The sequence below is a fragment of the Blautia sp. HCP3S3_C12 genome (genome assembly GCF_052064155.1).
Lineage (GTDB): Bacteria > Bacillota > Clostridia > Lachnospirales > Lachnospiraceae > Blautia_A.
This window is the reverse complement of sequence record NZ_JBQHWC010000016.1, coordinates 1-56,980: the sequence shown is the minus strand read 5'-3', so window position 1 is coordinate 56,980 and position 56,980 is coordinate 1. Positions and strand designations below refer to the sequence as shown.

Below are 56,980 nucleotides of genomic sequence, written 5' to 3'. Positions count from 1 at the left end.
AGTAAATGGGGTTGGTCCAAAGGCTGCTATGGGAGTTTTATCCGGGATTACTGCAGATGAACTTCGCTTTGCAGTTCTTTCAGATGATGTGAAAACCCTGTCAAAGGCTCCGGGGATCGGTAAGAAAACGGCCCAGAAGTTGATTCTTGAATTAAAGGATAAATTAAAGCTTGAAGATGCGTTTGAGTTAAAGCTTGCCCATGAGCAGGAGAAAGCAGCAGCTTCCGGTGATGCTTCAGATGGAAGACAGGAGGCTGTAGCGGCCCTGGTTGCCCTGGGATATAGCAGTACAGATGCACTCCGGGCAGTGCGTAAGGTGACAGAGGTGTCTCCGGAAGATGTGGAGGGATTGCTGAAGGCCGCTTTGAAAAATATGCTTTAAAAATAAAACAGAGGTTTCGTGAATGGAGAAGCGAGTAATTACAACAGACGTTATAGAGGAGGATTTTACTCTTGAGGGAAATCTGAGACCTCAGACGCTGGATGAATATATTGGTCAGGAGAAGACCAAAAATACATTGAAAATTTATATTGAAGCAGCAAAACAAAGGCATGATGCACTGGATCATGTGCTTTTTTATGGCCCTCCGGGACTTGGAAAGACTACATTATCCGGAATTATTGCCAATGAAATGGGCGTCCATATGAAGGTAACCTCCGGTCCGGCTATTGAGAAGCCGGGAGAGATGGCTGCGATTCTGAATAATCTGCAGGAGGGAGATATTCTCTTTGTAGATGAGATCCACCGCCTGAACCGTCAGGTGGAGGAGGTACTGTACCCGGCTATGGAGGATTTTGCCATTGATATTATGATCGGAAAAGGTGCCTCAGCCAGGTCTATCCGCCTGGATCTGCCAAAGTTTACCCTTGTAGGAGCGACTACCAGGGCCGGACTTTTGTCAGCCCCTCTCAGAGATCGTTTTGGAGTGATGCATCATCTGGAATTCTATAATCAGAAGGAATTGCAGACGATCATTATCCGTTCTTCCCAGGTGCTGGGAGTAGAAATTGATGCCAGGGGAGCGGCGGAGATCGCCAAGCGCTCCAGGGGAACTCCCAGACTTGCCAATCGTCTGTTAAAAAGGGTCAGGGATTTTGCACAGGTAAAATATGATGGCAGGATCACTTATGATGTGGCCTGCTTTGCCCTGGATCTGCTGGAAGTGGATCAGTATGGGCTGGACAAGATAGACCGCAGGATCCTGCAGACTCTTATCGTAAATTTTCAGGGAGGACCGGTGGGCCTGGAAACACTGGCAGCAGCCATTGGGGAGGATTCCGGAACTCTGGAGGATGTGTATGAACCCTATCTGCTGCAGAACGGATTTCTCAATCGTACTCCCAGGGGAAGGATGGCCTCCGGGCTGGCTTATGAGCACCTGGGATATGCTGTTCCGGATAAGGAATAAGGAATTCCTGGGGCTTCGTAAAACTTTTTTAAAAATTTCTATACATTTGAGCTGCTTTCGAGTATAATAAATTTGATATCGGCTTGTATGTCGGTTATGAGCAAGTAGCGAAGCGGATTGCGAATATCCGCTTGACATGACGAAAGATAGTGCTGCTGCGTCAGTGAAACGGCAGTGATTAAGATACAGGAGGCTATAGGATGGCAGTAAAAAATACAGCAAAGGTAATCATAGGGGGTAAGATTATTACGCTGGGAGGTTACGAATCGGAAGAATATTTCCAGAAGGTAGCATCCTATATTAATAAAAAAATCGATGAATTAAGTGCTCTTCCGGGCTACGGCAGACAGCCCATGGAGACAAAGCATACTCTGATCAGCCTGAATATTACAGATGATTATTTTAAGGCAAAAAAGCAGGCAGAGATTTTTGAACAGGATCTTCAGCAGAAGGACCAGGAGATGTATGATCTGAAGCATGAGCTCATTGCTCTGCGTATGCAGATCGAAGAGGCACAGAAGGCAGAGAAGGAAGCACTGGAACAGAAAAGTCTTCTGGAAGGCAAGAATAAAGAACTGGAAAAACAGATCGATGAGCTGCTGAAATAGCAGACCGGAAATAATAAGGGGGGATTGCTTCGGTGATTTCCCCTTTATGCATAAAAATCTGTGGATTCTGACAGCTTATAAATAAAGAGAGGAATTAATTTGAAAAGAGAAGAGATAGAACTTCTGGCACCTGCCGGCTCCTACGAAGGCTTTGAAGCAGCACTGGGGGCAGGGGCAGATGCGGTATATGTAGGAGGCGCAGCCTTTGGAGCCAGAGCCTATGCGAAGAATTTTAGTGAGGAAGAACTGCTCAGAGCTATTGATACAGCACATATCCATGGCAAAAAATTATATCTGACAGTGAATACGCTGTTAAAAAACAGAGAGCTTACAGATCAGCTGTATGACTATCTTCTGCCCTATTACAGGGAGGGACTGGACGCAGTGATCGTACAGGATATGGGAGTTTTTGCAGCTGTCCGCAAAATGTTTCCGGGTCTTCCTCTTCATGCCAGTACCCAGATGACAGTAACCGGTCCGGAAGGAATGAAATTTCTGGAAGAACAGGGCGCATCCAGAGTAGTAACTGCCAGGGAGTTATCTTTGGAGGAAATCCGCAGGATGCACAGGACAAGCCCTATTGAAATAGAAGCTTTTATTCACGGGGCATTGTGTTACAGCTATTCCGGACAGTGCCTTATGAGCAGTGTGCTTGGCGGCAGAAGCGGAAACAGGGGTAAATGTGCCCAGCCATGCAGACTGCCTTATGAGGTGTTATTGCCGGATAAGAAGGATGTCCTCAGGAAAACGAAAAACAAAGGGGACCTTTGCCCTCTCAGTCTTAAAGATATTTCCACTATTGAGATTCTGCCGGAGATCCTGGAGGCAGGAGTAAGTTCTCTGAAGATCGAGGGAAGGATGAAGCAGCCCGGATATACGGCCGGAGTGACAAAGGTATATCGAAAATACCTGGATCTGCTTTTTGAAAAGGGACCGGACAGTTATAAGGTGGAAGAGAGGGACAGGCAGTATCTTCTGGACCTGTTTAACCGCGGAGGTTCCTGTACAGGATATTATCAGATGCAGAATGGCCCTGGGATGATGGCTTTTACCAATGAGAAGAAAACCGGAAATGTAACCTGCTCTCCTGTGCAGAAAAAAGAGAAAATCAGGGGCAGTCTGATCCTTTATCCCGGAAGCGCTGCCATTCTTGATGTATCCTGCGGAGAGGTCCATGGGACAGCTGCCCTGGGAGAGGTACAGTATGCACAGAATCAGCCTCTTACCAGAGAGCGTGTGGGGATACAGATGGAGAAACTGGGAAATACTCCCTATGAGTGGGAAAGCCTGGAAATCCAGATGGATGACAGTGTTTTCGTGCCAATGAAGCTTTTGAACCAGCTGCGCAGACAGGCCCTGGCTGCACTGGAGGAGGAAATTCTGCAGAAATACAGAAGACAGGAACCGGTTTCTGCTTCCCTTGCCCCTTCGTCAGCAAAGAAATCTGTACGGAAAAAGCTTCCAATTTATGTTTCCTGTGAAGACATTGAGACAGCTCTTGCGTTATATAAAAGAGAGGGGATCAGAGGAATGTACCTTCCGTTCTCTGCTATGAAGCAGTGTCTGAAGGCTGGCACAGACAGAGGACTGGAAATGTATCTGGCTTTGCCCCATATTATACGGGGAGAACTTCCGGAGGGATATCTGCAGCAGGCCAGAGAATGGCTGGGGCAGGGAATGACAGGATTTCTGGTGCGGAATCTGGAGGCCTTTGCCATATTGCAGAAGGCAGGGCTGGCTGAAAAATGTGTTCTGGATCACAGCATGTATACCTGGAACAATGAGGCAGTTGCCTTCTGGGAGGAACAGAAGGTTCTTAAGGATACCATTCCCCTGGAGCTAAATGAAGGGGAAATTCGGCACAGAAATAACAGCCACAGTGAGATGCTGGTATATGGATATCTGCCTTTGATGATGTCTGCACAGTGTGTCCGCAAAAATGTTTACAGATGTGATCATAGTGAGGGAAAGGCAGAATTAAAGGACAGATATGATAAGAAATTCACTGCAGCCTGTTTCTGTGATCCATGGAAAATGGAAAATACAGGGGATAAGACACCTTGCTATAATATCATTTACAATAGTATTCCCTATGGACTTCTGAGAGAAAGAGAGCAGGTAAGAAAGCTTGGACCTGCAGCACTGCGCCTTTCTTTTACCATTGAAGATCAGAATGAGGCAGTACGGATTCTGGATGAATTTGTGAATGTATATCAGAATGAGGCAGATCCCCCTCAGAGAGAGTATACAAAGGGACATTTTAAAAGAGGAGCCGAGTAATGCATGGTTAATGTGATTGTGGAATTATCCAAATATGTGATCCTCACTTTGATGGTGGTCTATACCTTTCACTGTTTCTATATGGTGAAGCAGCAAAGTGAGGAAGAGAGAAATGAGTCATTGCGTCAGCAGCTGATGCTCATCTTCTTTATGGACTTTACGGCATTTCTGGTTATTTATCTGAAAACCGGGAAATTTCAGGTTGTAACCTTTTATGCAGAGATGATGGCATTTTTTGCCGGAATCCAGATCCTGTACAGACTGCTGTACAAAAAGGCATCCATTTTGCTGCTGAATAATATGTGTATGCTGCTGAGTGTGGGATTTATCATATTGTGCAGACTGGATGTGGCTACGGCCACCCGGCAGCTGATTATCGTTGCGGCAGTGAATTTAGTTGCCCTTGCGGTTCCTGTGCTGATCCGTAAGATGAAATTTCTGAAAGATCTTACCTGGCTGTATGCAGGTGTGGGAATCCTTCTGCTGGGGGCAGTTCTGGTCCTTGCCCGTACCAGCTATGGAGCCAAGCTGTCTCTGATGGGAATCCAGCCTTCAGAGGCCATCAAGATCACATTTGTATTTTTTATGGCTGCTTTGCTTCGCAGAGGGGCAGATTTCAGAACGGTAGTCCAGGCTACGATCGTGGCAGGACTTCATGTAGGAATTCTGGTCCTTTCCCGTGACCTGGGAAGTGCAGTGATCTTTTTTGCAGCATATCTGGTAATGGTTTATGTGGCTACCAAAAATGTGGGTTATCTGGCCCTGGGGCTTGGCGGAGGTGCGGCAGGGTCTGTAATTGCCTATCATCTGTTTGGTCATGTACGCCAGAGAGTGAGTGCATGGAAGGATCCCATGGCAGTTTATCAGAATGAGGGATACCAGATCGTGCAGTCCTTGTTTGCTATTGGTACAGGAGGCTGGTTCGGAATGGGACTGTGCCAGGGATCCCCGGAGAAGATCCCTGTAGTTAAGAATGACTTTATTTTCAGTGCAATCTGCGAGGAACTGGGAGGAATTTTTGGAATCTGTCTGATCCTGGTGTGTATGAGTTTCTTCCTGATGATCGTAAATATTGCATTGAAGATCAAGAAGCCTTTTTATAAGCTGATCGCCCTGGGACTTGGCACTGAGTATGCATTTCAGGTGTTTTTGACCATTGGCGGTGCCACCAAGTTTATTCCTATGACAGGTGTGACCCTTCCGCTGGTAAGCTATGGAGGAAGCTCTGTGGCAAGTACAGTATTAATGCTGGCAATTATTCAGGGACTTTATATTTTGAGAGAAGACGAGGACGAAGAGATTGAGAGACAACGAAGAAAGGAAGCGGCGCAGAGAGCTGGAAAAACAGCAGAAGCGCAAGGCTCAGGAAATTTCTAAAAAAAGAAGATCCCGCAACAGGGAATATACTTTTGTATCCTGCTTTTTTGTGCTGATTTTTGTCAGTCTGATCGGTTATCTGGTTTATTTTGACAAGGTAAAAAGCGAGGATTTTATCAATAGCCCCTATAACACCAGACAGGATACTTTTTCAGACCGTGTTGTCAGAGGCAAGATTGAATCATCAGACGGAGAGGTGCTGGCTCAGACCAATGTATATGAGGATGGCACAGAGGAGCGTACTTATCCCTATGCAAATATTTTTTCTCATGTGGTAGGTTATGATTCCAATGGAAAAAGCGGACTGGAATCCGAGGCGAATTTTCTGCTTCTGACTTCCCATGAGTTTTTCCTGAATCAGATGAAAAATGAGTTTAAAAGTCAGAAAAATATGGGAGATACGGTAGTCTCTACTTTGAATGCAGATCTGCAGACAACAGCATATCAGGCGCTGGGGGACAGAAGAGGAGCAGTGGTGGCCATAGAGCCTTCCACAGGTAAGATACTGGTAGAGGTGAGCAAACCGGATTTTGATCCCAGCACTATCGCCCAGAACTGGGAAGCTCTTGTGAATGATCAGAATGACAGCAGCCTTTTGAATCGTGCCACAAACGGAGCTTATCCTCCGGGTTCTGTCTTTAAGATTGTCACTGCCCTGGATTATTTCCGCACCAGGGGGACACTGGAGGATTTTTCCTATCTCTGTGAGGGCGGTATTACCAAGGAAGGACATACGATCAGGTGTTATGGCGGGGAAGTACATGGCCAGGAAGATTTTTACAGTGCCTTTGCCCATTCCTGCAACAGTGCTTTTGCAGAAATAGGAACTATGCTGGGAGGCAGTTCTCTGCGGTCAACTGCTGAGGATCTTTTGTTTAACAAAGACCTTCCTCTTACTTCCTACAGAAAGAGCACCTTTAGCCTGAATGGGAAATCCTCTGTTGCTGAGGTGATGCAGACAGCCATCGGACAGGGAAATACTCTGGTTTCACCTATGCATATGGCATTGCTTACAAGTGCCATTGCCAATGGAGGGGAACTGATGAAGCCATATCTCATTGATTCTGTGAAAAACAGTGACGGTGAAACAATAAAGACCACAGAACCGGAAAAATATAAAAGACTTATGAGCGTAAATGAAGCCAATCTTATGGGAAAACTGATGAAGAAGGTAGTAGAGGAAGGAACTGCCTCTGCCCTGAATGGAAGGGGTTATACAGCAGCAGGCAAGACTGGCTCAGCGGAATTTGATGAGAACGGATCCAGTCATTCCTGGTTTGTGGGTTATTCCAATGTAGATGATCCGGATCTGGTAGTTGCCATTATTGTTGAAAACGGAGGAACCGGCAGTGAGTCAGCAGTGCCTATTGCAGGTCAGCTTTTTGATGCATATTACTATGATTAGAATAATGGATAGCAGTGAGTGAACCATAAGGGACAGAAATAAATTTATTCTGCACTGTTTTTAACAGTTGCGGCATTATCAAAAAAGGGGTATACTATAACCAGTTTTTAATACCACGCAAAACAGGAGGGATTGCATTATGATAGAAGCAACGAGCTGTGGCGGTGTGGTAATTCATCGGGGTAAGATTCTTACATTGTATAAATCTTACAGGAACCGTTATGAGGGCTGGGTATTGCCGAAAGGAACAGTAGAAGCAGGGGAGACACATGAGCAGACAGCGCTGAGGGAAGTGCTGGAGGAAGCCGGAGTGCGGGCGTCTATTGTAAAATATATCGGAAAGAGCCAATATAACTTTACCGTTCCGGAGGACGTAGTTACAAAGGAGGTACACTGGTACCTGATGACTGCGGATAATTATCATAGTAAGCCCCAGAGAGAGGAATTTTTTGTGGATTCCGGATATTATAAGTACCATGAGATCTATCATCTGCTGCGCTTTTCCAATGAAAAGCAGATTGTGGAGAAGGCCTATCAGGAATATCTGGACATGAGGAGCAATGGACTCTGGGGGAAACAGCATAAGTATTATTAACGGAAACCGGGCTGCGTTTTTTACACAGCCCTGTTTAAAATTATGAAAAAGGGGAATGCTGAAAAAGAGAGAGGCAGGTATGGAATGCTGAAATGGAAGAAGGACTATCTTACAGGAGAGGGTGTTGAGGATCCTGAGAAAATAAAAAATAAACTGGATGCCGGGAAGTATGTACATGGAATTTATCTTCTTACTCTGTCTGACAATCCATCCAATCTGTTTGAGATCATTCCGGCAGCTATGCTTCTCCAGAAAAGCTATTACAGAATCTGTCCGGAGATCATTGGCATGGCAAAGGGGAAGGACGAGGCTTTGGAAATGGTTCGCAGTCTGGTACAGGAGACCTATGTGCAGAGGTGAGTAGATGTTACATATTTTATGGCTTATATTAAAGTTTATACTGATTCTGCTGGGAATTGTGTTGGGACTGCTTCTGCTGGCAATTCTGCTGATTCTTTTTTGTCCGGTCAGGTACAGGGCATCCGGGACCAAGGAACAGGATGACTGGAAAAAGATAAGAGGAGAGGGACAGATCAGCTGGCTGTTTCATGGAGTTGTGCTGAGGGTTGTCTGGGCAGAGGGAAATCTGCAGACCTCATTCCGGTTGTTTGGAATTCCTGTGGTCAAAATTTTGAACAGGCGAAAAAAAGTAAAAGATTATGCCGGATCAGAGGAAATTCCGGAAAAGCCGGTGAATGTAAAATCTGAGAAAATGATCAGCAGTCCGGTGGATAGTCAGCCACAGGATGCACCGGAAAAATCTCAACAAAAGACAGACTCAGATAAAAAAGAAAAGAAGATAAGCCCTGTCAGGAAACTGCTGTCAGGAATACAGAGCAAGAGAAAGAGAATATGGGACAGAATACATCATATCCGGGCTGCGCTGTGCAGAGTGGGAGCGCAGGTAACCTGGTGGAGAGATTTTCTGGAACACCCAAGGGTGCAGGCGGGGATTTCTCTTGTATGGACACATGCAAAATTTCTGATCTGCCATGTGCTGCCAACTGGGATGGATGGAGAGATTACTTTTTCTACAGAGGATCCCTCTATAACAGGAGCCATCCTTGCAGTGCTTGGAATGACCATTCCTTTCCATAAAAACTGTGTCAGGGTCAGACCCCTGTTTAGCGGAGAAAATTACTGTCAGGGAAATGTGAGAATAAAAGGCAGGATATACGGAATTGTGTTTGTACGGGCAGCGGTTAGTATTTATTTTAATAAAAATATAAAATATGTCATAAGACGATGGAAAACCAGGAGGGCATAAGAATGGCAAACGAGAATAATTTCAAAGAAACTGTAAACTCATTGTTCAAAGGTATGGACAGCTTTATTGCTGCAAAAACTGTGGTAGGGGAACCGATTCATATTGGTGATACCATTATTCTTCCGTTGGTTGATGTGGCTTTTGGCGTAGGTGCCGGTGCTTTTTCCGGTGACAAGAAGGACAATGGCGGCGGCGGAATGACCGGTAAGATGACTCCCTGTGCAGTTCTGGTCATTCAGAATGGTACTACCAAGCTGGTAAATGTAAAAAATCAGGATGGACTTACCAAGATTCTGGATATGGTTCCTGATTTTGTAGATCGTTTTGCATCAGGAAAAGGGGAAGAAGCATAAACTATACCAAACCAATGAAAAGGCAGAGAAAAAGTGGAAAAGCTGATTGGCTTTATGTTGTTTTTTATTGGGTTGGGGATGGTTATAGGATTTCTTATTGCTGAGAATGTGATTCTGGTAGTTACAGCCGGAGCTTTTCTGCTCCTGGGATATCATCTGTTCTGCCACTGAGTCAGTAAAAATGCAGGAAACTGCAGAAGAATCAAAGGACTATAGAGACTATAGAAGGCTGCGGAATCTGCAGCCTTCTTTTTAACCGAATCAAGTAAGTCCCCTACAGAGGTTGCGAAAAGCAATAAGCAGTGGGTGGGGACTTGCTTGTATCAGGAGGAGTGCAAGCTCCTTCTGATAAACTGCGGAGCAGTTATTCGGTTATGAGCAAGTAGCGAAGCGGATTGCGAATATCCGCTTGACTTAAATCAAACACATAAAAAGACAAAAAAATACCCCTGTCAGAACAGGGGTACAGGTGTTATTTATGCTCTTTCTACTTTACCGGATCTTAAGCAAGAAGTACATACATATGTCTTTCTAGCTCCGCCTTCAGCAGTTTTGATTTTAACGGATTTGACGTTAGATTTCCACATTTTATTGGATCTTCTATGTGAATGACTTACATTGTTTCCGAAATGAGCAGCTTTCTCACAGATTGCACATTTAGCCATGATAGCACCTCCTTGACGCTTTTTTTCAACAGTCTACATTGTAACAGATGAATGACTCTTTTGCAAGCAAAAAAAAGAAAATTCTAAAAATTCTTTTATATGAAAGGGGAGAAGACGAAATTTAACATTGTGCAATCACTAAAAAAAGGTTATAATACACTTATCTAACAATATAGAGCATTGGAGGTAACCATATGAATGGACGTATAGATTCCGGATTGGGTCAGATCATAATTGACACAGATGTAATTGCAACCTATGCTGGAAGTGTGGCAGTAGAGTGTTTTGGTATCGTGGGTATGGCAGCAGTCAGCGTAAAGGACGGACTGGTAAAGCTCTTAGGCAGAAAAAGCCTGAAACATGGTATCAGTGTTAAGATTACAGAGGACAATAAAATCCGCCTGAATTTCCATGTAATTGTAGCATATGGAGTAAATATAAGTACAATTGCAGACAATCTTGTCAGCAATGTAAAATATAAAGTCGAGGCCTTTACAGGAATGGAGATCGAAAAAATCGACATTTTTGTAGAAGGTGTACGGGCAATTGATTAGGATAGAGGAGGAACTTGTGGTGAATAACAAAACCATAGATGCCAGAGTACTTTCCAGAATGTTTCTTGCAGGAGCCAAGAATCTGGAAGCGAAGAAAGAATGGATTAATGAACTGAATGTGTTTCCGGTACCGGACGGAGATACAGGAACAAATATGACGATGACAATTATGGCAGCTGCAGCAGAGGTAGGCTCCCTGGGTGAGACAGATATGGAAACTCTTGCAAAAGCCATTTCTTCCGGTTCCCTTAGAGGAGCGCGCGGAAATTCCGGTGTAATTCTTTCACAGCTTCTCCGTGGCTTCACCAAAAGTGTACGGAAAAGTGAAAATCTGGATGCGGCAGCCATTGCAGCAGCTATGGAGAAAGGCGTGGAAACTGCCTACAAAGCAGTAATGAAGCCGAAAGAGGGAACTATCCTTACAGTGGCAAAGGAAGCTGCAGCCAAGGCTGTGGAGCTTGCTGAGACTGCAGAGGATCTGGATACTTTTTTCCAGGCAGTGATCGCTCATGCAGAGGAGACTCTTGCCAGAACACCGGAGATGCTTCCGGTTCTCAAAGAAGCAGGAGTTGTTGACTCGGGCGGACAGGGACTGGTAGAAGTTTTCCACGGAGCTTATGACGGTTATCTGGGCAAAGAAGTGGATTATACACAGTTCAGTGGTTCCAAGGGTCCTGCAGTGACCAAAATCGATGCACAGACAGAGAAGGATATTAAATTCGGTTACTGCACAGAGTTCATTATTCTTCTGGATAAGCCAATGCCTGAGGAGACAGAGCATGAATTCAAGAAATTCCTCATGTCTATCGGTGACTCTATTGTTCTGGTGGCAGATGATGAGATTGTAAAGGTACATGTACACACCAATCATCCGGGACTTGCCTTTGAGAAGGCTCTTACTTTTGGAGCACTGTCCCGTATGAAGATTGATAATATGCGCGAGGAGCATCAGGAGAAGCTGATCAAAGATGCACAGAAGCTGGCCAGAGAACAGGAGAAGCAGGAGGAGGCAGCAATTGCAGCTCAGCCGCCTAAGGAGGTAGGCTTTATCTCTGTATCTGTAGGAAAGGGAATGACTGAAATCTTCAAGGAACTGGGAGTGGATTACCTGATTGAGGGTGGACAGACCATGAACCCAAGTACAGAGGATATGTTAAATGCCATTGCAAAAGTAAATGCAAAGACCATCTACATCTTCCCAAACAATAAAAATATTATTCTTGCAGCCAACCAGGCCCGTGACCTGACAGAAGACAAGGAAATCGTGGTAGTACCTACCAAAACCATTCCTCAGGGAATCACGGCAATGATCAGCTATGTGCCGGAGAAAAACAGCGTTGAAAATACTGAAAATATGCTCCAGGCGATTTCACAGGTAAAAACCGGACAGATCACCTATGCTGTCAGGGATACACGTATTGATGACAAGGAAATCCATGAAGGCGACATTATGGGAATCGGCGATTCCGGAATCCTTGCAGTTGGAAAGGACAGACTGGAGGTAACTAAGGAAACCATTGCAGCTATGATGGACGATGACTCAGAAGTAGTCAGCATCTACTACGGTGCGGACACTGACCAGGCTGAGGCAGAAGAACTTGCATCTGCAGTGGAAGAGCTTTATCCTGACTGTGACGTAGAAGTAAATGCAGGGGGCCAGCCTATTTATTACTACGTGATTTCGGTAGAATAAACAGATGCCCCCACTTCATACACTAAAAGGTGTAGGCCCGAAAACGGAAGCCCTGTTTGCCAGACTGGGCATTATTGACACAGATTCCCTGATCCATTATTATCCCCGTACCTATGATATTTATGAAGCACCGGCAGAGATTCGTTCTCTGGAGGAATCTACGGTAGCTGCCATAACAGCTACCGTTACAACGGGTGTCTATATTAACAAGGTACGTAATCTCCAGGTGGTAACAACCACAGTGGCAGATCAAACAGGGAGGCTTCCTGTTACCTGGTTTAATATGCCTTATTTACGTTCCACTCTGAAAAAGGGAAGTGTATTTGTTCTCAGGGGCAGGATTACCCGCAAGCAGGGAAAGCTTCAGATGGAACATCCGGAAATATTTACCCCTGCAGCTTACGAAGAGATTCTGCACAGTCTCCAGCCAATCTATGCCCTCACATCAGGGCTGTCCAATAAAACCATTGTGAAGCTGCTCCATCAGGCTTTGGAGGACGGATATCTCCATCAGGAATATCTTTCCCAGGAGTACAGGGAACGGTATCATCTGGCAGACTGCAATTTTGCATTGTCTGCCATTCATTTCCCCAAAAATATGCAGGAGCTGATCGCGGCCAGGAGAAGGCTGGTATTTGATGAGTTTCTGCTGTTTATTCTTGCAGTACGCCTTTTGAAAGAAAAAACAGAGAGTACAGTCAATACTTTTCCCATGCATACTGTATGGACTACAGAGGAGATCATTGAAAATCTGCCTTATGCTTTGACAAAAGCCCAGCAAAATGTATGGCATGAGATTGAAAGAGACCTGAGCGGTCATGGGCTGATGTCCAGGCTGGTGCAGGGAGATGTGGGAAGCGGCAAAACAATCCTGGCTTTTCTGGCTATGATCATGACTGCGGAAAATGGCTACCAGGCGGTGCTGATGGCACCGACAGAGGTACTTGCCAGACAGCATTTTCAGGCTATGGAAAAGCTTCTGAAGGAACAGGGAATTGATTTCTGCCATCCTTTGCTTCTTACCGGATCGGACACAGCCAGGGAGAAAAGGGAAAAATATGCACAGATTGCATCCAAAGAGGCAAATATTGTAATTGGAACCCATGCTCTGATCCAGGAAAAGGTCCAATATAACCAGCTGGCACTGGTGATCACAGATGAACAGCACAGATTCGGGGTGAAACAGAGAGAGGCTCTGACAACCATGGGAAATCCTCCCAATGTACTGGTTATGAGTGCGACACCCATTCCCAGAACTCTGGCAATTATTATTTATGGAGATCTGGATATTTCTGTGATCGATGAGCTTCCTGCCCAGAGACTGCCTGTAAAAAACTGTGTGGTAGATACTTCTTACAGGCCAAAAGCCTATGCTTTTATGGAACAGCAGATCCGCCAGGGACGACAGGTATATGTAATCTGTCCAATGGTGGAGGAAAGTGAGGGAATGGACGGGGAAAATGTTCTGGATTATACAGCAAAGCTTCAGCAGATTTTCCCTTCTGATATTAAAATTGCTTTTCTTCATGGGAAAATGCATTCCAGGGAAAAGAATAAGATTATGGAGTCCTTTGCTGCAGGAGAAATCCAGATTTTAGTATCCACCACAGTTATTGAGGTAGGAGTGAATGTCCCTAATGCAACCGTAATGATGGTGGAGAATGCGGAGCGTTTTGGCCTGGCACAGCTTCATCAGCTTCGGGGCCGTGTGGGAAGAGGAGAACATCAGTCTTATTGTATTTTTATGCAGGGAAATAAAGAAAAGGAAACATCAAAACGGTTGGAAATTTTGAATAAATCCAATGATGGTTTCTATATTGCAGAGGAAGATTTGAAGCTAAGGGGACCGGGAGATTTCTTTGGGATCCGACAGAGTGGTCTGCTGGAGTTCAAACTGGGTGATATTTATCAGGACGGGGATATTCTGAAGGCTGCCAGTGAAACGGCAGCGCAGATTCTGGAGCTGGATGAGAATCTGAGTCTGGAACAAAATGAAATTCTGAAACAGCGGTTAAAAGCATATATGCAGGAGGATTTGGAAAATCTGGGAATATAGTTATTGCAAAAAAACAGAAAACGTAGTATTCTATTTCGGTAACAGGATATCGAAAGCTGTGGATTTCCAGAGTCCACAGCTGGATTACCTTGTAAGGAGGCTATATATATGACACCAAAAACAACTGCAAAAAAAGCAGAACCTGATACATCTACAGTACAGACAACCGAAGTAAAAGAGGCTCCTGCAAAAACTACAGTCAGAAAAACCAGAACAACTGCAAAGAAAACTACTGAGAAACCAGCAGCAGAAAAGAAGCCGGCAACAGAGAAAAAACCGGCAGCAAGAAGAACTGTAAAGAAAGAGGTAAACGCAGAAGTTTATGTACAGTTCCTTGGCAAAGAGGTTTATGCAAAGGATGTTCTGGAAAATGTGAAGAAGATCTGGACAGAAGAAATGGGCAAGAAAGAAAAAGATCTGAGGGATGTTAAAATATACATCAAACCAGAAGAAAATGCAGCATATTATGTGATCAATGGTGATGTGACAGGAGCTGTTGGGCTGTAATACATAAGCAAAGAAAAACCGGAGGACTCAGAGAAAGAGCCTCCGGAAATTTTTTTCCAAAACACCTCACAGGATAGAAGCATGCAAACAGTAACAAACATCAATAAATGGTAACCAAAAGTAACAAAATACCACAAAACTGGTAGATTTTAACTTGACATAAAATGGGGAAAATAGTACGATTAGAGTACTAAGTGAAAGTATGCTTTGAAAGTGAGGAAGATTTAAAATGGCAAATGACCATGGCGAACAGATAAGAATTGTACAGGAAACAGTAGCAGGTAAGGAGATTACTTTTGCACATGTAATGGGAGGTCCGGCTCCTGTCATCTATCAGAAATTGGGTCTGAACCCTCAGCTGGACTATCGTTCCTCTGCAATTGGAATTATGAATATGACACCTCCGGAATCAGCAGTGATCGCATCTGATATTGCAGTAAAGAGCGGAAATGTATATCTTGGCTTTGCAGACCGTTTTACCGGAACACTGATCATTACAGGAGAGATTTCTGACGTAATGTCTGCACTGACGGAGATCGTGGATTATTTCCGGGATACTCTGGGCTATGTAGTATGTGACATCACCAAGAGATAGGAAGTGTTGGAATGGCTGGAATAACAACGAAGGAGCTTTTGGAAAAGATCTATCATGAAGATTTTGAAAAGCTTAAGGGGAAGAAACTCCGCATGGTCAGAGTCCGGGTTCCGGGTAAGGAAGTGTGCATGGCTCATGTGATCAGTCCTTCTTCTTCCTGTATTTATCAGAATCTGGGATTACATATCGGTACCCATGAGGGAGAGGATCACACAGGCGAGGCAGTAGGCATCATTCGCTTTACACCCTGGGAGGCTGTTGTGGTAGCTGCTGATGTGGCTATGAAAAGTGCAGATGTACAGATCGGCTTTATGGATCGTTTCTGCGGTTCCCTGATATTGACAGGCGGACTGACAGAAGTACAGACAGCAGTGGAAGAGGTAGTGAAATTTTTTGACCAGGTGCTGGGCTTTAAAACCTGCCCGGTTTACAAAAGCTGATACAGGATAAGGTGACAGATAATATATGAAGAAAATTTTTCTTATGGGAAGAAGTGAGGCAGGGAAGACTTCCCTTACCCAGGCACTGAAGGGGGAAGAGCTTCACTATGTAAAAACGCAATATACCAATACCAATGATGATACCATTGATTCACCGGGAGAATATGCAGAGTCCAAGCGCTTCAGCGTGGGACTGGCATGTTTCTCCTTTGAAGCAGATGTGGTGGGAATTGTGCAGGCAGCAGATGAGCCTTTTAATCTTTTTGCTTCCGGCAGCCATTCCTTTATCCAGAGACCGCTGATCGGGATCATAACCAAGATAGATTCTCCGTATGCTAATATCCCTATGGTGAAGCAGTGGCTGATCAATTCAGGCTGTGAGAGGATTTTTCTGGTAAACAATGTGACCAGAGAGGGAATTGATGAACTGATGGAATATCTGAAAGATGATCTTCCAAAGTTAACCATGGAACAGGCCAGATATCGGCAGAGCCTGGGCCTGAATGAATGGGATCCGCTTCCGGAGGGAGTAAGTTATCCAAACCATACAGAAGGGAAAATGTGAAAAAAATGAATAACCACAGGCAGAGAAAAGAGATGAAAGAAGATACCTTGAAAAAAGTCAGCAATGATGCAAAGCGTAAGGTATTAGTGGTAGAGGATAACCAGTTAAACAGAGAAATGCTTGCAGAAATTTTGTCTGACAGATATCAGGTATTGACAGCCTGTGACGGGGAAGAAGGTTTGCGATGCCTGGCAGAGCATTACCAGGAGCTGTCAGTAGTCCTTCTGGATGTATGTATGCCCGTATGTGATGGATATGAATTCCTGGAAAGGATTCAGGGAGATTCACTGCTTTCGTCTATTCCGGTGATCGTCATGACTGCCAGCAGCAGACAGGAGACAGAATTAAAATGCCTAGAGCTGGGAGCCGTAGATTTTGTGATTAAGCCCTATAATCCACAGATTGTACTTGGAAGGATTAACAGTGTGATCAAGCTGAGAGAATCTGCCCGGATTCTGGCTGCCGTGGAACACGATGAGCTGACTGGTCTGTATACCAGACAGGCCTTTTTTCATCATGCTAAAACTCTGTTCAAATTAAAAAAAGAGGAAGATTTTCATGTTGTGGTTGCGGATGTAAAGGATTTTAAGCTGATCAACGGCAGTTATGGAGCGACTGCAGGGGACAAACTGCTGTGCTATATGGCAAAGGCATATCAGGGGCTTATCCGGCATGGGCTGGTTTCCAGATATGGAAGTGATCAGTTTGCCTGTCTTGTTTATGGGCAGCCGGAGATTGATAAGGACAAAATAGAAACGTATATCAGAGAGATCGCAGATCATGCACCCATTCCTAATGTGACCATTAATTATGGAGTTTATATGCACGTTGATAAAACACTTCCTGTATCTGCAATCTGCGGTCGTGGCTTTATGGCAATCAAAAACATCCGTGGTAATTATGAAAGTAATGTCTCTTATTATACTGCGGAGATGAGGGAAAAGCAGATACGCAGCCGACAGCTGGAAAGTGATTTTGAGGGTGCTGTGGCAAACAGGGAATTTGTGGTTTATTATCAGCCTAAGTACAGCGTGGGAACAGAAAAAATCGTAGGTGCGGAGGCACTGGTGCGCTGGCAGAAGCCGGATGGAGAAATCATATCTCCCGGAGAGTTTATCCCTGTGTATGAAAGGAATGGTCAGATCGTAAAACTGGATGAATATGTATTCAGACAAGTCTGCTGTTATCAGAGAAGACGGATGCTGCAGGGAAAGGAGCTGATTCCGATCTCAGTCAATCTGTCCAGGGCAAGTCTGCATCGCAGCGGTACGGTGATGCGCTATGTGGAGATTGTGAAGGGTGCAGAAATCCCTTTTTCCTGTGTACCCATAGAGCTTACGGAGACTGCTGCCCTGTATAGCGACCGGATCAGGAGGATTACAGAGGCACTTGTCAGAACCGGATTCCTTTTACATATGGATGATTTTGGCTCCGGATATTCTTCTCTCACCAGTTTGAATGAGCTGCCCTTTTCTACTTTGAAGATTGATAAAAAGCTGATAGATTATATTGAACAGCCAAAGGGAAAAAAGGTGGTGCAGCAGGTAATTTCCCTTGCTCATGGACTGGATATGAAGGTGGTTGCAGAAGGTGTTGAAAACTCCGAACAGGCTCAATTGCTGAAAGAGATGACATGTGATGTGATTCAGGGCTTTTATTATTCACGTCCTCATCCGGAAGAGCAATTTGCTGCAATGGCAGACCAGAAGATATGAAATAGGGTTTGACTTTATAGATAATAGAATAAAGTCAAACCCTGTTTTTTTGCCCCAGTGTTTGCGAATAATTGTGAAAAACATAACAAAACAAAAGAAAAAAATGAAAAAAAGTCATCAAAAAGCTATAAAAATAAAACTTAACACTTTATTTAATAAAAATAACTTGTTAAATGATTGACGATATGATATGATTTTCAAGACCACTATTGTACATATCTAGATACAATATCATCAAGATATGGCTGAAAATTTATCAGGAAAAAAGGAGTATTAAGGTTATGGGCAGTAAAATTACTATCATTGGTGCCGGCAGCGTCGGGTCTACAATTGCGTACACTTTATCAAGCCAGGATATCGCGTCTGAGATTGTTCTGATCGATATCAACAAACAGAAGGCAGAGGGCGAAGTTCTTGATATCATTCAGGGAACCTGCTTCAGAGATCCAATCTCCATTATTGCCGGTGATTATGAAGATGCAAAGGATTCCGATATTGTGATCATCACCTCCGGTATTGCGCGTAAGCCTGGACAGACAAGGCTTGAGCTTACACAGACAAATGTAAACATCCTTAAATCCATCACACCGGAGATTGTAAAGGCAGCACCGGATGCTCTTTATCTTATTGTAAGTAATCCTGTTGATATTATGACTTATGTGTTTACAAAGATTTCAGGACTTCCGGAAAACCAGATCCTTGGTTCCGGTACCATTCTCGACTCAGCACGTCTGCGCTGCGGACTTTCCGAGCATTTCCAGATTGCGCAGAGTAACATTCATGCCTATGTATTCGGGGAACATGGAGATACTTCCTTTATCCCATGGTCCGGTGCCTATATTTCAGGCGTAAGTGTAGATGAATACTATGAAACTGAGAAAAAACTGGGCAAAGACATTGAACCTGTGGACAAAGAGGCTATGCTTCAATATGTACAGAAATCCGGCGGACAGATTATTTCCAAGAAAGGTGCAACCTTCTATGCGGTATCTTCTTCTGTATGTAAGCTCTGCAGCCTTCTTGTATCTTCCTCAGAATCTATCTCCACAGTATCCACTATGATGCATGGAGAATATGGAATCGAAGATGTCTGCCTCAGTACCCTGACTTTGGTAGGACCAAATGGCGTACAGGGTAAAGTTCCTATGAGAATGAACAAAGCAGAGATTGAACAGCTGCAGAAGAGTGCAGACGCACTGAAAGAGATTATTGCTCAGCTTAACCTTTAAAAATAAAAGTTCAAAAGGAAGTGGGAGATCCTGCTTCCTTTGGACTTATATTTCGTCAAAGCTAATCAAAAGATTGTTAAAAAAAGAGAAAAATCAGAAAAAAATACTTGTTAAATTGTTATCAATATGATATGATGTTTTCGGAAATCGAGCTGATACACTCCTTTAATGCGGAGGAAGGGTGTGCAAACTCTTTTATTTTCTATGTCTCAACAAAGATATAAAAAGTAATTGTATTAGACTTGATTTATATTTTTGTCTATATATCGTTAAAAAAAAGACAAAGGATCATATGATTATCACTATTTACCTGAACAACTAAGAAAGGATAATGTTAAGTATGAAGTACAGTTATTATCCGGGTTGTACCCTGAGAAACAAGGCGAAAGATCTGGACGAATATGCCAGAGCCAGCGCCAGAGCACTTGGGTTTGAACTGGAAGAGATCGAAGACTGGCAGTGCTGCGGAGGTGTCTATCCTCTGGGAACTGACGAGATCGCTACGAAGCTTTCTTCTGTACGTGCTCTTAATCAGGCCAAAGTAAAGGGCCAGGATCTGGTAACAATCTGCTCTGCCTGTCATCACGTAATCAAACGTGTCAATGATGATATGAAAAATGTGGAGGATATCCGCACCAGAGCAAATAATTACATGCAGCTTGATGAGCCTTATGAAGGCGAGACAACAGTGCTCCATTATCTGGAAGTACTTCGCGACAAAGTCGGTTTCGACAAGCTGAAAGAGAAGGTAGTAAACCCGCTTACAGGAAAGAAAATCGGAGCCTATTACGGATGTCTCTTATTACGTCCGGGCAAGATCATGGCTTTCGATGATCCGGAGAATCCAACTATCATGGAAGATTTCATCCGTGCACTTGGTGCAGAACCGGTGATCTATCCATACAGAAATGAATGCTGCGGCGGTTACATTTCTCTGAAAGAAAAAGAAATGTCCCAGAACATGTGTCAGAAAATAGAAGACAGTGCCCAAGGCTTTGGCGCAGATATGCTGATCACAGCCTGTCCATTGTGTAAATATAATTTAAATAAAAACGCTTCCAGCGAACTGCCTGTATATTATTTCACAGAGCTCCTTGCAGAAGCCCTCGGAGTAAAAGAGGAGGTAGCGAAATGAGAAACGAACATTCAGCAGCAGAGAAAATTAAAGAAATCTCAGGAACAAATCCGCTGAAATGTATGAAATGTGGAAAATGTTCTGCTACCTGTCCATCCTTCAATGAAATGGATATCAAACCACATCAGTTTGTATCCTATGTTGTAAACGAAGATATTGAAGCACTTGTCAATTCAAAATCTCTCTGGAAATGCCTTTCCTGCTTTGCCTGCGTGGAGCGTTGCCCAAGAGATGTAAAACCTGGAAAGCTCATTGATGCAGCAAGACAGTTAGTTGTACGTGAAAAAGGCGGAGATTATCTGAAAGCAGATGAGATCCCGGAACTTCTTGATCCGGAACTGCCACAGCAGCTTCTGGTAAGTGCATTCAGAAGATACAGGAGGTAAGTCAGAGTGCAGAGAATTGGTGTATTTGTCTGTCATTGCGGAAGCAATATTGCCGCTACGGTAGATGTAAAAAAAGTTGTTGAATTAGCTGCCAAAGAGCCGGGTGTGGTCCATGCAGAAGACTACCAGTACATGTGCTCAGAAGCAGGCCAGGCCAAGATTCAGGAAGCCATCAGAGAGAAGAATCTGACAGGTGTTGTTGTCTGTTCCTGTTCTCCACGTATGCATGAGGCAACTTTCAGAAAAGCAGCTGAAAGAGCCGGACTGAACCCATACATGGTGGAGATCGCAAATATCCGTGAGCACTGCTCCTGGATCCACAAGGATATGGAAGAGGCTACAAAGAAAGCTGTGATCCTTGCCAGAGCAGCAATCGCAAAAGTGAATTTAAATGCTCCTCTTCAGCCGGGAGAGAGCCGTGTTACAAAGAGAGCCCTGATCATCGGCGGAGGTATTGCCGGAATCCAGACAGCTCTGGATATTGCAGATGCAGGATATGAAGTAGATATTGTAGAGAAAACTCCAAGTATCGGTGGAAGAATGTCACAGCTTGACAAAACATTCCCTACACTTGACTGTTCTGCATGTATCCTCACACCGAAGATGGTTGAGGCGGCAGCACATGAGAAGATCAATATCTATACATACAGTGAAGTAGAACATGTCAGCGGTTTCGTAGGTGATTTCACCGTTGATATCAGAAAGAAAGCAAGAAGTGTAAATATGGACAAATGTACAGGCTGCGGTGTCTGTCAGGAAAAATGTCCGTCCAAGAAGATCCCTAATGAATTTAACAGAGGATTAAACAACAGAACTGCTATTTACACTCCGTTTGCACAGGCCATCCCAAATGTTCCGGTTATTGACCGTGAGAACTGTATCAAGTTTAAAACCGGAAAATGTGGAGTATGTTCCAAGGTATGTCAGGCAGGAGCCATTGAATACGATCAGCAGGATGAGATCGTAACACAGAAATATGGTGCCATTGTAGTTGCTACAGGTTTCGATACCATCAAACTTGACAAATACGATGAATATGCATACAGCCAGAGCAAGGATGTGATCACATCTCTGGAACTGGAACGTATTATGAATGCAGCAGGTCCTACAAAGGGACACTTAGAGCGTCTTTCCGACGGAAAGGCTCCGAAAGAGCTGGTATTTATCCAGTGTGTGGGAAGCAGATGTTCCGATGACAGAGGAAAGCCATACTGTTCCAAGATCTGCTGTATGTACACAGCAAAACATGCAATGCTGATCCGTGATAAATATCCGGATACAAATGTAACAGTCTTCTATATTGATGTGCGTACACCGGGTAAGAACTTTGATGAGTTCTACAGAAGAGCTGTAGAGCAGTACGGTGTAAACTACATCAAAGGACAGGTAGGAAAAGTTATTCCTCAGCCGGACGGAAGCCTTCTTGTACAGGGATCTGACCTGATTGATAATAAACAGATCCTTAAGAAAGCAGATATGGTCGTTCTTGCAACAGCCATTGAACCAAATCCGGATGTGCGTAAGATCGCTACCATGCTTACAGCAAGTATTGACACAAATAACTTCCTCACAGAAGCTCATGCAAAGCTTCGTCCTGTAGAATCTCCTACAGCAGGTATCTTCCTTTCCGGTGTATGCCAGGGACCGAAGGATATTCCGGAGACAGTTGCACAGGCCGGTGCTGCAGCAGTTAAGGCAATCGGTCTTCTTGCAAAAGATAAACTGACAACCAACCCATGTACAGCAAAATCCGATGAACTGTTATGTAACGGATGTTCTACATGTGCAAATGTCTGCCCGTATGGAGCAATTTCCTATGAGGATAAAGAAGTAAATGACCACGGTATCCGTGAAACAAGAAGAGTAGCCGTTGTAAATACAGCACTTTGCCAGGGCTGTGGTGCATGTACAGTAGCCTGCCCGTCCGGTGCTATGGATCTGCAGGGCTTTTCCAACAGACAGATTATCGCGGAGGTAGATGCAATATGTCGATAGAAACAAACGAAGAATTCAGACCTAAGATTGTGGCATTCTGCTGTAACTGGTGCAGTTATGCAGGTGCAGACCTTGCAGGAAGCAGCCGTCTTTCCTATCCGGCTGATGTAAAGATCATCCGTGTTCCATGTTCCTGCCGTGTCAATCCAATGTTCATCCTCCGCGCTTTTGAGAAAGGTGCTGACGGTGTGATCATGTGTGGATGTCATCCTGGAGACTGTCATTACAGCACAGGTAACTACTATGCAAGAAGACGTATGACACTTCTTTTCTCCATGCTGGACTACATCGGTGTGGAAAACGGAAGAACACGAGTAGAATGGGTTTCCGCTGCTGAAGGTGTGAAATTCTCCCAGACTATGAATGAGTTTGTAGAGAAGATCCATTCACTTGGTAAGAACGTAAGATTGGAGGATTTAAGATGCAGGAGCTGATAAATCGTGCAAAAGAACTTCTTGCTGACGGCACAGTTGCAAGAGTTCTGGGATGGAAAGCCGGAGATCTGCCTTATAATCCGGAACCGGCTTACTTTGAAACAGAAGAATCTCTGAAAGATTTTGTATATAATGGATTTTGTGGTGCAAACCTTAGCAAATATATGATCGAAGCTTCCAAACTGGAAGGCAAAACACTGGTTTGTTTAAAACCATGTGATACATACAGTTTTAACCAGCTGATCAAAGAGCATCGTGTAGACCGTGAGAAAGCTTACATCATCGGTGTCGGATGTAAAGGAAAACTGGATATCGAGAAGATCCGTAAACAGGGAATCAAAGGTATCGAAAGTATTTCCGGCGCTGAGATCACAGATGATGCTGAAACCTTAACTGTTCAGACCATCTATGGTGAGAAAACATGTGCATACAAAGATGCCATGTTAGAGAGATGCCATGTATGTAAGGGTAAAGAACATAAAATTTATGACGAACTCATCGGCGAGTCCAAAGAGACCAAAGATGCAGACCGTTTTGCAGAAATTGAGAAGATCGAGGCAATGAGCCCGGAAGAGAAATTCGCATTCTTCCAGAGCCAGTTAAGCAAATGTATCCGCTGCAATGCCTGCCGTAATGTCTGTCCTGCATGCAGCTGCCGTAAATGTGTATTCGACAGCAATAAGTTTGACAGTGCGCAGAAAGCAAACGTGGACTCTTTCGAAGAGAAGATGTTCCATATCATCCGTGCATTCCATGTAGCAGGCAGATGTACAGACTGCGGTGAATGCAGCAGAGTATGTCCTCAGGGAATCCCTCTTCACCTGTTTAACCGTAAATTTATCAAAGATATTGATACTTTCTACGGAGAATATCAGGCAGGAGAGGACACAACCTCCAAAGGACCTCTTACAAACTTTACATTTGAAGATGTTGAGCCGAGTATTGTGGCAGAAAGGGGATAATGTATGTATAAGATAGCAGCAGAAAATCTGCAGGCATTATTCCGGAAAATTGCCGCAGATCAGGATTTATATTTACCTGTCAAAGTCAGTGACCAGGTAAACTTCAGAGCATGGAGCCAGGACGCAGAAGTCTGTCTTGACACCTTAAAAACCGTAAAGTCACCAAAAGATGCTTTCTTTCCACAGAGTGAAAACCTTTATACCTGCGAAAAAGAAGGAAAGAACATTACCATCGAACCACAGGCATTACAGGAGAAAAACTTTGTTGTATTCGGTATGAAAGCCTGCGATGTACAGGGTGTAAAAGTTCTGGATAACGTATTTTTAAGTGATCCGGTAGATACCTTCTATGCAGCAAGAAGAGAGCATGGAACCATCGTTGCACTTGCATGTCATGAACCGGAAGAGAGCTGTTTCTGTAAAGTATTTGGCATTGACTGTGCAGATCCTGTTGCAGATGTTGCAGCATGGATGATCGAAGGCGAGCTTTACTGGAAACCTCTTACAGAGAAGGGCGAAGCTCTTACAAAGGCAGTTGCAGAACTTCTTAACGATGCGGATGAAGCAAAGGTAGAAGAAGAGAAAACTGCGATCCGCGCCATCGTAGAAAAACTTCCTTATTCCAATCTTTCTCTGGAAGGATGGGGACAGGAAGATTACATGGATCGTTTTAACTCTCCTGTATGGGAAGAACTTTACAAACCATGTCTGGCATGTGGTACCTGTACATTCGTGTGTCCTACCTGCCAGTGCTATGATATCAAAGACTATGATACAGGACATGGGGTACAGCGTTACCGCTGCTGGGATTCCTGTATGTACTCTGACTTTACCATGATGGCACACGGAAATAACCGTAACAGCCAGATGCAGCGTTTCCGTCAGAGATTTATGCATAAGCTTGTTTACTATCCGGTAAACAATAACGGAATGTTCTCCTGTGTAGGCTGTGGTCGTTGTGTTGAGAAATGCCCGTCATCCTTAAATATCGTAAAAGTCATTAAAGCTTTTGAAAATCAGGGAGGTGAAAAATAATGAGCGAATGTACCTGCCATAAAAACTATACATTAGACACACTGATCCCAAAGGTTGGTGTGATCACAGATATCCGCCAGGAGACACCGGACGTTAAGACCTTCCGTGTAAATGCTCCTGAAGGAGGAAAGCTTTTTGAACATATGCCTGGTCAGTGTGCAATGGTCTGCGCACCAGGCGTCAGTGAAGGTATGTTTTCCATTACTTCTTCACCTACAAATAAAGAATATCAGGAATTCAGTATCAAAAAGTGCGGTGCACTGACCGATTATCTCCACAGCCTTCAGGTGGGAGATGAGATCACAGTCCGCGGACCATACGGAAATCATTTCCCTGTAGAAGATAAATTAAAAGGTAAAAACCTTCTGTTTATCGCAGGTGGTATCGGACTTGCACCACTTCGTTCTGTTATCAACTATGTACTGGACAATCGTGCTGACTATGGAACAGTAGATATCCTCTATGGTTCCCGTTCTGCAGATGACCTGGTACAGTTAAAAGAAATCCAGGAAGTCTGGATGAAAGCAGAGGGAGTCAATGTTTATCTGACAATCGACCGTGAACAGGAAGGCTGGGACGGACATGTTGGATTCGTTCCTTCCTATTTAAAAGAGATCGGATTCGATACAAACAAAACAGCACTTGTCTGCGGACCGCCCATCATGATCAAATTCGTTCTTGCAGGACTGGAAGAACTGGGCTTCTCCAGAGAACAGGTTTATACAACTCTGGAGCTTCGTATGAAATGTGGCGTAGGTAAATGCGGCCGCTGCAATATCGGATCCAAATACGTCTGCAAAGACGGCCCCGTATTCCGCTGCGACGAAATCGACGAACTGCCTGCAGAATATTGATTGGTTGATAAGGGACGCATTTCAAGACGGTAGGGCGAGACGCTGGTTTTACTGTAATGGATTTACGAGACAGTAATGGAGCTTGGGTGATTTTTTTGTAAAAGCTGGCTGGGGCGAGGGCGGTGAGTCCCCTCCTGATTTTCCACTCTACATATGAAATATGGTACTGTCGTTAATGGCGGTAAAGCCTGATTGCGCTACAGAATCATCATTTGGCCAGCGCACAGCCAGGGGAATTGGGTCTCGACCTAAGTGCCCTTTTAAGGAGTGGTTTTAGCGATGACGAAATCCAGCGCCTACGCAGACTTAGGCGCGAGGGCTCTCCCGAGCGGCTTAGTCGTAGTTGGCGATTAGTTCGGCAGCGCGTTACGACGGGGCCGTGGGCGAGACCCAATTCCCCTGGCGTCCCCTTCCAATCTCAGATAAAAAAAGCATACAGACAATGAACAATAAAGAAAGGACCTTCAACATGGAAAATAAGGTAAACGTATATTTTTTCGGTAAGAAATACAGTGTACCTGCAGAGCTTACAATTATGACTGCCATGGAATATGCCGGTTATACATTGAAGAGAGGCTGCGGATGCAGACACGGATTCTGCGGAGCCTGTGCAACCATCTACAGAATCAAAGGTCAGAACGAACTGAAAACCTGTCTTGCCTGTCAGACAAAGGTAGAAGAAGGAATGTATGTAGCAAGCATCCCATTCTTCCCTACAGACAAGAGAACCTATAATATAGAAGAACTTCAGCCGAACCAGCAGGTAATGATGGAGCTTTATCCGGAAATCTACAGCTGTATCGGATGTAATGCCTGTACAAAAGCATGTACTCAGGACTTAAATGTAATGCAGTACATTGCATATGCGCAGAGAGGTGAACTGGAAAAATGCGCAGAAGAATCTTTTGACTGCGTAAGCTGCGGATGCTGTTCCGTAAGATGCCCGGCCGGCATTTCTCACCCGATGGTAGGTCTTCTGGCAAGACGTCTCACTGGTAAATATATTGCACCTAAGAGCGAACATCTGGAAAACCGTGTGGAAGAAATCCACGAAGGTAAATTTGATGATCTGATCGAGCAGATCATGCAGAAACCTATTACAGAGATGCAGGAACTTTATAACAACAGAGACATTGAGAAATAAGGAGGGCGTAAGAATATGTATGCACCATATCCAGAAAATATGATGGAATCCATCAAAAAGGTAGAGGCTACAAGAGCAGAGCGTATGGCAACAGAGCCAAGACGTCTGACAGCAGATGAAAAAGACGCTCTTCTTCAGAAATTCCATCCGGATTATAATCCAGACGCATTTGCAGAGATCAAAGTAGGACCAAACAAAGGACAGAAAGCTCCTCTGGAACTGGCAGAGATGCTCCATTCAACCAGCCGTCTGATCAACGAAAAAATTGACCTTACAAAAATTGATTACGATGTAGACGTACTTGTCATCGGCGGCGGCGGAGCTGGTTCTTCCTGTGCCATTGAAGCTCACAACGCAGGTGCGGACGTTATGATCGTTACAAAGCTTCGTATCGGTGATGCCAACACCATGATGGCAGAGGGCGGTATCCAGGCAGCAGACAAAGAGAACGATTCTCCTGTACAGCACTATCTGGACTGTTTCGGCGGCGGACACTTCGCAGCAAAACCGGAACTGGTAAAGAGACTGGTAATGGAAGCTCCGGATGCCATCAAATGGCTCAACGACCTTGGCGTTGAATTTGATAAAGCAGAAGACGGAACCATGGTCACAACACACGGCGGCGGTACTTCCAGAAAAAGAATGCATGCTGCAAAAGACTATTCCGGATCAGAGATCATGCGTACCATCAGAGACGAAGTTCTGAACCTTGGTATTCCGGTCGTTGAATTTACTTCAGCCGTTGAACTTCTCAAAGATGAAAAAGGACAGGTTGCAGGTGCAGTTCTTCTCAACATGGAAACAGGAGACTATTCCGTTGCAAGAGCAAAAACTGTTGTAATTGCAACAGGCGGTGCAGGAAGAATGCATTATCAGGGATTCCCGACATCCAACCATTACGGCGCAACTGCAGACGGACTTGTACTTGGATACAGAGCCGGTGCTTCCCTTCTTTATCAGGATTCTATCCAGTATCATCCAACAGGAGCAATCTATCCGTCTCAGATCATGGGCGCTCTGGTAACAGAGAAAGTTCGTTCCGTTGGCGCACAGCTTGTCAATGCAAACGGTGAAGCTTACATCCACCCGCTTGAAACCCGTGACGTAAATGCTTCCGGTGTTATCCGTGAATGCGAAGAAGGCCGCGGTGTAGAAGTTCCTGGCGGACTCAAAGGTGTATGGCTTGATACTCCGATGATCGAGATCCTCGGCGGCGAAGGAACCATCGAAAAGAGAATCCCGGCTATGTTCCGTATGTACATGAACTACGGCATTGACATGAGAAAAGTTCCGATCGTTATTTATCCGACACTTCACTACCAGAACGGTGGTCTTGAGATTGACGGAGACGGATTCACAAAAGAAATCCCGAACCTCTTAGTTGCAGGAGAAGCAGCAGGCGGAATCCACGGAAGAAACCGACTGATGGGTAACTCTCTTCTGGACGTTATCGTATTCGGAAGAAATGCCGGTAAAAAAGCCGCTGCAAAATGCAAAAATGTAGAACTTGGCGAAATGAACCTCGATCATATCTACAAGTATGCAGACGAACTGGAGAAAGCAGATGTACATACTGATAAAGTATCTCCATTACTGCTTCCAAAATACGCCCGTCACGAACAGCGCTGACAGAAATATTCCGGTATCGATGATAGGGAATTGTCGGTACCGGGAGGCTTTGATATAATGAAAAAGGGACGTGCTGCCGGATGGCGGCATATCCATAAATAAAGAAGGGAGCTTACCAGAATGCGTGAAGTAGAAGTAAGCAGACTTACAGATGTCATCGAAAAACTCTGTATCGAAGCAAATGAACATCTTCCGGAAGACGTAAAATGTGCGATCAAAACATGCCGTGCATGCGAAGACGGAGAGATCGCCAAGGGAATCCTTAACAACATTATCGAGAATTTTGACATTGCAGATAACGAGAATGTGCCGATCTGCCAGGATACAGGAATGGCATGCGTATTCCTTGAAATCGGACAGGATGTACATTTTGTTGGCGGAGATCTCACCGATGCGATCAATGAAGGCGTACGCCGCGGATATGACAAAGGATATTTAAGAAAATCTGTAGTAAAAGATCCGGTACGCCGTGGAAACACAGGCGACAACACACCGGCTATGATCTATACAGAGATCGTTCCTGGCGACAAAGTTAAGATCACAGTAGGCCCGAAAGGCTTCGGAAGCGAGAACATGAGCCAGATCCGTATGTTCAAACCATCCGCAGGATTACAGGGAATCAAGGATTTCATCCTTGAAGTAGTAGAGACAGCAGGCCCCAACCCATGTCCTCCAATGGTAGTCGGTGTCGGTATCGGCGGAACATTTGACAAATGTGCACTTCTTGCAAAGAAAGCACTGATGAGACCGCTGGATACTCAGAACCCGGATCCATTCTATGCAGACCTTGAGAAAGAAATGCTTGAGAAAGTAAACAAACTTGGAATCGGACCGCAGGGATTTGGCGGAAAGACAACCGCCATCGGCCTGAATATCGAAACAATGCCGACTCATATTGCAGGTATGCCATGTGCAGTCAATATCAACTGTCATGTAACCCGTCATAAATCGGAGGTGATCTAAGATGGAAAGAAAGAAAATTACACTTCCACTTACCAGAGAGCTGGCAAGAACTCTCCATGCAGGTGATCAGGTATTATTAACAGGTACTATTTATACATCCCGTGATGCAGGTCATAAGAGAATGTGCGAAGCTCTTGCAAAAGGTGAGAAAATCCCGTTTGACCCTACAGATGCAACTATCTATTATGTAGGACCGACTCCGGCCAAACCAGGCGCAGTCATCGGTTCTGCAGGCCCTACAACCAGCGGACGTATGGATGCCTATGCACCGACAATGATGTCTGTCGGAGCAAGAGGAATGATCGGAAAAGGTGCCCGCCTTCCGGAAGTAGTAGAAGCCATGAAGAAATATGACGGTGTATACTTCGGAGCGATCGGCGGTGCAGGTGCACTCCTTGCAAAATGTATCAAGAAAGCAGAACTGATCGCATACGAAGATCTGGGAGCAGAAGCACTTCGTAAATTATATGTAGAGGATATGCCGCTTGTAGTCATCATCGACTGTGAAGGCAACAACCTTTATGAAGAAGGAAAAGCAGAATATCTCAAAGAACACGGAGATAAATAATTCTGCAGATACATAAAAAAATAACTTCCATATGCTGTAGCGATATACAGTGTATGGAAGTTCCTTTATATAACGAAAATAAACCGGATCAGAGAGCATCTGTGTTTTATCTGTTCCGGTGAATATTGGATTATATATATTGTATCCAATATATAAAAATCATATAAGCGATAATATGAATTATATCTTTTACATTTGACCTATAAACGTATAACATAAATAAACGGTAAAAGAATAAATGCAGCTATCTATACAGATGATAACAGCAAATAAACTTAAACGGGGAAAATCATGAAAGATCATAATCAACACGAGATACAAATGTCAGAAGCCTTTTTAAACAGTGCATTCCTGGCACTGTCGGGAGGGTTTCAGGATGCCTACACCTATAATGCAAGAAACGAAGTATTCTGTAATGCACAGACAGGAAACGTCGTTCTTATGAGCCAGCATTTCATGGCAGGAGAGCTGATGGCAGGACTGAGTTATTTCTTTCCAATCGTCTTTTTTGCATTTGGTGTATGGGTAGCAGAAAAAGTTCAGGCGAATTTCAAATATGCAAGAAAACTGCACTGGAGGCAGAGCATCCTGCTGGCAGAGATCCTGATCCTGTTTTCAGTAGGATTTATACCAACAGAATACAATATGCTGGCAAATGCCATGGCATCCTTTGCCTGTGCAATGCAGGTACAGTCTTTCCGCAAGGTAAACGGCTATTCCTATGCAAGCACCATGTGTATCGGAAACCTGCGCAGCGGTACTGCAGCTTTATCCGGATATTTCCGTGAGAAAAAGCCAAAACAACTGGAACAGGCAATGTACTACTTTGGAATCATCTTCATGTTTGCAGTAGGTGCAGGTATTGGCGGAAACTTATCCATTCACTTCGGAATCCGGATGATCTGGGTTTCCTGTGGATTCCTTACAATCAGTTTTCTGTTGATGTTCGTAGAAAAGTATAAACATTTTCATGAGGAACATGGACATAAAGAGCCACATCATTCCTGATTAATATTACAAAAAATAAAATGATAAATAAGAAAGCTGCCCGTAAAAAATATCAGTTTACGGACAGCTTTCTTATGTTTCATATTAGTTTAATTCAATCTCTTCCAGTTCTTTGGACGGAAGTTTCTCTGTAGAAGAAGCCAGATAACCTTTCAATGCTTTGGCAGCTTTTGCATACGGTGCATTGGTTCCGGCACCTCCCATACATCCACCAGGACATGCCATACCTTCTATCATACATCCGTTTAACTTACCAACCTTTGCCAGAGTCAGCATCTTCTTACATTCTGCCAGACTCTCCGCATGTTCGATATGTACCGGTATATCCGGATAATATTCCTTTAAGCATGCTTCGATTGCACCAGCAACACCGCCTGCAACTGCATATCCACGGCCTGCAGCAGTAGCATCATGCAGACTGGATGACGGTTCCATAGCAGCCGGATCAATTCCTTTCGCATCAAACAGTCCCCATAATTCCTCAAAAGTGATGACAAAATCAACATCACTTCGTACAGAATTACGCATAGCTTCCAGTTTCTTGGCTGCACATGGTCCGATAAATACAACATGTGCATTCGGATGTTCTTTCTTAATACTTCTTGCAGTAGCGACCATAGGAGTCAGCTCCTGGGAGATATTATCGATCATGGTCGGGAACTGCTTCTTTGCAAGCATGGACCAGGAAGGACAGCAGGAAGTGAGAAGAAATGGAAGATTACCTGTAGCAACCTCCTTTGCATAATGATGAGCTTCGCTGATGGCACCGATATCAGCACCAAGTGCAACCTCATATACTTTGGTAAATCCAAGTGCTGACAGTGCTGCATGGAATTTGCCCGGAGTTACCGCATCTCCAAACTGGCTGATATAGGCAGGTGCGATCTCTGCAATGATCTCAGTTCCTTCACGAAGTGCATGAGCCAGCTGGAAAATCTGGGACTTGTCAGAAATAGCTCCAAACGGACAGCTTACCATGCACATACCGCAGGAAACACATTTCTTATTATCAATCTGTGCACGGCCAAGTTCATCACTTCCAATTGCCTTTACACCACAAGCTCGTTCACACGGACGTTCTTTATGAGAAATAGCATCATATGGACAGACAGATTTGCATTTTCCGCATTTCACGCATTTTGTCTGATCAATATGAGATTTGCCGTTTACCATAGAGATTGCACCCTTTGGACAAGCCTGCATACATGGATGAGCCACACATCCTCTGCACATATTGCTTACCTCATACATATTAGGAGGACAGGCAGAACAGGCAGATGGGATAACCTGCATAAGCGGCGGTTCATAATATTTCTCATCAATATTGGAAGCTTCCACTCCATCAGTCAGATGAACTGCTTTATTCTCTGGACGAAGAGAAAGACCCATGGCCAGTCTTACACGCTCACTGGCAACTGCACGTTCACGGTAGATACTCTCACGGTACTGGGCCCGTTCCTGTACGATATTATACGGGATAGATTCAATATCATGGATCAGAGTATCATCAGTAGATTCAAAACCAAGTTTTGCCACTTCGGTGAAGATCTTTCGGCGAATCTGTTTTACTGGGGTATCAAGAGTTCTCATATTCTTTTGTTATCTCCTATAAATTTATTTCCGCGCTCTTTTAACGATAAAAATATATCAAAAAAGGAAGAAAATGTCATGTTTTTTATTTAACACACTTGTTAAAGGAATTGCGCATTTTTTACATGTAATTCAATGCAAAAATGAATTATATGTGAAAAACATCAAATAAATTCAGAAAAATGCAAATATGGTGTTGTGAAAAATGCATGTATAATGTATAATACAGACAGCACATATGTAAAAAGTGACTAAAGCAAAAATGCGGAGAGGTAAAAAACTAATTTTAAGGAGGGAACCGAATGTTAGACCAGTCTTATTACAAAAAAACGGATGAGATTATCGAACACTACGGACGAAAAGCGGCATCACTGATCCCGATCATGCAGGATATTCAGGCTGAATACCGCTATCTGCCGGGTGAACTGCTCACTTATGTGGCAAAAGAAATCGGAGTAAAAGAGGCGAAAGCCTACAGCGTAGCCACATTCTATGAGAACTTTTCCTTTGAGCCGAAAGGAAAATATGTCATTAAAGTCTGTGATGGTACAGCCTGCCATGTAAGAAAATCCATGCCTGTAAAAGAGGCGTTAATGAAAGAACTGGGATTAAGTCATAAGAAACATACCACAGATGATATGCTTTTTACAGTAGAGACCGTATCTTGTCTTGGTGCATGCGGACTTGCACCGACACTGACTGTAAATGATGAAGTACATCCTAAAATGACACCTGAGAAAGCAGTTGAACTTTTGAACGAATTGAGAGGTGAGTGCGTATGAGTATTAAGAGCAGGGACGACCTGTTAAACAAACAGGCAGAGGTAAATGAACAGATCAAATCCTACACCTGTCGCGTTCTTGTCTGTTCAGGGACAGGATGTATCGCATCCGGTGCCCAGAAGATTTATGATGAGATGGCAACACTCTGTGAAAGAATTGACGGTGTAACCGTTGAGATGCAGAAAGACGTGCCTCATGTAGGCGTAGTCAAAACAGGATGCCAGGGCTTATGCGAACTTGGACCTCTGATGAGAATCGAACCGTACGATTATCAGTATGTACATGTACAGCCGGAAGACTGTAAAGAAATTGTAGAGAAAACTATTCTGGAAGGAAAACCGGTAGAGAGACTGTTCTATAAGGATCATGACACTGTCTGTCCACATCCGGATGACATTCCGTTCCTGAATCAGCAGACACGTATCGTTCTGGAAAACTGTGGTAAGATCGATGCAGAATCCATTGATGAATATATCGCAGTGGGCGGCTATCAGGCCCTTGCAAAAGTACTGGGAGGAATGACTTCTCAGGAAGTCATTGACGAAGTGACGAAATCCGGTCTTCGTGGCCGTGGCGGTGCAGGCTTCCCGGCAGGTAAGAAATGGTCCCAGGTTGCCCGTCAGGCAGAAAAAACCCGTTATGTAGTATGTAATGGTGATGAAGGTGACCCTGGTGCATTTATGGATGGTTCCGTAATGGAAGGCGATCCATATAAGATGATTGAAGGTATGACCATCGCAGCTTACGCAGTAGGTGCAGAAGACGGTTATATTTATGTTCGTGCTGAATATCCTCTTTCTGTAAAGAGACTGAAAATGGCGATTGAACAGGCGGAAAAATACGGCCTGTTAGGTGATAATATTTTAAATTCCGGCGTAAACTTCCATTTACATATCAACAGAGGTGCCGGTGCTTTCGTATGTGGTGAAGGTTCTGCTCTTACCGCATCTATTGAAGGAAACAGAGGTATGCCTCGTGTAAAACCACCTCGTACTGTAGAGAAAGGTCTGTGGGGTAAACCTACAGTTCTTAATAACGTAGAAACTTATGCCAATGTACCGAAAATCATTCTTGAAGGAGCTGACTGGTTCCGTACCATCGGTACAGAGGGAAGCCCTGGAACAAAGACATTCTCACTGACTGGTTCTATCGAGAATACAGGTCTGATTGAAGTACCTATGGGAACCACGCTCCGTCACATTATCTATGATATCGGCGGCGGCTTAAAGAGTGGTGCTGCATTTAAGGGTGTTCAGATCGGTGGTCCGTCCGGCGGATGTCTGATCCTTGACCAGTTAGATGCACCCCTTGACTTTGATTCTGTTAAGAAATTAGACGCGATCATGGGATCCGGTGGTCTGGTAGTTATGGATGAGAATACCTGTATGGTTGAGGTAGCCAGATTCTTTATGAACTTTACACAACGGGAGAGCTGCGGTAAATGTGTACCATGCCGTGAGGGAACCAAACGTATGCTGGAGATCTTGGAGAGAATCGTAGATGGCAAGGGTGAGATGTCCGATCTGGATGAGCTGGAAGAACTGGCAAATATGGTTCAGAATATGGCTCTCTGTGGTCTTGGCAAGAGTGCGCCTCTTCCTGTTATCAGTACCCTGAAACGCTTCCGTGATGAATATGAGGAACATATCCGTGACAAAAAATGCCGTGCAAAGGTATGTACAGCGCTTCGTCAGTTCCATATTAACCCTGAATTCTGTATCGGCTGCGGCAAATGCGCGAAAAACTGTCCGGCAGGTGCTATTTCAGGTAAGATCAAACATCCATACCACATCAATAACGATGTCTGTATCAAGTGCGGTGCATGTAAAGACAACTGTAATTTTGATGCGGTATACGTGGAAGCATAGAAGGGAGGATATACTATGGGCCATATGATAATTGACGGTAGAAAGGTAGAATTTACCGATGAAAAAAATGTCCTGTCTGTCATCCGCAAGGCAGGAATCAATATTCCGACACTGTGCTACCACTCAGAGCTATCCACCTTTGGAGCCTGTCGTCTGTGTACGGTAGAGGATGACAGGGGCAGAACCTTTGCCTCCTGTTCTGAGGAACCAAGAGACGGAATGGTGATCTATACCAATTCCGGTAAGATCAAGAAATACAGAAAACTGATCGTGGAGCTTCTTCTGGCAGCACATTGCCGTGACTGTACAACCTGCGTAAAGAGTGGGGAATGTATTCTCCAGGAACTGGCACACCGTCTGGGTGTCCGGGAAATCAGATTTGAGAATACCAGAGAGATCAGGGAACTGGATACCAGCTCGCCATCCCTGGTGAGAGATCCTAATAAATGTATTCTCTGTGGCAACTGTGTCCGTGCCTGTGAGGAAATCCAGGGTATTGGTGCCCTTGGATTTGCATTCAGAGGAACTGAGGCAATGGTAATGCCTGCATTTAATAAAAAGATTTCAGAAACAGAGTGTGTAAACTGCGGACAATGCCGTGTATTCTGTCCTACAGGTGCTATTTCCATTAAAACTCATATGGATGAAGCCTGGGAAGCTTTGGCAGATCCGGAGGTACGCGTAGTTGCCCAGGTTGCTCCGGCAGTCCGTGTGGCAGTGGGAGATCATTATGGTCTTACCAAGGGTAAGAGCGTAATGGGCAAGATCGTAAATGCTCTTCACAGAATGGGCTTTGATGAGGTATATGATACTTCCTTCAGTGCTGACCTTACGATTATGGAGGAGAGCGCAGAATTCCTTGACAGGATCAAAAAGGGCGAGAAGCTTCCGCTTCTTACTTCCTGTTGTCCTGCATGGGTGAAATTTATTACAGATCAGTACAAAGAATATATTCCAAATATTTCAACCTGCCGTTCCCCTCAGGGAATGCTTTCAGCAGTGATCAAGGAATATTTCCGTGATCCGGAGCATGCAGCCGGCAGGAAAACAGTTATGATCTCCGTTATGCCTTGTACAGCAAAGAAGGCAGAGGCAGAACGTCCCAATAGTTATACAGACGGAGAGAAGGATACAGATATTGTGATCACTACCACAGAGCTTCTCCGTATGATCGATAACTTTGGCATTGATTTTGCATCTCTGGAACCGGAAGCCTGCGATATGCCATTTGGCTTTGGCTCAGGCGGCGGTGTAATTTTTGGTGTGACCGGAGGTGTGACAGAGGCAGTGCTTCGCCGTCTTACCCCGGACCACAGCAAGGAAACCATGCGTGAGATCGCAGAATGCGGTGTACGAGGAGAGGAAGGTATCAAGGAATTTACTGTACCTTATGAGGGTATGGATCTTAAGATCTGTGTTACCAGTGGCCTGGCAAATGCCAGAAAGGTTATGGAGCAGGTAAAGAACGGTGAGAAAGAATATCATCTCATCGAAGTAATGGCCTGCCGCAGGGGCTGCATCATGGGTGGCGGACAGCCTACCAGAGCAGGTGACAGAACCAAATCCCTGAGGGCAAAAGGTCTGTACAATGCAGATAATACTACGATCATCAAGAAATCCGATGAGAATCCATTAGTTGTAGAGCTTTACAATGGACTGCTCAAGGGAAAAGAACATCATCTTCTTCACAACGAATCCTATTAAGGATTTTGTATAAAAACAGGTGAATAATCAGCAGCCTCCGGGCATATCTTATAACAATACATGTGATTGTTTGTAAATATGCAAGGGGGCTGCTTTTATATGGAAAATTTTCAGATATACCGGGATATTCAGGCCCGTACCGGAGGGGATATATACATAGGTGTGGTGGGACCGGTACGAACAGGTAAATCCACTTTTATCCGGCGTTTTATGGAGATAGCCGCTCTGCCGCAGATGTCGGAGAGAAAGCAGGCAGAGATCCGGGATCAGCTGCCGCTGAGCGGTTCCGGAAAAATCATTACAACTGTAGAACCTAAATTCATCCCCAAAGAAGCGGTCAGCGTTTCTCTGGGCACAGAACAGAAGGTGAGGGTACGGCTGATCGACTGTGTGGGATTTCTGGTGAAGGATGCAGGGGGAAATATGGAGGATGGAAAGGAAAGAATGGTAAGAACACCCTGGTCGGAAAAAGCCATTCCTTTCCATGAAGCAGCCAGGATAGGTACCCAGAAGGTAATAGAGGAGCATTCCACCATCGGACTGGTGATCACTTCTGATGGTTCTTTTGGCGAACTGCCCAGAGAAAATTTTACAGAGGCAGAGGAGAAAACCATTCAGGAGTTAAAAAAACAGCATAAACCCTTTCTGGTGCTGGTCAATTCCCAGATGCCATACAAAGAAGCTGCCCAGAAAGCAGTATCTGAAATCCAGGAGAAATATCAGGTAACTGCCCTGAGTGTAAACTGTGATCAGCTCCACAAAGAGGATATTGCCCAGATCCTGGAAAAAATACTTTATGAATTTCCGGTAAGCCAGATTCAGTTTTTTATACCCAAATGGGTGGAGATGCTGCCTGCTGACCATGAACTGAAAAAACAGCTTCTAGAACAGATCAGGGAAAAAACAAAGCATCTGTTTCAGATCCGGGACATTACAAAAGAAGCCATACAGTTATCCGGACCTTATGTAAAGGATTCTCTGCTGGAGGATACAGGCCTGTCTGATGGTACTGTAAAGGTAAGGGTAAGGATACAGGATAAATATTATTACCAGATGCTCAGTCAGATGAGTGGGACTCAGATGGAAAGTGAATATGAACTGATCCATACCATAAGGGATCTGGTACATATGAAGGAGGAATATGTAAAGGTCCGGAATGCACTGGAAGAGGTAAGAGGCTCCGGATATGGGGTGGTAGTGCCCAGGCTGGATGAGATCGAAATCCAGGAACCTCAGGTTATACGCCAGGGCAACAAGTTCGGTGTAAAGATAAAGTCCAAAAGCCCGTCCATCCATATGATCAAAGCCAACATTGAGACGGAAATTGCGCCTATTGTGGGTACAGAACAGCAGGCAAAAGATCTGATCCAGTATATTGAAGAGAGCAGCCAGAGAGGGGAAAGTATCTGGGAGACAAATATTTTCGGGAAATCCATAGAACAGCTGGTGCAGGATGGCATCCGAAGCAAAATTGCGGCTATCAGTGAAGAAAGCCAGATAAAGCTTCAGGATACCATGCAGAAAATCGTAAATGACAGTAAAGGTGGTCTGGTATGTATTATTATCTGAGAAACAGGGCAGATCAGGTTACAGCGTCAATAGAGAGACCGTCATCTGACTGAGCACCTGCAGAGGCTTTGGTACCCTCTATCACAACCTTATTGGGAAGGCAGACGATGGTGCCGCCTTTGGAATCAATGGCATGCTGTTTCATACACAAATGATCTGGGCAGGTGGCTTCCGTCATACGGGCCTGCCCGTTTTTTATTTTGCAGATATTTGTATTGCCTATGGATATGGTCTGATCCTTTCCAAGAGAATAGGTGCCCAGTTTATTGCCATCTACAGTGATGGTGATATAGCCGTAGTGCCCTTTCTGAAAATGGTTAATGCCCAGCCAGAGGATCAGGGCCAGAACCAGAATTCCGCCGATAAATAAAGCTTCCTTTTTTTTCAAGAAAATACCTCACATTTCATAAATTTCAAGCCAGAAGTCAAATGCTTTTTACCTCTGACATTCTGTAAAAAATTATAAGATATCATAACATGAAGAAAAAACAAAAACAATAGAGCATGTCAGGAAAAAGAATAATATGATAAAATTTGTGGAAGAATCTTGACAACCGGACTAATGTGGTGGTACGTTAATACAGAATCATTATAGAATACATAACGAAGATTGAGGTGCGAGAAAATGCAGGAATTAAAACCGATCAAAGAAGGTAAAGTACGTGAGATTTATGACAATGGTGACAGCCTGATCATGGTAGCAACTGACCGTATCAGCTGTTTCGATGTAATTCTGAAAAACCAGGTTACAAAGAAAGGCGCTGTGCTGACACAGATGTCAAAATTCTGGTTTGATTTTACAAAGGATATTCTTCCTAATCATATGATTTCCGTTGATGTAAAAGATATGCCGGAATTCTTCCAGCAGGAAAAGTTTGACGGAAACAGCATGATGTGCCGCAAGCTGAACATGCTTCCTATTGAGTGTATTGTACGTGGATATATTACCGGAAGTGGCTGGGCAAGCTATCAGGAGACAGGAAAAGTCTGTGGCATTCAGCTTCCTGAAGGTCTGAAAGAGTCTGACAAATTACCTGAGCCAATTTATACTCCTTCCACCAAGGCTGAGATTGGTGACCATGATGAGAATATCTCCTATGAACAGAGTATTGCCCATCTTGAGAAATACTTCCCGGGAAGAGGGGAGGAGTTAGCTTCAAAGCTTCGTGATAATACAATCGCACTGTATAAAAAGTGCGCAGAATATGCTCTGAGCAAGGGAATCATTATTGCAGATACCAAATTTGAGTTCGGACTGGATGAAGAGGGAAATATGGTGATCGGTGATGAGATGCTTACACCGGACAGCTCCCGTTTCTGGCCTGCAGACGGATACGAGGCCGGACATGGACAGCCATCCTTTGACAAGCAGTTTGCCCGTGACTGGCTGAAAGCTAATCCGGATAATGATTGGACTCTTCCTCAGGAAATCGTAGATAAAACAATCCAGAAATATTTCCAGGGCTATGAAATGCTCACAGGAAAGAAACTTGGAGAATAATTTCTGAGGGGTTTCCTTCATCAAAAAAATACTGTTGCATGCAACAGTATTTTTTTGCGTGTATTACGCGAATTATATAGAAATCAATTACATTTTTTGATACAATAAATAACAGAAAAATGAAAATGTAAAATAAAAAGCCCAAAAAGTTAAAGCAGGAGTATACATAGAAAGAGAAAATGAAACAGAGTATGAAGACATTAAAGGGATTTTTTCTGACAACAGCCTGCGTATTTTGCCTGACAGTGGCAGGTACGTCAGCAGTTACTTATGGACAGGAGACGGTTCCGACAGTTACACCGGAAGCTTTTCCGACTATCACGCCGGAGGTAGTGCCTACAGTTACACCGGTTCCCAAACCTACAGCAGTGCCAAAGAAAAAAGGACTGGTAAAGGAAGGTAAGAAGCTTTGCTTTTACTATTCCAATGGCAGCAAGGCGAAGAATAAGCTGAAAACAGTCAACGGTGCCACCTATTATTTCGGACCGGACGGCTATGCAGTGTGCGGCGGCGTAAGGTTTAAGAATAAGAACAAGGTATATGTTTTCGGTGAGAATTTTAAACGGATCAAAAATAAAAAGGGAAAAATCATCCGGGTGAGATACAGTATTTACTATATGACCGGCAACAACGGAGAAGCAGCTACCGGATTCTTTATTTATAAAAATAACCTTTATTACGGAGGTCCGGGAGGAAAGCTGTACAAGAATCGATCCCTGGCCAACCGGTACCATTTTACAGCCTCCGGTGCAGCCAAGAAAAATACGGATGCGCTGCTGAAAATAAAAACCATGCAGATTGCATCTTCCATTACCAATCCAGGTATGACAAAAAGTCAGAAGCTGTATGCCTGCTGGCGATATGTGGTAGGCGGACATATCGGTTACTGGTCTGTGTATCCCAATCTGGGACAGGCAGGATGGCAGAGATCCCTGGCGCTGAACACACTGGTAAACGGCGGCGGTAACTGTTATGGATTTGCATGTGCATTTGCAGCGTTGGCACAGGAAGTTGGTTATGAGCCTTATATGGTTTACGGATATGTACCGGGTTCCCGTGACGGCAGGGCTGATGGAATGACCAGACATTGCTGGGTACAGATCAATGGTCTCAGCTATGATCCTGAAGGAACTTATGCAGGATGGGCACCGGGTATTTATGGTACTGCCGGATATGGGGTTTATCACTGGACTTCCGGCTCTGTGAAATTCGCCTGATATGAGCCTGACTTCAGAGCTGTCTGACAGCCTGGAGTTATAATATAACACCTGACTGATATTTTTTTGCAGTTACAGGTTAAGTTTTATGAAAAGGAGAGAAAAGTTATGATGAAAAAGACAATTTTTAAGAAACTGATGGTGCTCTGTACTTCAGCAGCTCTTGCCTTCGGCACAGTACCTGCAGGTGCAGCTGATGTGGTTCCACAGGCTGTTACAGTAGAGACAGTAAGTGCACAGGCTGCGAAACCAGGGAAAAACCTGAAGGACAAAAATCTGGCAAAATCACTGGACAAAGTGATCAAGGCTCAGAAATTTACAAAGAAAACAACGGACAAGCAGAAATTACAGAAGCTGTTTAATTACACCAAAAAAGCTTACAAGTATACACGTTATATGGGGATTCCTTCTGCAAAAGGCTGGGATGCCAAGCTTGCAAAGGAAACTCTGGCCACAAAGAAGGCAAGCTGCTACCATGATGCAGCTACCTTTGCTTATCTTGCCAGACGCGCAACAGGACTTCCTGTGAGAATCTGCATTGGAACAAGTAATCTGTATAATACCTCCAGATGGCAGAACCACGGATGGGTAGAAATCAAGGTAAAAGGCAAATGGTATACCTTCGACACCAATGCCAACAGATTCTCCAAGAGAAAAGATGTGAAATGGTTTATGCAGAAGCATGCTTCCATGGAAGGCAAAGTCTACAAAACCCAGAAAATCTATAACGTTAACTTCTGACTAAGATAAACAGGGAGGGGATTGGAAATAGATCCCCTTCACTATAAGAAAATAAACAGGAGAAAGGAAGAAAATAAGAAAGATGTTAAAAAAATCTGTGAAAATAATCCTGACTGTTTTCTGTCTGCTGTTCGTGTCTGTATCTGCTGTTTCTGTTAATGGAGCAGAAACAACACAGTCCGGGCAGACAACAGTTAAAAAGGGACTGGTAAAGGAAAAAGGCAAATACTATTTCTATGAAGTAAAAGAGGACGGCACCTCTGCCAGAATCAAAAATAAATGGAAAAATGTAAAGGATGCCAAAACCAAAAAGGCCTACAGATACTATTTTGGCAAAGACGGAGCTGCCTATGCAGGAAGCAAAGACATGTTCGGAAGAAAAAAACTGGCTGTAAAGAAGATTGGCGGCAAGCAGTATGGCTTTGATACAAATGCCAGAATGATAAAGGGCGTGGCTGCTTCTTATCTGGATTCCGGGGAAAAGCTCTATGCTTTTAATTCTAAAACAGGTGTGTACGATGTGCCGAAGACAAAGAAAATCCGTAAGGCCTATGGGTATGAAAAGAAGGCTGCACCTCTGAGACAGCTTCTGGGAAAGCCAATAAAGATCAAAAAAGGAACAGGCTGTTATGGAAACGGCAAAGAATATCTGCTGTATTATAATAACTTTATATTAAGCACAGGTGAGACTGCAAAAGGAGTAGAGGTTATTTTTGGTGTAATGTAAAAGTACTCCATAAATGACCGGTGACATAAATTATGGTTTTCAGTTCAATGGTTTTTATGTGTGTATTTTTGCCGGCTGTTTTTGTCCTGCACTGTATTCTGCCGGGAATACGGGCTAAAAATGCACTTCTTCTCCTGGCAAGCGTACTTTTCTATGCCTACGGAGAACCGGTATATATTATTTTATTGTTTATTTCCACTTTATTGAATTATTTCTGTGCCTGCGGGATTGACAGGTTCCAAAATCACAGGAAGGGAATCCTGGTTCTGGCAGTGATCTGTAATCTGGGAATCCTTATTGTATTTAAGTATACAGATTTTATCCTGGGGATGGTCAACAGTGTGACAGGGCTTCAGCTGCCGCTGCCTCAGATCCGCATGCCTATCGGTATTTCTTTCTTTACCTTCCAGGCAATGTCCTATGTGATCGATGTTTACCGGGAAACTACCAGGGCCCAGAAAAATTATGCAAAAGTACTTCTCTACATATCCTTTTTCCCACAGCTGATCGCAGGACCTATTGTGAAGTATCATGATGTGGCAGCGGAAATTGACCAGAGAACGGTGACACTGGACGGTGTTGCCCTGGGAATCCGCAGATTTTCTGCAGGTCTCTGTAAAAAGGTTCTCCTGGCCAATACCCTGGGACTGGTGGCTGACAATCTTTTTGGTGCATCTGCAGGTTCCATCAATGGGGCAGGAGCATGGCTGGGAGCCATTTCCTATATGCTCCAGATCTATTTTGATTTCAGCGGCTACAGTGATATGGCCATTGGTCTGGGATGGATGTTCGGATTCCACTTTAAGGAAAACTTTAATTATCCATATATCAGTGGCACGATCCGGGAATTCTGGAGAAGATGGCATATGTCCCTTTCCGGATGGTTTCTGGAGTATCTGTACATCCCTCTTGGTGGAAACCGCAAAGGAAAATTCCGCACGGTTGTCAACAAGATGATTGTTTTTCTGTGTACCGGAATCTGGCATGGAGCAGCCATTAATTTCCTGTTCTGGGGTGTTTATCATGGATTTTTCCTAATGCTTGAGGAATATATTCCCTGGATCGGAAAAAAAGGCTCTGCTGTAAAATCCTTCTTCCAGCATGTGTATGCTCTGCTGGTGGTATGCATCGGATTTGTATTTTTCAGAGCAGAGACCATGGCACAGGGATGCTTCTGGGTCAGGAAAATGTTTACAGGCTTTGGATGGAATGCCGGTGCCATGAGCTTTGCACTGCAGCAGATGACCCCTGTTTTTCTGGTTACTCTGGCCGGTGCGCTGATTGCCTGCTGCCCTGTTAAAAAACTGATAAGTGAAAAGAAATGGTACGGTCCTGTGGCATATGTCTGCAGCCTGACAGGTCTGGTGATCTGTATTCTCAGCCTTGCCAGCGGAACCTATAATCCATTTATTTATTTCAGGTTTTAAGGGAGGCAGCTATGAAAAAAGGAAAATTGATTTATTGTATTTTGTTTTTTGCCATCTGCCTTTGTCCTTCCCTGGGAATGCTTGTGACAAAGCAGGAGACATCTTCAGAAAACAGACAGCTTTCAGAGTTCCCTTCTCCAAAAACAGAGGAGGGGAAGATCAATGTGGAATGGCTCTCCCAGGCAGGAGATTATTTCCAGGAGCATTTTGCGTTCAGAAATGAACTGGTTACCGGAAATGCACTGCTTCACGGCAGACTTCTGGAAACCTCTACTGCAGATGGTGTGATCCAGGGTAAAAATGGCTGGCTCTATTACAAGGATTCTCTGGATGACTATCTGGGACAGGATTTATTGTCTGACAGAAGCCTGTTCAATATTGCCCATATGCTGTCCATGACCCAGCAGGCTCTGGAGGAAAAGGGAGTGAATTTCCTGTTTACCATTGCTCCCAATAAGAACTCTCTCTACGGAGACAACATGCCTTATTATGACAAGCTGAAGGTATCTGACCAGACAAACAGGGAAAATCTGGAAGACTGGCTGACAACAGAAAAGGTTGCTTATGCAGATCTGTACCAGGCGCTGATGGAGGAGGATGAGGTTCTTTATCATGCCCGGGATTCCCACTGGAATAACAAAGGTGCAGCACTGGCAGCAGATGTACTGATGGATGCCCTTGGTAAGGACCATGATTCCTATGAGGGAGAAAGCTATACAGTGCGCAGGGATTATACAGGAGATCTGGATACTATGCTGTATCCCCTGGCTTCGACAGCAGACGATGAGATCTATTATGACAAAGAGACCACCTATGCTACTGTGGAAGAGATCCAGAGCAATTTTGATCCCCGGATCACCACTGTAAATCCGGTAAAAGAGGGAAGTCTGGTCATGTACAGAGATTCCTTTGGAAATGCCCTGCTTCCTTATATGGCAGATGCCTATGCCAATGCCTATTTTTCCAGAGGAATTCCTTATCAGCTGACGGATGTGGAGACTCATAGCGCGGATACGGTGATCATTGAGAGGGCAGAACGTTTTCTGCCGGAAATGTCCCAGTTTCCACCTGTGCTTACAGCAAAGGAAATCAGTCTGACTGAGAATCAGGAGCTTCAGGGATCTGATGGGGCTGTTGATGTAAAGATCAAGCCTCAGGGAATGACTGCTCAGCTCAGCGGCCGGATCAAAGAAGGGCTTCTGGATACAGATTCCCGGATTTATCTGAAGGTCAATGGCTCTGTTTATGAGGCCTTTCCTATGGATGTGAAAGTGGGAGAGAATCTGGATGATAACGGATTTTGTCTCTATCTGCCCAGTGAGCTGGTGGCAGCAGACGGAAATGATGTTGAAATACTCATTGAGAAAGATAATAAAATTTATAATATTTATCAAAATAATATTAAGGAGGATTCCATACAATGAAAAAGAAGTTAATTACTAAAATTTTAAGCATCTCAGTAGCAGGGGCAGTTGCCCTGACACCTGCTGCAGCATTTGGGGCACAGACAGAGGAGAATGCACAGACTGAAAGTACAGAAGCAGCAGAGGAGACAAAAGAGGTGGAAGATCTGAAGATCAAAACCGAAACCCAGGAGCTGACTGTGAAAAATCAGACAGGATATGCACTGACAGCAGGAGAGCTGGAAGATGCAGCAGATGAGACAGAGGATGCAAAGGCAGAGGATACAAAAACAGAAGACGCAGCAGAGACTACAGAAAAAGCCCAGGGTAAGATGCTTACAGTTACCGGTGAAGATGGAACAGAGCATGTTTTCAAAAACATTGATCCGGATTCCTGGACAGAGCCTGTTATCTATGATGAGTATGGATTCCTTTATATCAAATATGAGAATAAGGACAAAAAGGAAGAGGAAGTGGCTGAGACTGCAGAAGAGAAAGAGTGGGGAGAATCCCTTACCATGTATCTTCTCTCCAATGTAAATGTCCGTGAAAAGGCAGACAAAGAGTCCAAATCCTTAAAGGTTCTTTCCACAGGTACTGAAGTAAAGGGCATTGCTGTTGCACCGGGCTGGATTAAGGTGCAGGCAGATGATATTACAGGTTATGTATATCATACCTATATTACAGAGAACAAAGAGGCAGCAGATGCCAAGGTAAAGGCTGAACAGGAGGCCAAAGCCCAGGCTGAGGCAGCAGCGGCACAGGCAGCAGCTGCTCAGGCACAGCAGAGCCAGAATAATTATGATTATTCCCAGGATCAGGGCAGCTATCAGGAGCCTGCACAGTCAGCTCCACAGGCAGCTCCTCAGGAGAAATATGAAGTCGGCCGTCAGCAGTATGATGACTGTGACGGAAGCGGACACGGATATTATGAGATTACCTATTCTGATGGCAGTGTAGGATACGAAGAATATTGATCAAACAGATAAGGGTGTAAATATCTGAAGCTTTTTCAGATATACGCGAAAAGGACTGTTGTACATTTTGGTGTATGACAGTCTTTTTTTGCCTGTGAAACACAATCGGTTATTGACAGAAGAAGCACGTTAGTTTATACTAACGCATAGTTAAACGCGAATAACTTTTCGCAAGATAAAAAAACAGGATCAAAGGAGGATCATATATGAGTATTGTAATCGTAGGCGGACATGACAGAATGGTAGCACAGTATAAAAAAATCTGTAAATCTTATAAATGTAAATGTAAGGTGTTTACACAGATGGAAGCGGATTTTGGAAAGAAAATAGGATGTCCGGATGTTCTGGTGCTTTTTACAAACACAGTATCCCACAAAATGGTGAAATGTGCCCTGGACGAGGTGGGAGCTTCCACTGATATCGTGCGCTGCCACACAAGCAGCGGAAATGCATTAACTGGTATTCTTGAAACACGTTGTTGTTGAGACCTTTTTATTATGCACATTGCAATAATACAGTGGTAAATAAATGAGATTTTTTATTAATGTTTTAAAATGAAAAACTTTATCAATATAAAATGTAAAATAGTTATTGACATCTAACCAAAATTAGAATACACTAACCACGTAATAAAGATAATGTTTATCATTTATTAAATACCAGAAAGGGATGAAAAAAATGCCGCTGTCAATGGTGAATGCCGGTGAACCTTTCACGATCAAAAGGATCGGAGGCAAAGAAGAAGTTAAGAGACACCTTGAGGAGCTGGGCTTTGTGGTAGGAGGAATTGTGACAGTTATTTCCGAGATCAACGGAAGCCTGATCGTCAATGTTAAAGAATCCAGGGTTGCCATTGGAAAAGACATGGCAAGCAAGATTATGGTCTAGGGTGTGTTTGAAACAGAAGTGTGTTTGAAGCAGAGCTCTGGGGAAAGAAGGGAAAAGATTTGAAGACATTAAAGAATGCGCGGGTAGGAGAGACCGTAAAGGTTCAGAAGCTTACAGGTGAGGGCCCGGTCAAGAGAAGGATTATGGATATGGGAATCACAAAAGGCGTGGAGGTTTATGTAAGAAAGGTTGCTCCTCTGGGAGATCCGATAGAAGTAACGGTAAGAGGATATGAATTATCCCTGCGTAAAGCAGATGCCGAAATGATTGTTATAGAATAATTTTTTTTGATAATAGGTTAGTGTGTTCTAACAATTAGATATTACTAATAGTTTACAAAAACTAATTTTGTATAAACAGAAAGCCCTGATTAAAAAGATATCAAAGGTAGAGGAGAGAGATTATGTCAGTAAAAATTGCACTCGCAGGTAATCCGAACTGTGGTAAAACCACATTGTTCAATGCACTGACCGGATCCAACCAGTTTGTAGGTAACTGGCCAGGTGTAACAGTTGAAAAGAAGGAAGGTAAGTTAAAGGGACACAAGGATGTGATTCTTACTGACCTGCCGGGTATTTATTCTTTGTCACCATATACTCTGGAGGAAGTAGTTGCCAGAAATTATATCCTTCAGGAAAAACCGGATGCGATCATCAATATTATTGATGGTACCAATATTGAGAGAAACCTGTATCTGTCCACACAGATTCTGGAGCTTGGAATTCCGGTGATCATGGCCATCAACATGATGGACATTGTAAAAAAGAATGGTGATACCATACATATTGATAAGCTGAAAAAAGCGCTGGGCTGTGAAGTAGTTGAGATTTCTGCCCTGAAGGGAACCGGAATCACAGAGGCTGCCAACAAGGCCGTAGCCATTGCGCAGAGCCACAAAAAAGTAACACCTGTTCATGAGTTCTGCCAGAAAGCGGAAGATGTGATCAGTGATGTGGAAGCAAAGCTTACAGGTGTTATAGAGGAATCCCAGAAGAGATTTTTCGCCATTAAGCTGCTGGAGAGAGATGACAAGATCGCAGAGCAGATGAAAATCAAAGTGGATGTATCTGCTGAGATCAGAGAAATGGAAGAGGCATTTGACGATGACACAGAGAGCATCATCACAAATGAGAGATATGTCTATATTTCTTCCATTATCGGCAAATGCCTGACAAAGGCAAGAAAAGAGAAGCTTACAACCTCTGATAAGATTGACCGTATCGTCACAAACAGATGGCTGGCACTTCCTATATTTGCAGTTGTAATGTTTATCGTGTATTATGTATCTGTAACAACAGTGGGAACGATCGTAACAGACTGGACTAACGATGTGCTCTTTGGTGAGATCATTCCTCCGGCTATCCAGTCCGGACTGGAAGCTGTACACTGCGCTCCATGGCTGGAAGGTCTGATCCTTGACGGTATTGTAGCAGGTGTTGGGGCAGTACTTGGTTTTGTACCTCAGATGCTTGTGTTATTTGCATTCCTGGCATTCCTGGAATCCTGCGGATACATGGCACGTGTAGCGTTTATTATGGACCGTATTTTCCGTAAATTCGGACTTTCCGGCAAATCCTTCATTCCAATGCTGATCGGCAGCGGATGAATAACACAAAATGGTTCTTCTTTGCAATCGGATATCAGTGTGGACTGGCATATCTTGTATCCCTTTGCATCTATCAGATCGGTACCCTGGTAACAGGCGGTGGATTTGGTATCTGGACAGTTGTGGCATTTGTGATCATTGCAGGATTCTTATATCTGCTGTTCAGACCATATAAAGAAAGCAATACTCTTAGAGTGAATGTAAAGGGTCTGGCAGGAGCGAAATAAATGAATTGCAGAAGCCTGTGAGGTCACGGGCTTCTGACAGTTAAAAGATTGAGATGATTAAGATGGAGGTATCGTTATGGGAACTTTAATTGTAGGCGGCATTTTACTTCTGGTTGTTGTGCTGATCGTTAGAGGAATTATCCGTGACAAAAAAAGCGGAAAGCATTCCTGCGGCGGTGACTGCAGCCATTGCCGGGGTTGTCATTGATAACGGACAGCTCAGGTATCTGAAACAGATCTGGAAAACTCAGGGCGTGAATTAAATGAAACCTACAAGGAGAAGCTGATCAATTCCGTAGTGCTGCGAACATTAAATAAAATGTTCCTGCCCTACCCGGTACGTGTGGTACTTACTACGGCAAAGTCTATCAAATACCTTTACCATGGTGTCCGCACTCTTCTGAAGGGAAAACTGGAGGTTCCGGTACTGGATGCCACAGCCATCGGTGTTTCCATGATCCGAGGTGACTTCAATACTGCAGGCTCCACCATGTTCTTGCTTGGCATCGGTGAAATTCTTGAAGAGTAGACACACAAGAAATCAGTCAATGATCTTGCAAGAAGTATGTCCATCAATGCAGAGAAGGTATGGATTTTAAATGCAGAGGGCCAGGAGGTTCTTGTACCGGTTTCTTCTATTATGACAGGAGACAGTGAGCGTACAGCTGCTGCCATCGCCAAAAGGGTGGGAGTAGACGAATACTATTCCGAGGTTCTGCCTGAGGATAAGGCATCCTTTGTGGAGAAGGAAAAGGCGCTGGGACATAAGGTGATTATGATCGGTGACGGAATCAATGATTCCCTGGCACTTTCTTCGGCAAATGTAGGTATCGCCATCAGTGACGGTGCTGCCATTGCCCGTGAGATCGCTGATGTTACGATCTCTGCTGATAATCTCCATGAGATCGTCACTTTAAAGAGACTGAGCACAGCTTTGATGAAGCGTATCCACAATAATTACAGAACTATCATTGGTGTGAACGGCGGTCTGATCGCTCTTGGAGTTACAGGTGTGATCATGCCAACAACCTCCGCATTGCTTCATAACATGTCAACCCTGACTATCAGTTTACGAAGCATGAGAAATCTTCTTCCGAAGGAAGAAACACTATAGATAAGAATAATATAAAGAAGAAACATTATAAAGAAAAGAAGTCCTGACTGAAAGGCAGAGGATTACAGATGGATGTATCCCTGCTGCCTCGTTCAGGACTTCTTTCCTTTGGGTATAAGTGCCAGATTTGACAATCCAGTAAAATCAATGGGTATCTGCCACAAATTTCTTGATAGCAGAAAAGCTTTCCGAGCTGATGGCATGCTCCATTTTACATGCATCCTCAGCTGCAACCTCAGGGTCTACTCCCAAAGATGTAAGCCAGTTGGTCAGGAAAGTATGCCTTTCATAAATTTTCTCTGCAATTTCCTGTCCGGCTTCTGTAAGATTGATAAAACCATTCTCGTCAACAGTAATATAATTACTGGTTTTTAAATTCTTCATTGCAACGCTGACACTTGGCTTGGAAAAAGAAAGCTCACGTGCAATATCAATAGAGCGGACATTTCCGCTTCTTTTCTTGATCATAAGGATTGCCTCAAGATAATCCTCTCCTGATTCATGTATTGCCATATTCATACTACCTCCGATGTATTGTTTTGGATTATAACATAAATTTCCATTTCCGTAAAGAAAACTGCAGAAAACTATTGACAGCACAGAAAAGAATGGTATAATAAAATCAAACAAATGAACAAGTGCTCATATGTTAAAATGAATAAAATGAGCCGGAAAGGATAACATTATGAAGAAGACCTATAAGATTGATGTAGACTGTGCCAACTGTGCCAATAAAATGGAGGAAGCTGCAAAGAATACAGCAGGTGTGAAGGATGCAACTGTTAACTTCATGATGCTGAAGATGATCGTTGAATTTGAGGACGGACAGGATCCGAAAGCAGTTATGAAAGACGTATTAAAGAACTGCAAGAAAGTAGAAGATGACTGCGAGATCTTCCTTTAATAAAAGTATTTCAGGGACTGCTGTATAAAGAATGAGTTACCGTCATATCTGCCGGTGGATAAACTTTTTGCCGGCAGCCCCTGTTTTTTTGCCCGATTGGGTTCAGGTTCATAATTATAATACGGAGCAGTCATAAATTGTAATAAGAAGAGAGGTATTGAGGTGAATAAGAAGCAGAAGAAAATGCTGGTAAGAATTATCATATCCCTTGTTCTGGTGGTTGTTTTTTCACAGCTTCCGGTTGAGGGCTATCTGCGATTTGGCCTTTTCATGATCCCTTATCTGATCATTGGATATGATATTCTGAAAAAAGCATTCAAAGGGATTAGAAATAAGCAGGTCTTTGACGAAAATTTCCTGATGGCAGTGGCTACTATAGGCGCCATTCTTCTGGGAGATTATACAGAGGGCACAGCAGTTATGCTTTTCTACCAGATCGGAGAGCTTTTCCAGAGCTATGCAGTAGGAAGGAGCAGGAGAAATATCAGTGAACTGATGGATATCCGTCCTGACTATGCAAATGTAGAAAATAACGGCGAACTGGAACAGGTGGATCCGGATGAGGTAGCAATCGGAACCATCATTATTGTACAGCCGGGAGAGAAAGTACCTATTGACGGTGTGATCACAGAAGGTACTTCCACATTAAACACCAGTGCACTGACAGGGGAAAGTCTTCCAAGAAGTGCAAAGGTAGGAGATGAAGTGATCAGCGGCTGTATCAACATGACTGGTTTACTGAAAATCCGCACAACAAAGGAATTTGGTGAGTCCACAGTATCCAAAATCCTGGAGCTTGTAGAGAATTCCAGTTCCAGAAAATCAAAATCCGAGAACTTTATTTCCAAATTTGCAAAATATTATACTCCTGCTGTATGCTACGGTGCCCTTGCCCTTGCCCTGCTCCCACCGATCGTACTGTTGATCATGGGAAAACCGGCTATGTGGGGTGACTGGATCTACAGAGCCCTTACCTTCCTGGTAATCAGCTGTCCATGCGCGCTGGTGATCAGTATTCCTTTAAGCTTTTTTGCAGGAATCGGTGGTGCCAGCAACCAGGGAGTGCTTGTCAAAGGCTCCAACTATCTGGAAACACTGGCACAGACCAAATATGTGGTATTCGATAAAACAGGTACCATGACCCAGGGTGTATTCGAGGTAAGCGGCATTCACCATAATGAAATGTCTGATGAGAAATTGTTAGAGTATGCAGCTCTTGCAGAGTGTTCTTCTTCCCATCCTATCAGCAAGAGTCTGCAGAAAGCATATGGCAAACCTGTTGACAGAAACCGTGTTACAGATATTGAAGAGATCAGTGGAAACGGTGTGATCGCAAAGGTTGACGGTGTTTCTGTAGCTGCGGGAAATGCAAAGCTGATGAAAAAGCTCGGTATTGCCTATCAGGAATGCCATCACGTAGGAACAGTGGTACACATGGCTGTAGATGGCAGATATGCAGGACATATCCTGATCTCTGATATTATCAAGCCTCATGCAAAAGAGGCCATTGCAGAACTGAAGAAGGCCGGCATTTCCAGAACTGTTATGCTTACCGGTGATTCCAGACGTGTTGCAGATCAGGTTGCCACAGAGCTTGGCATTGATGAAGTCTACAGTGAACTTCTTCCTGCTGATAAGGTAACAAAGGTGGAAGAGCTTCTGGATAAGAAAACAGCCAAAGAAAAACTGGCCTTTGTAGGTGACGGTATCAATGATGCCCCTGTATTATCCAGAGCAGATATCGGTATTGCCATGGGTGCCCTTGGCTCCGATGCAGCCATCGAGGCAGCAGATATTGTGCTGATGGATGATGACCCGCTGAAGATTTCCAAAGCAATTAAGATCGCCCGTAAATGTATCCGCATTGTATATGAGAATATCTACTTTGCTATCGGCATCAAGGTTCTCTGCCTGATCCTGGGGGCCATTGGTATTGCAAATATGTGGATGGCCATCTTCGCAGATGTAGGAGTAATGATCATTGCAGTGCTGAATGCAATCCGTGCATTATTTGTGAAAAAGCTATAAGTATTGCGAATGAATAATGTTAGAATTATAACAACTAGAAAGGAAACAGGTGACAGAATGGAAGAACGTAAAGATGAAGTATGTGATGGTTTCGAGGTCCATGAAGACCTGTTGAAGATTGTAAATGAGACCCTGCCTGAGGAAACAGAGCTTTATGATCTGGCAGAACTTTTTAAGGTTTTTGGAGACTCTACCAGAATCCGGATCCTCTTTGTTTTATTCGAGGCAGAGGTCTGCGTATGTGATCTTGCAAAGGTACTGAACATGACTCAGTCAGCCATTTCCCATCAGCTCCGCATCCTGAAGCAGAACAAACTGGTAAAAAGCCGCAGAGAAGGGAAATCTATTTTCTATTCCCTTGCAGACGACCATGTCCGCACCATTATCAACCAGGGACGGGATCATATCGAAGAAGACTAAGAAACCAGCACCCGCTTGCAGAGTTCTGCAGTAAGTCCGCCGATCACAACTCCCGCTGCAACCCCTGCTACAAGCAGAGCAGGCGCATATACAAACACACTTGCATTATTTACGATCAGCATGGCAATGATCAGCTGACCAATATTATGGGAAACACCTCCTGCAACGCTGACTCCGATCAGACTGAAGGAGGTTTTTTTCAACATAAGTGTCATAACTGTCATACTAAGTGCCGCCCCTGCCAGGCTGTACAGAATACTGAACAGATTTCCAAACATAAATCCGATCACCAGGATACGGACAACGGAAACCAGGGCAGCCTCTTTAAAGGAATACTTTTTCAGGATAAACAGGACTCCCAGATTGGCAAGCCCCAGCTTGATTCCCGGGATCCCTGCAAAAACCGGGATCAGTGATTCCACATATCCCAAAATAATCGCAACAGCGGAAAAAAGCCCCAGATAGGCTGTTTTTTGTTTCATAGAAAATTCTCCTCTCAGTATTTAAGAATGCCACCGGCATTCTTGCTGCGTATCTCACATCTGATATGCTATTAACTTTAGATATTTTAACATATTGAGAACTTCAACGCAACTAAAGAGTTAGCCAATACTAACAGAAACTCTGCAGAAGTGCATTATTGAGAAAGTTTGTCTAATAAAACTATTGAAGAAGCTGCATTAAAGGCTGCCATTAATGCAACCGGCTATGAGGTAAAAGGCATCACATCAGAACCATATGAAAAAAAGAAAGGGATTTTTTCCTTTCTGCATAAGTGTGTTCAGGAAGCAGGGGTTGCCCCTGCTTCTTTTAACCGAATTAAGTAAGTCCTCTGCTTCAATTACAAATATCCGCTTGACCTTCTTGCCTTTGCGAAAAGTCTCGAAGAATGTCGACAAGTTTACGGACAAATTTGGGAAATGCGGTTGTGAAAAATGTCAAATTATGGTAGACTAAGTTCAGTTCATAAATCAGGAGATATAAAGATATAAATGAAGAAAAAAATACAGACCCTTTGCTGGGTTTTATTTACCATATTTTCTGCGGGATGCTTATTTATTAATTTTATCAGCGGACCGCCAGTAGATAATGTAAAAGCACTGACAGGTTATATGATCTGTGCAGCAGCAGTCTCAGTATTATATCCGGCAGCTATGCTGTTCCTGGGACTGAGAAACCGCTGGCTCTATGAGCAGCTGCAGAGGAAAGCTGAAGGAGAAAGAAAAGCTCTGGAAAGCCTTTCCCCCACATCCCCCAAAAGGGAAAATATACAGAAGAATCCTTTCGCCCACAAAGCTGTGCCTACGGACTTGTCTATGCTGGTCAGTGCCCTGAACTCTGATCAGAAGCTTACAGAGGAAGAGAAGGATTCCCTGATCAAATACATTAAAGAGAAATGATGTGAACGGTTTTGGATTTAATTGTATGTATGTCAATTGCAGGAAGCATTCCTGTATTGCTTTGTTTTCTGTTATTTCTGATCCAGAGGGATTCCTATAATTTCCTTTGGGGCAGGAAATTGTTGCTGACCGGAGTGTTCTTTTTCCTGATCCCGGTACAGCTGGTGAGATTTCTGTTACCTATGAATATTCTGCCGGAACCTGTTTTCAGCGAAGAAACACAGCTTTATCTGTCCCATTCCATGGATTTTCTGCCTGGACATGGGAATGAGTATGTGTGGTTCCCCAGATGGGTTTCAGTTATCATTCTGTTGTGGGCAGGCATTGTAATCATCTTTGCCCTGTATCAGTTTATAAAATATCGTAAAATCGTTAGGAAAATCAATCGATCCGTTTTCTACTATGTAGATGAGCCGGAAATGGAGCTGGTCTACTATGTTGTGCCTGATGGAAGCTGTGGTCCCTGTACAGTGGGATTCTTCCGACAGAAAATCATAATACCTGAAAGCTTTACAGAGCTTGAGAATTTTTCTATGGTATATCAGCACGAATATACCCATCTGAAAAATCGTGACAATCTGGTAAAGCTTTTATGCCTGATCGTTCTTTGCATCCATTGGATGAATCCGGCGGCATATCTGTTGCTGTTCCTTTATCGGATCACTGCAGAAGCTGTCTGTGATGATGCAGCAGTGCTTGGCTATTCAAAGGATATAATAAAAACCTATGCCATGCTGCTGGTAACTACGACCCCGGTCCGGGAGAAACTTCCGGTTGTATGGAAAAATAACTTTTCCAGTGAGGGAAAAATGATCAAGAGGAGGATCAACTACATGATGAAGAAAAGAAAAAACGGATGGATGAGAAAAGGGATTATTGCAATGGTATCTGCATTGACTATTGCAGCAAGCGCAGGGACGGTGTTGGCGTATGAGCCAATGCAGTGGTCGGATGGAAGCTTTGATGATGTTTTAAATACAAGTAACATAGATTTTTCATCCTATGATTTTGAAGAATCAAGTTTGGTTGACAGCTTTGATTTTAGCGAAAGTGATGAGATTTTCGTATACATGGATGGAACTCAGGTTCCAATTCAAAATTCTGCCTCCGAAAGAGTGTTATGCAAACATAATATGGTTAATGGATATTTTTCAACACACGAAAGTAAAAGTAATGGTGGATGTGTTGTAAAGGTTTATACATGCCAAAGATGCACAAGATGTGGCTATTTAGCTAATGCAAAGTATTATTCAACAACAAACTACGCAAAGTGTCCGCATTAATAATTTGATAAATATTGCGAAAAATTACCTTCTTAGAAAAGTCTGCTCATGAAAGAAAATTATAGAATGAGCAATTATAGACAAAATGGTAGTGTAAAATAGTTTGTGTTTTTGGTAAAAAATAACTCCTTTTTGGTAAGAATTCAGATATGACAATTCTTATCGAAAAGGAGTATTT

Annotated in this window: 59 protein-coding genes and 2 pseudogenes (1 of these 61 cut by a window edge); 56 read left to right on the top strand and 5 right to left on the bottom strand. The window is 43.8% G+C overall.

Features of this window, described 5'->3' with window-relative positions:
* From ruvA to ACTNDS_RS12440, 11 genes are all read left to right on the top strand, one after another.
* A protein-coding gene (gene ruvA / locus ACTNDS_RS12490; protein WP_441036073.1) for a Holliday junction branch migration protein RuvA crosses the window boundary here: on the top strand, nucleotides 1-382 show its 3' portion. 227 nt of this gene lie to the left of the window's left edge; the window shows 382 of its 609 coding nt (coding positions 228-609); the start codon falls outside the window, past its left edge; the stop codon is at nucleotides 380-382.
* Between the two features lie 22 nt (nucleotides 383-404).
* Nucleotides 405-1,409 (top strand): Holliday junction branch migration DNA helicase RuvB, encoded by a 1,005-nt coding sequence (gene ruvB, locus ACTNDS_RS12485; RefSeq protein ID WP_441036071.1) that lies wholly within the window; start codon nucleotides 405-407, stop codon nucleotides 1,407-1,409.
* A 200-nt stretch (nucleotides 1,410-1,609) separates the two neighbouring features.
* Complete coding sequence (locus ACTNDS_RS12480; RefSeq protein ID WP_019161489.1) at nucleotides 1,610-2,017, top strand: cell division protein ZapA; 408 nt, start codon at nucleotides 1,610-1,612, stop codon at nucleotides 2,015-2,017.
* Between the two features lie 99 nt (nucleotides 2,018-2,116).
* Nucleotides 2,117-4,297, top strand: coding sequence for a peptidase U32 family protein (locus ACTNDS_RS12475; RefSeq protein ID WP_441036068.1), 2,181 nt, complete (start codon nucleotides 2,117-2,119; stop codon nucleotides 4,295-4,297).
* Nucleotides 4,298-4,300: 3 nt separating this feature from the next.
* Nucleotides 4,301-5,674 carry an FtsW/RodA/SpoVE family cell cycle protein gene (locus ACTNDS_RS12470; protein WP_441036067.1) on the top strand — a complete coding sequence of 458 codons (1,374 nt, stop codon included), beginning with the start codon at nucleotides 4,301-4,303 and terminating at the stop codon, nucleotides 5,672-5,674.
* Nucleotides 5,598-7,079, top strand: a complete 1,482-nt coding sequence (locus ACTNDS_RS12465; RefSeq protein WP_173742540.1) for a peptidoglycan D,D-transpeptidase FtsI family protein — start codon at nucleotides 5,598-5,600, stop codon at nucleotides 7,077-7,079. Before ACTNDS_RS12470 ends, ACTNDS_RS12465 begins: the two co-directional genes overlap by 77 nt.
* A gap of 139 nt (nucleotides 7,080-7,218) precedes the next feature.
* Entirely contained in the window at nucleotides 7,219-7,674 is a 456-nt protein-coding gene (locus tag ACTNDS_RS12460) for an NUDIX hydrolase (protein ID WP_019161492.1), read from the top strand.
* Between the two features lie 84 nt (nucleotides 7,675-7,758).
* Nucleotides 7,759-8,034, top strand: a complete 276-nt coding sequence (locus tag ACTNDS_RS12455; RefSeq protein WP_441036065.1) for a hypothetical protein — start codon at nucleotides 7,759-7,761, stop codon at nucleotides 8,032-8,034.
* Nucleotides 8,035-8,038: 4 nt separating this feature from the next.
* Complete coding sequence (locus tag ACTNDS_RS12450; RefSeq protein WP_441036063.1) at nucleotides 8,039-8,941, top strand: DUF2953 domain-containing protein; 903 nt, start codon at nucleotides 8,039-8,041, stop codon at nucleotides 8,939-8,941.
* A 2-nt stretch (nucleotides 8,942-8,943) separates the two neighbouring features.
* On the top strand, nucleotides 8,944-9,294 hold the full coding sequence (locus ACTNDS_RS12445; protein WP_019161494.1) for a GerW family sporulation protein: 351 nt from the start codon (nucleotides 8,944-8,946) through the stop codon (nucleotides 9,292-9,294).
* A 33-nt stretch (nucleotides 9,295-9,327) separates the two neighbouring features.
* The gene (locus ACTNDS_RS12440) at nucleotides 9,328-9,465 is read left to right on the top strand and encodes a hypothetical protein (protein WP_019161495.1); all 138 of its coding nucleotides are present in this window, start codon (nucleotides 9,328-9,330) and stop codon (nucleotides 9,463-9,465) included.
* Between the two features lie 305 nt (nucleotides 9,466-9,770).
* On the opposite strand, the gene rpmB is transcribed toward ACTNDS_RS12440, so the two are convergent.
* Complete coding sequence (gene rpmB / locus ACTNDS_RS12435; RefSeq protein WP_019161496.1) at nucleotides 9,771-9,959, bottom strand: 50S ribosomal protein L28; 189 nt, start codon at nucleotides 9,957-9,959, stop codon at nucleotides 9,771-9,773.
* 194 nt (nucleotides 9,960-10,153) lie between these two features.
* On the opposite strand from rpmB, the gene ACTNDS_RS12430 reads away from it, so the two are divergent.
* The 21 genes from ACTNDS_RS12430 to ACTNDS_RS12330 all read left to right on the top strand — a co-directional run bounded on the left by ACTNDS_RS12430 (nucleotide 10,154) and on the right by ACTNDS_RS12330 (nucleotide 31,426).
* Nucleotides 10,154-10,513 (top strand): Asp23/Gls24 family envelope stress response protein, encoded by a 360-nt coding sequence (locus tag ACTNDS_RS12430; protein WP_019161497.1) that lies wholly within the window; start codon nucleotides 10,154-10,156, stop codon nucleotides 10,511-10,513.
* A 19-nt stretch (nucleotides 10,514-10,532) separates the two neighbouring features.
* Nucleotides 10,533-12,206: a DAK2 domain-containing protein gene (locus ACTNDS_RS12425; protein WP_441036092.1), complete on the top strand. Its 1,674-nt coding sequence runs from the start codon at nucleotides 10,533-10,535 to the stop codon at nucleotides 12,204-12,206.
* Nucleotides 12,207-12,210: 4 nt separating this feature from the next.
* Nucleotides 12,211-14,262: an ATP-dependent DNA helicase RecG gene (gene recG, locus ACTNDS_RS12420; protein WP_441036060.1), complete on the top strand. Its 2,052-nt coding sequence runs from the start codon at nucleotides 12,211-12,213 to the stop codon at nucleotides 14,260-14,262.
* A 108-nt stretch (nucleotides 14,263-14,370) separates the two neighbouring features.
* Nucleotides 14,371-14,769 carry a DUF6465 family protein gene (locus tag ACTNDS_RS12415; protein WP_441036058.1) on the top strand — a complete coding sequence of 133 codons (399 nt, stop codon included), beginning with the start codon at nucleotides 14,371-14,373 and terminating at the stop codon, nucleotides 14,767-14,769.
* Between the two features lie 229 nt (nucleotides 14,770-14,998).
* On the top strand, nucleotides 14,999-15,364 hold the full coding sequence (locus tag ACTNDS_RS12410; protein WP_019161501.1) for a BMC domain-containing protein: 366 nt from the start codon (nucleotides 14,999-15,001) through the stop codon (nucleotides 15,362-15,364).
* A gap of 11 nt (nucleotides 15,365-15,375) precedes the next feature.
* Nucleotides 15,376-15,804 carry a BMC domain-containing protein gene (locus ACTNDS_RS12405; RefSeq protein WP_173742535.1) on the top strand — a complete coding sequence of 143 codons (429 nt, stop codon included), beginning with the start codon at nucleotides 15,376-15,378 and terminating at the stop codon, nucleotides 15,802-15,804.
* 25 nt (nucleotides 15,805-15,829) lie between these two features.
* A complete protein-coding gene (locus tag ACTNDS_RS12400) occupies nucleotides 15,830-16,369 on the top strand; it encodes a EutP/PduV family microcompartment system protein (RefSeq protein ID WP_441036056.1) in 540 nt (179 codons plus the stop codon).
* A gap of 5 nt (nucleotides 16,370-16,374) precedes the next feature.
* Nucleotides 16,375-18,084: a two-component system response regulator gene (locus tag ACTNDS_RS12395; RefSeq protein WP_441036090.1), complete on the top strand. Its 1,710-nt coding sequence runs from the start codon at nucleotides 16,375-16,377 to the stop codon at nucleotides 18,082-18,084.
* 281 nt (nucleotides 18,085-18,365) lie between these two features.
* Entirely contained in the window at nucleotides 18,366-19,313 is a 948-nt protein-coding gene (locus ACTNDS_RS12390) for an L-lactate dehydrogenase (protein WP_441036054.1), read from the top strand.
* Between the two features lie 340 nt (nucleotides 19,314-19,653).
* Nucleotides 19,654-20,448: a CoB--CoM heterodisulfide reductase iron-sulfur subunit B family protein gene (locus ACTNDS_RS12385; protein WP_441036053.1), complete on the top strand. Its 795-nt coding sequence runs from the start codon at nucleotides 19,654-19,656 to the stop codon at nucleotides 20,446-20,448.
* Nucleotides 20,445-20,834 carry a 4Fe-4S dicluster domain-containing protein gene (locus tag ACTNDS_RS12380; protein ID WP_019161507.1) on the top strand — a complete coding sequence of 130 codons (390 nt, stop codon included), beginning with the start codon at nucleotides 20,445-20,447 and terminating at the stop codon, nucleotides 20,832-20,834. The genes ACTNDS_RS12385 and ACTNDS_RS12380 overlap by 4 nt, the downstream gene beginning before the upstream one ends.
* Nucleotides 20,835-20,840: 6 nt before the next feature.
* On the top strand, nucleotides 20,841-22,829 hold the full coding sequence (locus ACTNDS_RS12375) for a CoB--CoM heterodisulfide reductase iron-sulfur subunit A family protein (RefSeq protein ID WP_026649557.1): 1,989 nt from the start codon (nucleotides 20,841-20,843) through the stop codon (nucleotides 22,827-22,829).
* A complete protein-coding gene (locus ACTNDS_RS12370; RefSeq protein WP_008703025.1) occupies nucleotides 22,820-23,263 on the top strand; it encodes a hydrogenase iron-sulfur subunit in 444 nt (147 codons plus the stop codon). Before ACTNDS_RS12375 ends, ACTNDS_RS12370 begins: the two co-directional genes overlap by 10 nt.
* Complete coding sequence (locus ACTNDS_RS12365) at nucleotides 23,251-24,225, top strand: 4Fe-4S dicluster domain-containing protein (RefSeq protein ID WP_291817819.1); 975 nt, start codon at nucleotides 23,251-23,253, stop codon at nucleotides 24,223-24,225. The genes ACTNDS_RS12370 and ACTNDS_RS12365 overlap by 13 nt, the downstream gene beginning before the upstream one ends.
* A gap of 3 nt (nucleotides 24,226-24,228) precedes the next feature.
* The gene (locus ACTNDS_RS12360; protein ID WP_441036050.1) at nucleotides 24,229-25,260 is read left to right on the top strand and encodes a 4Fe-4S dicluster domain-containing protein; all 1,032 of its coding nucleotides are present in this window, start codon (nucleotides 24,229-24,231) and stop codon (nucleotides 25,258-25,260) included.
* On the top strand, nucleotides 25,260-26,114 hold the full coding sequence (locus tag ACTNDS_RS12355) for an FAD/NAD(P)-binding protein (protein ID WP_055058020.1): 855 nt from the start codon (nucleotides 25,260-25,262) through the stop codon (nucleotides 26,112-26,114). Before ACTNDS_RS12360 ends, ACTNDS_RS12355 begins: the two co-directional genes overlap by 1 nt.
* A 469-nt stretch (nucleotides 26,115-26,583) precedes the next feature.
* On the top strand, nucleotides 26,584-27,258 hold the full coding sequence (locus ACTNDS_RS12350) for a 2Fe-2S iron-sulfur cluster-binding protein (protein WP_019161512.1): 675 nt from the start codon (nucleotides 26,584-26,586) through the stop codon (nucleotides 27,256-27,258).
* Nucleotides 27,259-27,273: 15 nt separating this feature from the next.
* Entirely contained in the window at nucleotides 27,274-28,887 is a 1,614-nt protein-coding gene (locus tag ACTNDS_RS12345; protein WP_291817910.1) for an FAD-dependent oxidoreductase, read from the top strand.
* Nucleotides 28,888-29,007: 120 nt separating this feature from the next.
* On the top strand, nucleotides 29,008-29,850 hold the full coding sequence (locus ACTNDS_RS12340; RefSeq protein ID WP_441036048.1) for a fumarate hydratase: 843 nt from the start codon (nucleotides 29,008-29,010) through the stop codon (nucleotides 29,848-29,850).
* Nucleotide 29,851: 1 nt separating this feature from the next.
* Complete coding sequence (locus ACTNDS_RS12335; protein WP_291817912.1) at nucleotides 29,852-30,418, top strand: Fe-S-containing hydro-lyase; 567 nt, start codon at nucleotides 29,852-29,854, stop codon at nucleotides 30,416-30,418.
* 321 nt (nucleotides 30,419-30,739) lie between these two features.
* Nucleotides 30,740-31,426: a YoaK family protein gene (locus ACTNDS_RS12330; RefSeq protein ID WP_291817915.1), complete on the top strand. Its 687-nt coding sequence runs from the start codon at nucleotides 30,740-30,742 to the stop codon at nucleotides 31,424-31,426.
* A gap of 84 nt (nucleotides 31,427-31,510) precedes the next feature.
* Here the strand turns inward: ACTNDS_RS12330 and ACTNDS_RS12325 are convergent, their stop codons facing one another.
* Nucleotides 31,511-33,016, bottom strand: coding sequence for a 4Fe-4S dicluster domain-containing protein (locus tag ACTNDS_RS12325; protein ID WP_441036045.1), 1,506 nt, complete (start codon nucleotides 33,014-33,016; stop codon nucleotides 31,511-31,513).
* 302 nt (nucleotides 33,017-33,318) lie between these two features.
* Here ACTNDS_RS12325 and ACTNDS_RS12320 point away from each other — a divergent pair, with 302 nt between their 5' ends.
* The 4 genes from ACTNDS_RS12320 to spoIVA all read left to right on the top strand — a co-directional run bounded on the left by ACTNDS_RS12320 (nucleotide 33,319) and on the right by spoIVA (nucleotide 38,939).
* Nucleotides 33,319-33,798, top strand: a complete 480-nt coding sequence (locus ACTNDS_RS12320; RefSeq protein ID WP_118511367.1) for a complex I 24 kDa subunit family protein — start codon at nucleotides 33,319-33,321, stop codon at nucleotides 33,796-33,798.
* Entirely contained in the window at nucleotides 33,795-35,666 is a 1,872-nt protein-coding gene (locus ACTNDS_RS12315; protein WP_441036043.1) for an NADH-ubiquinone oxidoreductase-F iron-sulfur binding region domain-containing protein, read from the top strand. The genes ACTNDS_RS12320 and ACTNDS_RS12315 overlap by 4 nt, the downstream gene beginning before the upstream one ends.
* A gap of 15 nt (nucleotides 35,667-35,681) precedes the next feature.
* Nucleotides 35,682-37,370, top strand: coding sequence for a [FeFe] hydrogenase, group A (locus ACTNDS_RS12310; RefSeq protein ID WP_441036041.1), 1,689 nt, complete (start codon nucleotides 35,682-35,684; stop codon nucleotides 37,368-37,370).
* Between the two features lie 99 nt (nucleotides 37,371-37,469).
* The gene (spoIVA, locus tag ACTNDS_RS12305) at nucleotides 37,470-38,939 is read left to right on the top strand and encodes a stage IV sporulation protein A (protein ID WP_441036039.1); all 1,470 of its coding nucleotides are present in this window, start codon (nucleotides 37,470-37,472) and stop codon (nucleotides 38,937-38,939) included.
* Between the two features lie 13 nt (nucleotides 38,940-38,952).
* Here spoIVA and ACTNDS_RS12300 read toward each other — a convergent pair whose 3' ends face one another.
* Nucleotides 38,953-39,327: a NusG domain II-containing protein gene (locus tag ACTNDS_RS12300; RefSeq protein ID WP_441036037.1), complete on the bottom strand. Its 375-nt coding sequence runs from the start codon at nucleotides 39,325-39,327 to the stop codon at nucleotides 38,953-38,955.
* A gap of 237 nt (nucleotides 39,328-39,564) precedes the next feature.
* On the opposite strand from ACTNDS_RS12300, the gene ACTNDS_RS12295 reads away from it, so the two are divergent.
* The 14 genes and pseudogenes from ACTNDS_RS12295 to ACTNDS_RS12230 all read left to right on the top strand — a co-directional run bounded on the left by ACTNDS_RS12295 (nucleotide 39,565) and on the right by ACTNDS_RS12230 (nucleotide 50,767).
* Nucleotides 39,565-40,440, top strand: a complete 876-nt coding sequence (locus ACTNDS_RS12295) for a phosphoribosylaminoimidazolesuccinocarboxamide synthase (protein WP_441036035.1) — start codon at nucleotides 39,565-39,567, stop codon at nucleotides 40,438-40,440.
* Between the two features lie 179 nt (nucleotides 40,441-40,619).
* Nucleotides 40,620-41,657, top strand: coding sequence for a transglutaminase domain-containing protein (locus tag ACTNDS_RS12290; protein WP_441036033.1), 1,038 nt, complete (start codon nucleotides 40,620-40,622; stop codon nucleotides 41,655-41,657).
* Between the two features lie 108 nt (nucleotides 41,658-41,765).
* A complete protein-coding gene (locus tag ACTNDS_RS12285; protein ID WP_303243057.1) occupies nucleotides 41,766-42,398 on the top strand; it encodes a transglutaminase-like domain-containing protein in 633 nt (210 codons plus the stop codon).
* Nucleotides 42,399-42,480: 82 nt separating this feature from the next.
* Nucleotides 42,481-43,125, top strand: a complete 645-nt coding sequence (locus tag ACTNDS_RS12280; RefSeq protein WP_441036031.1) for a hypothetical protein — start codon at nucleotides 42,481-42,483, stop codon at nucleotides 43,123-43,125.
* A 32-nt stretch (nucleotides 43,126-43,157) separates the two neighbouring features.
* Nucleotides 43,158-44,552 (top strand): MBOAT family O-acyltransferase, encoded by a 1,395-nt coding sequence (locus ACTNDS_RS12275; RefSeq protein ID WP_441036029.1) that lies wholly within the window; start codon nucleotides 43,158-43,160, stop codon nucleotides 44,550-44,552.
* An 11-nt stretch (nucleotides 44,553-44,563) separates the two neighbouring features.
* The gene (locus tag ACTNDS_RS12270) at nucleotides 44,564-45,976 is read left to right on the top strand and encodes an alginate O-acetyltransferase AlgX-related protein (protein ID WP_441036027.1); all 1,413 of its coding nucleotides are present in this window, start codon (nucleotides 44,564-44,566) and stop codon (nucleotides 45,974-45,976) included.
* Entirely contained in the window at nucleotides 45,973-46,932 is a 960-nt protein-coding gene (locus ACTNDS_RS12265; RefSeq protein WP_441036025.1) for an SH3 domain-containing protein, read from the top strand. The genes ACTNDS_RS12270 and ACTNDS_RS12265 overlap by 4 nt, the downstream gene beginning before the upstream one ends.
* Nucleotides 46,933-47,138: 206 nt before the next feature.
* Nucleotides 47,139-47,417, top strand: a complete 279-nt coding sequence (locus ACTNDS_RS12260; protein ID WP_173742519.1) for a DUF2325 domain-containing protein — start codon at nucleotides 47,139-47,141, stop codon at nucleotides 47,415-47,417.
* A 193-nt stretch (nucleotides 47,418-47,610) separates the two neighbouring features.
* Entirely contained in the window at nucleotides 47,611-47,820 is a 210-nt protein-coding gene (locus tag ACTNDS_RS12255; protein WP_019161528.1) for a FeoA family protein, read from the top strand.
* A gap of 59 nt (nucleotides 47,821-47,879) precedes the next feature.
* Entirely contained in the window at nucleotides 47,880-48,101 is a 222-nt protein-coding gene (locus ACTNDS_RS12250; protein ID WP_173742518.1) for a FeoA family protein, read from the top strand.
* 122 nt (nucleotides 48,102-48,223) lie between these two features.
* A pseudogene (gene feoB / locus ACTNDS_RS12245) lies at nucleotides 48,224-49,423 on the top strand (ferrous iron transport protein B); the annotation flags it as partial.
* Nucleotides 49,423-49,653, top strand: coding sequence for a hypothetical protein (locus ACTNDS_RS12240; RefSeq protein ID WP_441036022.1), 231 nt, complete (start codon nucleotides 49,423-49,425; stop codon nucleotides 49,651-49,653). The pseudogene feoB and the gene ACTNDS_RS12240, both read left to right, overlap by 1 nt.
* A gap of 76 nt (nucleotides 49,654-49,729) precedes the next feature.
* Nucleotides 49,730-49,861, top strand: coding sequence for a FeoB-associated Cys-rich membrane protein (locus tag ACTNDS_RS12235; protein ID WP_173742516.1), 132 nt, complete (start codon nucleotides 49,730-49,732; stop codon nucleotides 49,859-49,861).
* A 30-nt stretch (nucleotides 49,862-49,891) separates the two neighbouring features.
* A pseudogene (locus ACTNDS_RS12230) lies at nucleotides 49,892-50,767 on the top strand (HAD-IC family P-type ATPase).
* Between the two features lie 144 nt (nucleotides 50,768-50,911).
* Here the strand turns inward: ACTNDS_RS12230 and ACTNDS_RS12225 are convergent.
* Nucleotides 50,912-51,280, bottom strand: coding sequence for a metal-dependent transcriptional regulator (locus ACTNDS_RS12225; protein ID WP_441036020.1), 369 nt, complete (start codon nucleotides 51,278-51,280; stop codon nucleotides 50,912-50,914).
* A 172-nt stretch (nucleotides 51,281-51,452) separates the two neighbouring features.
* Between ACTNDS_RS12225 and ACTNDS_RS12220 the strand changes: the two genes are divergently transcribed.
* From ACTNDS_RS12220 to ACTNDS_RS12210, 3 genes are all read left to right on the top strand, one after another.
* Entirely contained in the window at nucleotides 51,453-51,671 is a 219-nt protein-coding gene (locus ACTNDS_RS12220) for a cation transporter (protein WP_019161536.1), read from the top strand.
* A 162-nt stretch (nucleotides 51,672-51,833) separates the two neighbouring features.
* The gene (locus ACTNDS_RS12215; protein ID WP_441036018.1) at nucleotides 51,834-53,699 is read left to right on the top strand and encodes a heavy metal translocating P-type ATPase; all 1,866 of its coding nucleotides are present in this window, start codon (nucleotides 51,834-51,836) and stop codon (nucleotides 53,697-53,699) included.
* 57 nt (nucleotides 53,700-53,756) lie between these two features.
* Nucleotides 53,757-54,119, top strand: a complete 363-nt coding sequence (locus ACTNDS_RS12210) for an ArsR/SmtB family transcription factor (protein ID WP_019161538.1) — start codon at nucleotides 53,757-53,759, stop codon at nucleotides 54,117-54,119.
* Here the strand turns inward: ACTNDS_RS12210 and ACTNDS_RS12205 are convergent.
* Nucleotides 54,116-54,601, bottom strand: a complete 486-nt coding sequence (locus ACTNDS_RS12205) for a Gx transporter family protein (protein ID WP_019161539.1) — start codon at nucleotides 54,599-54,601, stop codon at nucleotides 54,116-54,118. The genes ACTNDS_RS12210 and ACTNDS_RS12205 overlap by 4 nt on opposite strands.
* 168 nt (nucleotides 54,602-54,769) lie before the next feature.
* On the opposite strand from ACTNDS_RS12205, the gene ACTNDS_RS12200 reads away from it, so the two are divergent.
* From ACTNDS_RS12200 to ACTNDS_RS12190, 3 genes are all read left to right on the top strand, one after another.
* A complete protein-coding gene (locus tag ACTNDS_RS12200) occupies nucleotides 54,770-54,946 on the top strand; it encodes a hypothetical protein (RefSeq protein WP_441036015.1) in 177 nt (58 codons plus the stop codon).
* Nucleotides 54,947-55,111: 165 nt separating this feature from the next.
* A complete protein-coding gene (locus ACTNDS_RS12195; protein ID WP_441036014.1) occupies nucleotides 55,112-55,519 on the top strand; it encodes a hypothetical protein in 408 nt (135 codons plus the stop codon).
* A gap of 11 nt (nucleotides 55,520-55,530) precedes the next feature.
* Complete coding sequence (locus tag ACTNDS_RS12190; protein ID WP_441036012.1) at nucleotides 55,531-56,802, top strand: M56 family metallopeptidase; 1,272 nt, start codon at nucleotides 55,531-55,533, stop codon at nucleotides 56,800-56,802.
* Nucleotides 56,803-56,980 lie beyond the last annotated feature (178 nt).

What these genes read in the sequence shown, in the direction of transcription:
- ruvB (WP_441036071.1), top strand. Translation starts at nt 405, where the DNA reads ATGGAGAAGCGAGTAATTACAACAGACGTTATAGAGGAGGATTTTACT.
- ACTNDS_RS12480 (WP_019161489.1), top strand. Translation starts at nt 1,610, where the DNA reads ATGGCAGTAAAAAATACAGCAAAGGTAATCATAGGGGGTAAGATTATT.
- ACTNDS_RS12470 (WP_441036067.1), top strand. Translation starts at nt 4,301, where the DNA reads ATGGTTAATGTGATTGTGGAATTATCCAAATATGTGATCCTCACTTTG.
- ACTNDS_RS12460 (WP_019161492.1), top strand. Translation starts at nt 7,219, where the DNA reads ATGATAGAAGCAACGAGCTGTGGCGGTGTGGTAATTCATCGGGGTAAG.
- ACTNDS_RS12455 (WP_441036065.1), top strand. Translation starts at nt 7,759, where the DNA reads ATGCTGAAATGGAAGAAGGACTATCTTACAGGAGAGGGTGTTGAGGAT.
- ACTNDS_RS12450 (WP_441036063.1), top strand. Translation starts at nt 8,039, where the DNA reads ATGTTACATATTTTATGGCTTATATTAAAGTTTATACTGATTCTGCTG.
- ACTNDS_RS12445 (WP_019161494.1), top strand. Translation starts at nt 8,944, where the DNA reads ATGGCAAACGAGAATAATTTCAAAGAAACTGTAAACTCATTGTTCAAA.
- rpmB (WP_019161496.1), bottom strand. Translation starts at nt 9,959, where the DNA reads ATGGCTAAATGTGCAATCTGTGAGAAAGCTGCTCATTTCGGAAACAAT.
- ACTNDS_RS12430 (WP_019161497.1), top strand. Translation starts at nt 10,154, where the DNA reads ATGAATGGACGTATAGATTCCGGATTGGGTCAGATCATAATTGACACA.
- recG (WP_441036060.1), top strand. Translation starts at nt 12,211, where the DNA reads ATGCCCCCACTTCATACACTAAAAGGTGTAGGCCCGAAAACGGAAGCC.
- ACTNDS_RS12415 (WP_441036058.1), top strand. Translation starts at nt 14,371, where the DNA reads ATGACACCAAAAACAACTGCAAAAAAAGCAGAACCTGATACATCTACA.
- ACTNDS_RS12410 (WP_019161501.1), top strand. Translation starts at nt 14,999, where the DNA reads ATGGCAAATGACCATGGCGAACAGATAAGAATTGTACAGGAAACAGTA.
- ACTNDS_RS12405 (WP_173742535.1), top strand. Translation starts at nt 15,376, where the DNA reads ATGGCTGGAATAACAACGAAGGAGCTTTTGGAAAAGATCTATCATGAA.
- ACTNDS_RS12400 (WP_441036056.1), top strand. Translation starts at nt 15,830, where the DNA reads ATGAAGAAAATTTTTCTTATGGGAAGAAGTGAGGCAGGGAAGACTTCC.
- ACTNDS_RS12395 (WP_441036090.1), top strand. Translation starts at nt 16,375, where the DNA reads ATGAATAACCACAGGCAGAGAAAAGAGATGAAAGAAGATACCTTGAAA.
- ACTNDS_RS12390 (WP_441036054.1), top strand. Translation starts at nt 18,366, where the DNA reads ATGGGCAGTAAAATTACTATCATTGGTGCCGGCAGCGTCGGGTCTACA.
- ACTNDS_RS12385 (WP_441036053.1), top strand. Translation starts at nt 19,654, where the DNA reads ATGAAGTACAGTTATTATCCGGGTTGTACCCTGAGAAACAAGGCGAAA.
- ACTNDS_RS12380 (WP_019161507.1), top strand. Translation starts at nt 20,445, where the DNA reads ATGAGAAACGAACATTCAGCAGCAGAGAAAATTAAAGAAATCTCAGGA.
- ACTNDS_RS12370 (WP_008703025.1), top strand. Translation starts at nt 22,820, where the DNA reads ATGTCGATAGAAACAAACGAAGAATTCAGACCTAAGATTGTGGCATTC.
- ACTNDS_RS12365 (WP_291817819.1), top strand. Translation starts at nt 23,251, where the DNA reads ATGCAGGAGCTGATAAATCGTGCAAAAGAACTTCTTGCTGACGGCACA.
- ACTNDS_RS12360 (WP_441036050.1), top strand. Translation starts at nt 24,229, where the DNA reads ATGTATAAGATAGCAGCAGAAAATCTGCAGGCATTATTCCGGAAAATT.
- ACTNDS_RS12355 (WP_055058020.1), top strand. Translation starts at nt 25,260, where the DNA reads ATGAGCGAATGTACCTGCCATAAAAACTATACATTAGACACACTGATC.
- ACTNDS_RS12350 (WP_019161512.1), top strand. Translation starts at nt 26,584, where the DNA reads ATGGAAAATAAGGTAAACGTATATTTTTTCGGTAAGAAATACAGTGTA.
- ACTNDS_RS12345 (WP_291817910.1), top strand. Translation starts at nt 27,274, where the DNA reads ATGTATGCACCATATCCAGAAAATATGATGGAATCCATCAAAAAGGTA.
- ACTNDS_RS12340 (WP_441036048.1), top strand. Translation starts at nt 29,008, where the DNA reads ATGCGTGAAGTAGAAGTAAGCAGACTTACAGATGTCATCGAAAAACTC.
- ACTNDS_RS12335 (WP_291817912.1), top strand. Translation starts at nt 29,852, where the DNA reads ATGGAAAGAAAGAAAATTACACTTCCACTTACCAGAGAGCTGGCAAGA.
- ACTNDS_RS12330 (WP_291817915.1), top strand. Translation starts at nt 30,740, where the DNA reads ATGTCAGAAGCCTTTTTAAACAGTGCATTCCTGGCACTGTCGGGAGGG.
- ACTNDS_RS12325 (WP_441036045.1), bottom strand. Translation starts at nt 33,016, where the DNA reads ATGAGAACTCTTGATACCCCAGTAAAACAGATTCGCCGAAAGATCTTC.
- ACTNDS_RS12320 (WP_118511367.1), top strand. Translation starts at nt 33,319, where the DNA reads ATGTTAGACCAGTCTTATTACAAAAAAACGGATGAGATTATCGAACAC.
- ACTNDS_RS12315 (WP_441036043.1), top strand. Translation starts at nt 33,795, where the DNA reads ATGAGTATTAAGAGCAGGGACGACCTGTTAAACAAACAGGCAGAGGTA.
- ACTNDS_RS12310 (WP_441036041.1), top strand. Translation starts at nt 35,682, where the DNA reads ATGGGCCATATGATAATTGACGGTAGAAAGGTAGAATTTACCGATGAA.
- spoIVA (WP_441036039.1), top strand. Translation starts at nt 37,470, where the DNA reads ATGGAAAATTTTCAGATATACCGGGATATTCAGGCCCGTACCGGAGGG.
- ACTNDS_RS12295 (WP_441036035.1), top strand. Translation starts at nt 39,565, where the DNA reads ATGCAGGAATTAAAACCGATCAAAGAAGGTAAAGTACGTGAGATTTAT.
- ACTNDS_RS12290 (WP_441036033.1), top strand. Translation starts at nt 40,620, where the DNA reads ATGAAACAGAGTATGAAGACATTAAAGGGATTTTTTCTGACAACAGCC.
- ACTNDS_RS12285 (WP_303243057.1), top strand. Translation starts at nt 41,766, where the DNA reads ATGATGAAAAAGACAATTTTTAAGAAACTGATGGTGCTCTGTACTTCA.
- ACTNDS_RS12280 (WP_441036031.1), top strand. Translation starts at nt 42,481, where the DNA reads ATGTTAAAAAAATCTGTGAAAATAATCCTGACTGTTTTCTGTCTGCTG.
- ACTNDS_RS12275 (WP_441036029.1), top strand. Translation starts at nt 43,158, where the DNA reads ATGGTTTTCAGTTCAATGGTTTTTATGTGTGTATTTTTGCCGGCTGTT.
- ACTNDS_RS12270 (WP_441036027.1), top strand. Translation starts at nt 44,564, where the DNA reads ATGAAAAAAGGAAAATTGATTTATTGTATTTTGTTTTTTGCCATCTGC.
- ACTNDS_RS12265 (WP_441036025.1), top strand. Translation starts at nt 45,973, where the DNA reads ATGAAAAAGAAGTTAATTACTAAAATTTTAAGCATCTCAGTAGCAGGG.
- ACTNDS_RS12260 (WP_173742519.1), top strand. Translation starts at nt 47,139, where the DNA reads ATGAGTATTGTAATCGTAGGCGGACATGACAGAATGGTAGCACAGTAT.
- ACTNDS_RS12255 (WP_019161528.1), top strand. Translation starts at nt 47,611, where the DNA reads ATGCCGCTGTCAATGGTGAATGCCGGTGAACCTTTCACGATCAAAAGG.
- ACTNDS_RS12240 (WP_441036022.1), top strand. Translation starts at nt 49,423, where the DNA reads ATGAATAACACAAAATGGTTCTTCTTTGCAATCGGATATCAGTGTGGA.
- ACTNDS_RS12235 (WP_173742516.1), top strand. Translation starts at nt 49,730, where the DNA reads ATGGGAACTTTAATTGTAGGCGGCATTTTACTTCTGGTTGTTGTGCTG.
- ACTNDS_RS12225 (WP_441036020.1), bottom strand. Translation starts at nt 51,280, where the DNA reads ATGGCAATACATGAATCAGGAGAGGATTATCTTGAGGCAATCCTTATG.
- ACTNDS_RS12220 (WP_019161536.1), top strand. Translation starts at nt 51,453, where the DNA reads ATGAAGAAGACCTATAAGATTGATGTAGACTGTGCCAACTGTGCCAAT.
- ACTNDS_RS12210 (WP_019161538.1), top strand. Translation starts at nt 53,757, where the DNA reads ATGGAAGAACGTAAAGATGAAGTATGTGATGGTTTCGAGGTCCATGAA.
- ACTNDS_RS12205 (WP_019161539.1), bottom strand. Translation starts at nt 54,601, where the DNA reads ATGAAACAAAAAACAGCCTATCTGGGGCTTTTTTCCGCTGTTGCGATT.
- ACTNDS_RS12195 (WP_441036014.1), top strand. Translation starts at nt 55,112, where the DNA reads ATGAAGAAAAAAATACAGACCCTTTGCTGGGTTTTATTTACCATATTT.